This window comes from Cytobacillus sp. IB215665, assembly GCF_033963835.1.
GTDB lineage: Bacteria > Bacillota > Bacilli > Bacillales > SM2101 > Nanhaiella.
On the sequence record NZ_JAXBME010000014.1, the window covers coordinates 1 to 57671 of the forward strand.

The following is a 57671-nucleotide window of genomic DNA, read 5'->3' on the forward strand; positions in this document are numbered from 1 at the left end:
GTGAATTTTAGTAAGCTCAAATTCACCTCTCTTTATTTTTTTAGCTAGTTATGTCCCAGCCTCCTATTATTATTTTGGAAACTTATTTTGCTCTTCCTAGAAAACAAATTGCTGTTTTCGTATGGCATGTTGTTTTCATTCTAAAAAATAATTGAGTATACAACTAGGCTTCCTGGCTTCTTTTCTAAAGACTATAAAAATTATATCATCAGAAACTCAAATATAAGTACAAACAAAAATGCACCAAAATTTTAATTAGCTGTTTTTCGATTAAAGGATGAAGAAGATAACACGAATACAACTATTTTGTTTTCTAATCTAGTTACAGTAGCAACAAATTCTAAAAAAATAATATTAGCGCTCTTCAGTACTGACTATGAATGTGTTTATTTACATTGTCGACATGAATTGCTAATGAGCGAATTCCTTTCTTAAGAAACCCTTCCTTTTTAAGCTGGCTTATGATTGTACTTGTCGTCTCTCGGGTTGATCCGACCATTGTAGCAATATCCTGGTGCGTAAGCTTCATTTCAATTGTTTGCCACTCGTTTTTTCTTTTGCCGGATTTTTCACTAAGTTTCAGTAATAAATATAAGACACGATATTTTACATCGCCAAGTGCTATTTTTTCACTCATCTCGTAAATATCTTTTAACCGAGCAGAGAGTATTGAAATAAATTTTAAGGCAATTTTTGGATTTTTCTCGATAAATGATTCAAACTCTGATTTCCCCATCACACATAAATATGTGTCAGTCATTGCTTGTGCATATACTTGATCGTCTATAAGAGAGAGGGTAGATGTTTCTCCGAAAATATTTCCATCAGTTAAAATATCTAATGTAAACTCTTTTCCTTGTGCATTCATACGATATAGGCGAACTTGTCCTTTTTTTAATAAAAACAAAGCTTTTATCGGAAGATTAGGATCTATAATAATTGTTCCTTTTTTGACTGGCTTCATCGAACTTAATTCATCAATTACTTGCAACTCTTCATTCGATAATTCTTCTAACAAACTAATTTGAGATAAGAACAATAATTTATCCATTGTGAGTCCCACTTTCCTTTGAAAGTATATTTTATAGTATACAAAAAATTTGATGATACGAACAGAACATTTATAGTGACGGTCACACCTGAGCATATCAAGTCATATGATATATCACGTTAGGAGGCTTAGGGATGGATAATAATTTATTTAAAAATATTGAGAAGAAAACAGGAGTCAAAATGAAGGATGTTTTCGAATTAGCCAATTCAGTACAACATGCAAACTTCCAAGACGAAAAACAAGTTAGGCAAATTGTGAAAAGAGTAGCTGAGTTAGCTAGACGTGACGTTCCAAAAGAACTTGAGGACAAAATCGTCAGTTCTATTATTAATGATGGGAAAAAGATTGATTTTGGAACGATTGCAAATATGTTAAACAAAAAGTGACTTCCTTCAAGCTAAACTAACTTTACGTATCAGGTGGAGAACAAGCTCCACCTGATTTCAAGCTGTAACAATGAAATAGATCCTCATCTATAATTAAACTCTTCCATTTGGAAGTTTTTTTTCTTTAAGGAGGGTGAAGTCAGAGGGAGGTAACGGATTTTTACTTTAATGAAATATCAGTTTTCGTTAAAGTTACTACGTCCTTTCCCAAGTTATAGTATGAACTTTAGCACTTATTTATAATTATATTTTAGTGCTGACGAAAATTTTTGGCACACATAATTTTCATGTGCTACTGAGCACGTATGAGTATATTTTTATTTTAGTATCATTGATGGTTTTTTACTCTATTACAACGCGTTATATGTTCCTAGCGAATCGTATAAGAAAAGATGATATTAGTATCGTTCTATGTATACTTATTTCCTAGTCAAGTGTAAAAAGCCTTTACTTAGTTATTCTATCAAGCTAGAGTCTATTTGTATAACCTTACATATGCAGGTGTAGAATTCATTCCTTGGGTATTTCTCTACATGAAATTGTGAAAACCTGTGTCAACATCCCGATATTTGAATAAAATAGCATAGAAAAATATAAGGGAGGTATGAACTGTTGAATCATTATTATCCACATATGCATAATCAGATGCACAATCCAATGCATGGAAATGTCATGCCAATGCATGGAAATGTCATGCCAATGCATGGAAATGTCATGCCAATGCATGGAAATGTCATGCCAATGCATGGAAATGTCATGCCAATGCATGGAAATGTCATGCCAATGCATGGAAATGTCATGCCGATGCATGGAAATGTCATGCCAATGCATGGGAATATGATGCCTTGGAACGGTAACGTGATGCCAGCGCATGAAAATGTCATGCCAATGTATGAGAATGTCATGCCAGCGCATGAAAATGTAATGCCGATGTACGAGAACGTTATGCCAGCACAAGAAAATGTGATGCCGATGTACGAGAACGTCATGCCAGCACAAGAAAATGTGATGCCGATGTACGAGAATGTCATGCCAGCACAAGAAAATGTGATGCCGATGTACGAGAATGTCATGCCAGCACAAGAAAATGTGATGCCGATGTACGAGAATGTCATGCCAGCACAAGAAAATGTGATGCCGATGTACGAGAATGTCATGCCAGCACAAGAAAATGTGATGCCGATGTACGAGAATGTCATGCCAGCACAAGAAAATGTGATGCCAATGCAAGAAAACGTTATGCCAGCACAAGAAAATGTGATGCCAATGCAAGAAAATGTCATGCCAGCACACGAGAAAGTAATGCCAGCTCACAGTCCCGAAGAAATGAAGGACTTCTGTAGAAAGTATAAGCACCACTTTGTCTGTGTGGAAATGAAAGATGGACGCCATTATGACGGAATAATTGTAGGTACGCAAGGAGATTCAGTAGTGATGTTAGTTCCAATGGGGGAAGTTGCGAACAGAGAAGAGCAACAACAATTTGTTAACGACCCTAATGGTGGATTTGGATATGGTTTTGGTGGTTTTGGTGGCTATCCACGTAGATTCCGTAGATTTGGTCGTTTTGGATTTCCTTTCTTTGGAATAAGACGCTTTGGTTTCCCATTCTTTTATTAACCCAGTGATCACATAGTTTGAAACATCTTAATGTCAAAGAGTGAGAAATAATTCTACCTTCGTCTAATTGTGTATATCTAGCTTATTAATATTAACAAATTTATATATATAAGGTGAAAAATATAAATATTGATGGAAACTAAAAGGACTACAATACGAAGGTAATCAAGTGTATGTTTAAAGAACGAAGAGCTAGGATAACTCGATCACTAGCTCTTTCTTGATTGTTTTCAAAATTATAAGCACTAAGATGACCATCGAATTTTACAGCTCCAAAGACTATCACCTAAGTGACAAGGCAAAAAAATGCTTTATTAAATAGCTTTAATGCGTTCAATAGAAATTGAGCTGATGAGTATCGGTATTTGCTCAATATGTCTGGTTGTATCCACATTGGTAAATATTTTTCGTACTAAGATTCGTAGCTTTTTATTTTATATAAATCATGAAAACCGTGTAAAGTCTTGTTCACCGGTAGTCATTTTATAAAAGTACAAAAAAGATAAAAAAGCATATTATCTTATTATTGAAGCTAAGAAACGTGATCGCTTAGCTTTTTTACCACGTCGCATATGAGGTATAGACAAGTATAAAGAGTCTTGCGCACGTGTCATGGCAACATACAATAAGCGTCGCTCTTCCTCAAGGATACGAATATCTCCATTTCGAAACGATTCTAATGCATAATCGTGTGGAAGGCTACCGTCCACAGCTCCTAACACGTATACGTTTTTATACTCTAGCCCCTTTGCTCGATGGATTGTTGATAAAGTGATTGAGTTGTTATACTGCTTACTAAGCTCCTTCATTTCTTTATTCATTGCAATCATGTGATCAATGTGCTCAACGAACTGGGTAAGATTTTCAAATTTCTTAGCAACAACCTTTAAGTCACGAACATCATCTGACCCTCTTTCAATGGCATTGCCTTCATTCCCTCTTTTTTTAACAAATTCAGCAAAGCCCATCTCTTGTTCGATTTTTTCTATAGCTTTGATTGGTTGTAGACTAGCTAAAGTTGTAAACAAAGGTACTATTTTTTGTAACTTTCTTTTTTGAAAAGGTTGGACATTTTGAAGAAATGCTAGGCCATCTACAAATGAACAATCTTCTAATATAGTAATTGCTTTCAAATCTTGATAGATTGATTGCTTTAAAAACTGTGCTGTTAAGATATCCCGAATAGCATTGCTATTATTTGGGTCTAAACTTAAGCGTAAATGTGCAACCAAGCTTTTAACAGTTCTCCTTTGGTAAAAAGATTCACTATCCTGTTCAATAGTGAAAGGTAAGCTAGACTGTGTCAACCTCTCAAATAGGGCTCTAGAAGCGGAGTGTGTTCGATAAAAGATCGCAAAGTCATTTGGCTCTGCACCATTTGCGATTTTTTCTTTTAAATCAGTGACAATCATTGTAGCTTCCTCTTCTTCATCATACGGATAAAAAACAGTTGGAACATGTTGGTTATTAATTTGTGATATCATATTTTTTTGATGACGAATACTATTCTCTGATATAACTTTATTTGCACTTTGGACAATATGATGTGTAGAACGATAGTTTTCTGCTAATATAACTGTTTTGCAGTTAGGATAATCTGTAGAGAAATGTAAAATAAATGATGGATCACTTCCTCGAAAGGCATAAATTGATTGATCATCATCCCCAACTACACAAAGGTTTTTTGTATGATTTGAGAGCAATTGAATGATCTTGTACTGGACTTTATTAATATCTTGAAATTCATCAATTAAAAAATAGTGGAAGCGTTGCTGATACTTTTTTAACAGTTGATCATTATTTTGGAAAAGCCGTAAGCAACCAACAAGCATATCGTCAAAGTCGAATAAAGATCTTTCTTGTTTCAATTGTTCGTAGCGTAAATATAAAAATCCTAGCTTTTCTTCCCATTCGTCTGTCGGTTTTATATCCATCGGTTCCAACAATGTGTTTTTCCAATAACTAATTTTTTGAAGTGCTTCGTCGTAAGCAAACTGCTTTTCATCTAAACTGATTTCCATTCCTGCTTGTTTAACAAGCTGTTCTCTTTGCCATTCCCATTTGATAAGTTTGTCACTTTGCCATTGCTCAGGGGTGTGGTGTAGAAGTATTTTGTAAAAAATACTATGGAAAGTTCCTATTACCATGCGACTGATCGTTGATGATGATATCCCATAAGAAAGTAGGCGTTGTTTCATTTCTTTTGCCGCTTTAGTTGTAAATGTAACGAGTATCATGCTAGCTGGATCTACTTTTTTATCTTTAATCATATAGAGTGTTCTTGTAGTTAAAACACGAGTCTTTCCACTCCCAGCACCAGCAAGAATAAGAAGTGGACCTTCTGTATGCTTTACCGCATCCCATTGTAATGAATCTAGCTGAATGTTGGTTGCGTATTTAACGTACTCTTTTGTTGTTTCATATTTAAATATTTGGGTTGTTTTTACGGTTTTTGCAGGCTGCCATATCATTTGCTTTTCCAAGACGGTTGATGAAATAGTACGTGATTTTGGTATTCGAAATCCATTTTGTTCAACATAATTAATAGTGTTCTCAGCTTCCCTTTCTTTTGGTTGATGAACTGATAACGTCTTAGCGTTTTGACAGGGTGTTTTTTTGTGATAAAAATGTGGTTGTTTTGACATACCTAGATATAATCGGACTTCTGCCCCACAATCTTTACAAGTAATTTCTCCTCGAAGACTGTTTTCATAGAGGCGCTGGAGATTTTCTCTATGTTGAGAATCTAGTTCAATAAGGCAATCATGATGTATTGCACAGTCCATGAAGGACCCTCCTAATGGCTTGTATATTTTTAACCTTTCTATCATAACAAAATGGTGAATGGAGGAAAAGTTGAATTGAAGAATTTGTTGATACTTAGGGTTTGCACAAAGTATTTCTATGATTTTCCATATATTAGGTTAAGTGTTTTGGACCTAAAACTTTGTAAAGCTAGGAGCATTATTTTAGAGATTTGTAAACAGGTGTGAGATGCTTTAATTAGTGTCTCTGTTCGAAGGAAAACTTTATTGCATTTGTAAACAATCGTAAGAAGTAGTTTTATACGCTTGTGCGCTTTGCAGTAGAAAAGATGTATAAACATATAAAGTATACGTTTTTATTCTTAGTATGAAAAACAACAATTAATTGATTAGTATTTAAGCGAGAAGTTTTGGAATATTATGAGTTATACAGGAAAAAACTTGCATCTTATCGAATGTTTATATATAAAGGAAGGTGATAGCTATGACTTTAATTGCACCTATTAATCATGAGCAATACAGTTTATACGCACTTCGCACCATTCCGTTCAAGCAAGATATGATGAAATTTAATCCAGTTTATAAGTCTACAATAGATGTACGGCTACAAGAACAATCATTTCCAATATCAATACTTCAAAAAAGAAAATACGAAGTGAAAGAAAATGAAGATAAGCTATATTACGAAATTACTGGTAAAGGGAAATATATAAATGAACTAGTCTGAGTATTGGAGGCGTACTACTAAATGAAGTTATGCAATATTCAACACGATTGTTATTATTTTCATGCTGCGGTCAATATTGGTTATGTTAAAGCAGGTGACCAAGGCTTGTTAATTGACGCAGGTCTAGATAAGAGTACAATAAAAAAAGTAATTAAAGAGCTTGATAAAGAACAGTTACCACTTACTCACTTATTTATTACACATGCACATGCAGACCACTTTGGAGGTGCTGCGCATTTACAAAAAACAAAAGATGTATTTACGATGGCTCCTCCAATTGAGGAGGCGATTTTACGGTATCCTATTTTAGAGCCAATATATTTATTTCAAGGAAACCATCCTTTACCGGAAATGAGAAATAAGTTCTTGGAAGGTGAAGCTATTAGAGTTGACCAAGTACTAAATGAAGGTAACCATGAAATAGGTGCTTTTACGTTTGAATGTATCTCATTTCCAGGACATAGTGAAAATCAAATGGGTATAAAAATCAATGAAATTTTATATTGTGGTGATGCTTATTTTAGTTTAGAGCAGCTTCAAAAACATAAAATTCCTTATATTGTAGATTGCCAACATACAATAAATACATTAGAGAAGTGTTTGACAATCGATTGTTACGGGGTAGTACCTGGACACGGCGAGTTTGAAACTGCTTATCAACGGACTATTAGAGGCAATATCGTATACCACCATCAAATATTAGATTGGATGAGTGACTACTTCAAGTTGAAAGAAGCCGGTGTTAGTCATGAAGAATTAGTTAGAGATGCATGTGAGGCCTGGGAGATTTCTTTGCCATTCGTATCATCGTGGATGCTGTATCGTACAGCGATAACCGCGTACGCTACTAAGCTAGTAAAGGACGACTTAGTAGAGTTATCTATAAAAGATTTTGCGCTATCATTTAACTGGAAAAGCTAGTGAATGTTTGTACTAGTTTGACACATCCAGAATGCTAATATGTGCTTCGTCATTTGTTGTTTGTTGGAATTCACAATATTTATAAACAATAACTAGGTATTAGCTGTTATGTATTAATGCAGCTAATATTTTTTTATGATGTGATAAATTTGAGTTGGTTTTTTTATTAATCTCTTTTTGAAATTTATGCAATTGACTTCGTTATATATGAGAGATGATAGCGCCACGAGTTTATATATTTTATTTCTTAATACGAAAGTAACAATCTGCGAAAACAACCTTCTAAAAACAGCAACAAGTATGAAAAAACGATCTTTTGACTACAAAAAAAGTCCAATAACTGTTGGACTCAAAGAGAGAGGTGTGTCTTAAGTACCGTTCATAACAAATAAGATACATTAAAAAGATGAGAAAAATATGTGATGATGATGGGAAATTGTGTGAATGATTGACAAGTCTCCTTTTTAGTCAGAAATTAACTCAAACCCCAACTAGCCGATCAATTGTGAGTCAATTAATGGGAGGAGCTATTGTTATTACGCTAATCGCTAGTCTTGTTTTATTGATAGCAGAAAGATTATTAAGCGTAAATATTCCAAATCGTGGAGAGATGTTCATATTACTCCTATTCACAGGACTTTGCTTTTTTTTGATTCAAAACGCATTATTATATTGGGTTGGCTATATGACAGTTCCAATTCTTATTCTCTTGTTCTTTTTTTCCTTACCTATTCTGTCAGTGGCTCCTGAACTTCTACCAGTAGTGACTAGAAATTGGTTGTACTCATGGGTACCTTTCCGATTTAGCGTCGAGCCCTGCAAAGGTATACTCTTTTTTGGAAAGAAATCATTTGATCATGGCTTAGGTATATTAGGTTGGAGTGGAGTAGTGAGTTTGATGTTGATGTTTTTAACTGTTTTGAAGTCAAAAAACGGTGTAAATGAAGCGGAAAGTCAGTTGAATTTAGATAGTCAAAAGTAAACATAAAGTACTTTTATTACGAAGTCTAATAGAAAGGAGAGGCATTAATACTTCTGGACGTGTAATCCCTCTCCTTCTCTCCATTCTGCGTAAAGTATTTCTGAAAACTTTGTTGCACCGTGAACTTGAATTTGCCCTTGAAGCCACTTTGTATCGAAGCCAACTTCCTCTAAATTTTCCCAGAGTACTTCCCCATCACTAATTAGAGTATTTGATAGTACAACATTTTCTTTAGATAAATTCATATCATCACGTGTTGGAGCAGCATATTTGGATTTTTTAAGAACGTTAACAGTTCCATCTGTTTCTAGTAATGCGTATTCAACTTCCCGAATAGAGAATGCATCCTTTGTTCGTAGAAGGTGTTGTAATTGATTAATATCAAGTTTGTTTTTCTTCAATTCATTATAATTAATTTGTCCCTTGTTAATAACAATTGATGGTTTACCTTCAAGAAAAGCTCTCGTTCTCTTCCATTTTTGAGTTATCATTTCCATCGTGTAAATTAATAATCCCCAAATCGCAACCGAATAAATTATTTGCCCTAACCCTGTATTTTCATCGAATAATGCGTTTCCGACTAACTCGCCGAGTACAAGTGCAGATATGAAATCAAAAGTAGTAATTTGTGTGATTTGTGATTTCCCTAACATTTTTGTGACCAAAAATAACGCAATAAAGCCAAAAAAAATCTCGATTGTTATATGATAATAATCCATGTTATGCACACCTTTATAAATGAATCAAAAAATATGCTGCTTTTAATTAACTAGGTTTTATGCAATTGCTATTAGTGTAAATGGTTTTTTTATATATTTTGTTACTAACGTGACAATATTAGAGTAACAAAAAATGATTTGTTAGCCAGTTGACATTATTTTTTGTAGATAAGTTAATGATTAAGTACGAAAAACAACAATTAATGCGAAAACAGCTTGATAAAAAAGAAAAATTGTTATTTCTTAAGTACGATACAGCGATACAAAATGACAAGGTTATGTACGAATGATTATTAAGAACGTCGCTTTAGCTATTCCTATAAGTTCATTATTATGATGTACATCCAGGAATTTTTTATGATCTTTTCAAGTGCTTTATTTTGTAGTAGACGGATAGTAAGGCGCTATTCTTAAGTAAATTATGTAAAAATGAACAGGGAGATAAAGACTTTATCTGGTTCAAAATGTTTAGGTGTTTATATTTATGTACGAAAATCAATTAGAAAATAGTCTTTATTAAATTTGTTGCTAATGTACTATGATTAGTCCAAGAAAATGGAATTAGGGGTGATTGTCGTCGATATATTGAAGTAGAGTCATTTGGGTAGGAAAGAGTAGCCTAATTATATCCTCATCGTCTAGAATTGCTAAACAAAACTTGTAGAAATAATACAATAACAAAACGAATATATGTTCTTATTGTTATGCTTGTGATAAAATATAAAGAAAATAAGGAGCAATAAAGACTATGGATAAAATTGATTGCATTGAGTTAAAACATTTTTCGGATGAATATTTTGAAACCTTATCTTCTTTTAAACTCCCCGAAGAACAAGTAAAGTTTACTGCATTGCCTAGTAAGGTTTTGGAGGTGACAGAAGGACAACATAGAATTTTGATTGTTAATAATAATGTACCTGTTGGTTTCTTTTTATTACATTCAACTGAACGAGTAAAGGAGTATTCAGTTAACCGAAAGCTATGTTGTTAACCGCATTATCTGTTGATCATGTGCATCAAGGAAAAGGTTATGCCAAACAAGGTATGATCGTCTTAAGCGATTTTGTTAAAGCTGAATTTCCTAATTGTAATGAAATAGTTTTAGCAGTCAATCATAAAAATGTTCCTGCCCAACAGCTCTATGCAACAGTAGGATTTGAAGACACAGGTACAAGAAAAAGCGGTCCAATTGGGGAACAGTTTGTAATGAAATTATCGCTGTAATATAAAAAATTGGCGTATTTTTGTAATAAATCAAAGAGCTTTTTTTAATGGGTTTATTAATATTGAGAAATTGTATGAATTTATTACCATGTCTATAAAATAATAGGTGAAAATTATTTTGATGAAAAATTAGCCAAAAGAGAGAACTTCTTTTTTTAAAGCATTAATGAAAGTTGCATTAGAAGGAACGTAATAAAATTTGGTTGGTAATAAAACATCAGTAACACCTAACACAAAGACGTAAATGAATGTCAATGAAAATATCGCTATTTTTGAAGACGATAAATAAAAAAGCGCTAATAACTATTTTTCGTTATTAGCGTAATGTACACTGTATTTTATAGACGTTATGTTAATTGTTTGACCATTGTAACGTGAGGAATTCCTGCATCCATAAAAACTTCAGAGACTGTTTCATACCCAAGTTTTTTATAAAATTGTTCCGCGTGGGTTTGAGAATTTAACTTTAATTTATTAATTCCTTGATCAATGGCATATTGTTCAATTTTGTCCATAATCATTTTCCCACTACCTTTTTTTCGGCTAGTTGAAAGAACACAAATACGCTCTACTTTACCCGTGTTTTCAAGTTGGCGAAAGCGACCCGCACCAATTGGCTGATTATGATCATACAAAACAAAGTGTGTTGCTTCATTTTCTAAGTTGTCTATTTCTTCTACTTCAGAAACTTGTTGTTCTTCGATAAAGACCTGTCTGCGGACCAATAATGCATCGTTATATTCATCGTTAGTAGTAGCTATTTTTACTTTCAAACAGTTAACAATCCTTTCCAAACTGAAATGTTTCATAAACAGTCCATTGTCCATTGTCTAATTGATATAATAAATGGAAACGGTCAATTTTTTCTTCGAAATTTACATTTGTCATTTTTAATCTACCAAAAACGTCAGAATGTTCATCATTCGATAGTTTTTGTCCTATCGTAATATGAGGTACAAATGCATATTCAGGTTCGTCTGCAAATAAGCCAGAATGAAGCATATCATGTAGGTTTAATAATTCGGGTGTAGGGTCAACCTTTAAATAAATGACGTTATTGACAGGTGAAAACGAGCTAAATTTATACACGTGTAGATTAAACGGCTGAACTTTTTCAGTTATATCCTTTAATTGTTCAACCATCTCTTTCATATCGTTATCATCTGATTCAAATGACGCTTTAAGTGTAATGTGTGGCGGAATAAGTGAATAATTAGGGTCATATCTCTTTCGGTATGAGTTCGCTTTATCCTGAAGTTGTTTTGAAGGGAATAATACAATTCCGTATTTCATGATTTCAGCTCCTTTTCTTAAAGTGGTTTTCTTTAATTATACTCATCTTTTACACATATGTTTGTACATCGGCAGGCTCCGAAACAACCAATTAGAAAAAATGCATCTACCTCTTTGACTACATGCTATTAAAATGTTTGAATATAATAATTTCTATTATAGCAAAATAAGTGAAAATTATATATATTAGCTATTTAAAGAATTATCTTGTTACATAGACAGCATCATTTTAAGCGCGCGACTAAGATCAGGTTGCCAATAAGTCCACGTATGGTCGCCATCAAATTCATTATAAAAAATCGGATAGGATTTTTTCTTCATTACGTCATGTAATTCTCTGTTCGGTTTTATAAAATCCTTTATTTGTCCATCGGTTGTCTTTACTTCTGTTTCTTGTTTTCCAATTACGTGATAAAGCTCCAATTGATGAGGAAGTTTGAAATCTTTTACCTTATCAATTACATGGTTGTTCACATATGGGGATTGCATAATGATTTTTCCAAATGTATGTGGATATGTTAGTGCAGCTAACAAAGATACAGTTCCACCTAATGAATCACCTAAAAGTATACGCCCCATACCCATATTGAATGTTGGATATTCTTTATCGATATATGGTGTTAACTCATCTGCTAGAAAGCGTATATATTGCTGGTGTTTTTCTCCATTTGGATGATACTTTTCTTTTCGGTCGTTCACATCTTTATAAGGTATAGCTACTATAATAGTGTTATCTATTTGTTTTTTAGAGAGTAGATGATCTGCCAATCTGGCAATTTTCCCTAGATTTAAGTAATCCTGGCCATCCTGTGCGATTAATACGTGATACTTATACAGTGGTGAAAAATTCACAGGTTCATATATGAGAATTTGTACTTCTTCATTAAGGGCTTCACTCATTAAAGTCACTTCTTTAATTTTACCTTTCATACCGTTCATGTGATAAACCTCCTACAGCTGTCATAGTACGTTAATATCATCAAATTGTACCATAAACAACGGTATAATGCTGTTAAAATGATAGGAGGGTGTGAGAGATCATAAATGATAGAATAAAGTTAAGGGAAGTAAAAAGGCAAGCGGAAAGGAACACCATCGATATGCCCACTTAAATGACATGTGTATGACGGTGTGTAATTGAAGTAGTTGCTGTCATTAATTGGCTTCTTTAAAGCTGGTTGTATTTTGTAAATAGCGATCAATGAGTGAATCTAAGTTATTGATTTTTTTTAGCGCCAGCTTTTTCTCAATTGTTCGATAGTGGTGTTCACCATTTGGTTCTTCGTCAGCCTCATCAGCTAATTTTACAACCTGTTGTAAGTCATCTGTATTTAGCTTGCCTTCAGGAAGGTAAGAATCTGTGTGTAGCAACACTGCTAATGCAATTTGCTTCGCATTCGTAGGTTTTTCTCCTAATCGGATTAATAGTTTATGTGCACGTTCGGCTCCTTTGATCGCATGTATATCATTTTGACGATATTGCTCAAAGTCCCATTTGCCGTTTTGATACCACTCATAATGGCCGATATCATGTAAGAGTGCTGCTTTTGTAGCTAAATCTACATCAACTTTATACTGTATTGCTAAATGAAAGGCATGGTAGGAGGTGGAAATTGCATGAGCGACTCCAGAACGATTGAGGTATTTTTGTGCAATCGGATGTGAAAATAGGTCTGTTAAGGTCACTTCTCTCATAGGTTGCTCTCCTCCATTCTATTGTAGTTCAATAAAAAAGTGTTTCTTTTTAGAATAACAAAAAAACACGGTGATTGGAATAGTTATTTTGTATTAATTACAAATTTTACGGTACTTTCACATTGTTTAGTCGCGTTGCACAATATAGCCACTTATACAACACTTCTATTTTGTTTTTCTTCTTAAACTTTCGTGTTATCGTTCTTAAAATAGAAGGTTATTCAACAGTTCTAGTTATAATTTTATAGAAAGAAAGATGCCCGGAAACCTAGTTGCATACGTGAATATTTTTTAGTAGAGAAAACAACTTTCTATAAGATAACAGCATATTACGAAAAGCAATAATTGATGCGAAAGCAGCCTATAATTTAAAAGATAAAAGTTGTATATATAAATGATGTTCACCAACTACGAAACGAGCCTTATTTTCATTGTGAAACTGGGATTGCCGATAAAATATTTGCTAAATTAAATGTTCGTTGTTCATGACGTAACAGACAATACGCTTTCACATAACTCGGTGTTACTTGTTCAACCCGTAAAATCCTTTGTGTTATTTGACCAGATTTAGACATGTATATGACTTCTATTGGTTGCTTTAGCTCTAAACATCTTAAAAATAATCGATACAAGATGTAACAACCCCTTATAGATTAAGATAAAATCTCAAAAAGTTTCTTTTCACATAGGAGAAAAAATACAGAAAATATGTTCTTTGTTACTTTATTATTGTCAATTTTCTGTCAATATATAATTTGACAGTGCTATTAGTGGGAAAATTGTATTGTAGCTATGGTATTGTGTGTAAAATTGACCAGGTAATCCGGTGCCAGTAGGGTAGGTGAGTTGCGTAGAAGAATAGTTATTTGTAATTAAAAATTGTATTCCAGTTTGAATCGACCTTTCCATTTTTGAATCAGAAGTAAGCAATGCATCTAAAGCCCATGCAGTTTGAGAAGGTGTACTAAATTGCAAAGGTACGAAACGTTCGACTTCAGCGCTGCGACAAGACTCTCCCCATCCACCATCATTATTTTGAATATTTTTCAGCCAACGAATTGCCTTACGTATACAAGGGTGATTTGTTTGGATACCAACTGCCCTCAAACCTGTAACAGCAGCCCATGTTCCATAAATGTAACAAATACCCCATTTCCCATACCAAGAGCCATTCTCTTCTTGGTTGTGAATTAACCAATTCACAGCTTCTTTTACTTGTGGCTGTTCTTTGTCATAGCCTGCGAAGTTTCCAAGATATTCAAGTGTACGTCCTGTTAAATCAGCTGTTGATGAGTCACGCAATGTAAAATTAGCGTTTTCGATTGGTAACGTAGCTAACCATTTTTGGTCAACGTTTTTTTCAAATGATGGCCAACCACCATCATTATTTTGCATAGACAGAAGCCACTTCTCCCCTTTCGATAATGCGACTTGAAAACGATGTTGTGTTTGAGCAGTTGATGTGATAGCTCTTAGTGCTACGGTTGTATCATCAATATCTGGAATAATCGTGTTAATATCTGAGAAACCCCATCCACCTGGTTCTGCATTAGGATTGTGTACTGCCCAGTCTCCATATTTTTTATGCTGACGGGACAGTAGGTATTCATTAGCATGTTGTATCATTGAAACATCTGCACTAACTCCTGCTTTTTGGAGCGCATAACTTAATAAGGCTGTATCCCATACAGTTGAGGGTGAGTTTTGAATATGAACTTGGTCGTCAAATTGGCAGTTGAGAGATTTCAACCCTTTAATTGCTTTTTGGATAATCGGTGAATCTTTCGTGTATCCCAATGCTAATAGTGCAAAAACCATGACGACAGTTGAGGTAGCATAACTGTACAAAGTTCCATTACTTTCAATTCTGTCTAGTAAAAACTTTTCAGCTTTTTTTAATCCTTGATCATGGATATATAGCGGATAGCTAGCAAGTTTTTTAAGCTGTGTTAAGAACTCATGTGATAGTCTACTTTCTCTAATCCAACTTTGTGTGAATAAAGAAGGAGGCGTGGTGAATAGATGACTTACATCTGGTGTATGATTAGAGCGAAGTGAAAGGCGTTTGTTTCCACAAATAGCCATAGGAATAAAATGAATACGGGCATAATTACTAATTGAATAAACGCTAAGTGGCGAAAGTTTTGGAAGCATTAATATTGACATAGGAATATAAAATGCTGTAGGCCAAGGATATTGGCCACATACAGAGAGAATAAACTTAGTTGTAAAATGAGCCTTAGTCAACCCACCTTGTGATTTAATGTATCGTTCTGCTTTCTTCATATTTGCATCATTTTTTTTCACAGCTTTTGAGCATAATAAGGCGAAGTAACATTGAATGGTCGCTGATAAATTTCCATTTTGCTCATCTTCATACAGCTTCCAAGTACCATTTTCACTTTGTATACTCAATAATCGATTTGCAAGTTTTGATGTTAATGATTCATCAACTATACCAAGGCAGTGTAACAAAATAATAGTATAACAATCCGTTAATGGAGGACCTTCAAAGCAAAATCGCCAAGTCCCATCTGTATATTGTATTTCATGGAGGTCATGCACCATAGTTGTAATTTCTTCACGAATTTCTTCGTTTGAAAACAAAATAATCACTCCTTATAAAGTGGTTAGCCTGGGAGAAGGGTTGATCAGCTTTTTAAAACAACCTTCTTACTATATATTCATGTATGCTTGTACATATTGACGTGACAGGAAAACAATACTATAAAAAAATCATTTTAATACTGAGAATAGATACGTATGAGTAAGAAATGAAAGAAACTGTACGTACATGCATTTTCATACGATCTACTTCTATTACAGTTAGTGAGTAATATCAGTCAATAAGTTAGCCTCTTTTCATAAACGTTGTTGCTACAGTTCCTAAAATAGAAGATAAAGATGTTGTTTCATTCAACAGTTATCGTTTTATAAAAGAAAGATGCCTGAAAACTAGTTTTATACGTGTTTATTTTTTAATCATTCTATACGAAAACAGCAATCAGTAAAAAATATTTACCATCATTAGTTGAGGAGATGATTGTTTGAAATGATCGTAATAGTACAAGGGGGGAGAGTTTTTTATAAACTATGTAGCAAATTGACTTCGATTAGAACATTTAATTGAAATTAAGACAAAAAATGTAAAGTTACGGAAAACTGAACTTGTCATTAGGTTTAGGTGTATACGTGTTAGTTCGTTGTAGGATAATCAACAGTAAATAATTTTAATTGCGAGGTGGATAAAAATGAAATGGGTTCGTATTTTATGTGGCTTACTAGTATTTGTACTTCTGTTATGTCAATTGGAATCCCCTGTATCTGCTCATAATATGTCTAGTGGAAAAATAATAAAATTTTCAAGCGATAGTTATGTTCAAGATAGAATAAAAGTAGCTAATTTACCTGAAGCTAATGTTACATTGCAAGCGATTAAAGAAGACGAGTGGTTTAAATATTTTCAGCTTACAGTAGGAAAACGAAAAAAAGAGTTTGTACATTGGATGAATGTCACAGATCATGATTTTCAACCAAAATTGTACTCTATTGATGTAACAAATACAGGTCAGGAGGAAATTATTGTTGTCCTCACGACAGACCGAGACAAAGGTGTTTATATAAATGAAGCACATGTTTTAGAAAGAACATTAGTTGACAAAACAGATGTAGTAAAAGAAATTTATATAGAGAATCCACGAACCATCGCAGCTCAAAAAGTTAATATGAAGAGAACGAAGCGAGGAGTAGTTTTAGTAGTAGATGGTAAAAGTACATTCATCCCAAATAATAAGCTAGATTCTAAAGAAGAGTTACCCCAACTATCAATGGACCATTTTGTCAAATTTACGATAGAAGACAATACACTTAAGGCTATATTATTAGTAGAAGAAAAACCAAATCACTATTATGGTAACATTGTCATTACATACGAATATGATAATGGCATCATGAAAGCTGAAAAAGTAGAGCTTCGATTAGGGTAACAAAAGCGCGTTTTAGATTGGCAATAAAGATAAAATAAACATCATTTAATTATGTTAAACCTACATGTTTCCAAGGAGATGATACATATAGATAGATGTTGTTATGGTTAAGGAAGGGAAAAATTACACAAGAAAAATTTTGTCCAATACATGATTAGATGGATCAATAAATAATGAGAAGTCAGGAAACTTCAAACATTTAACCTATTAGATGGATATTCAGCAAATTTATAAATACGTCTAATAGATTAATTTTCTAAGTCATCTGTTGGACATTCAACACTACAATTCACAATCTTAACTATATAATAAATTAGCATTCTGTTCGAAAAAATTGTTGCTTGATTTTTTGTAAATGTCATTCACATGAAGGAAGAAAAAATGCAGGTTCTTATCTCTGAGCAAGAAAAACAACCTTTAGATACAATTTAATACTGAGAAATACAAATAAAAAAAGAAACTACAATGCAAATGTACTTCGCAAAGTAGTTGATGTAAACAATCTATTTTGAACACATTGCCAAACTATGAAGAGCCTTTGCAATTACAAGACGGCATTCCATGTACAACTCCACTTGATGGTGATAGTCTCTTTTGGCTACATTGCTCTTCAAGAGCTGAAATAAGAAGGTTCTGGACTATTATTGATTCTGGGGTTTCGAAGGCAGGGTTAGCTAGGTTTTTTTCTTCTAACGGATCATTAGTAAGGTTGTATAGTTCAAATTGATCTGGAACTGGATTATACTTTGTTTTCGTTAAGCAAAGGTAGCATTGCTCATTTGATGTTGTATTAATCGCAGAGCTCTGGACAGTTGTGTTGTCCTCACACCCAGGATCACTCCAAAATTGTGGATTATCATAATAACGACTAAGCTTCCATCTTTCTCTTTTTTTATCCATACCAGTAGGTAACATCGTAATAATCGCTTCAATATGATTTGGCTGGACGACTGATTCATACGGCTCTCCTGATAATGTGACTTGATTCAATCCCCTTGTCACATCATCATCACTCATAAAATAAATCGGTTCATCGTCACGGTAAAAATCCTTTCTTCCTTTTAACAAGGGGGTAAGGTCACGACCAACTAGAGGGTGTACTTCAGTATGATCTGGCATCAGCTTCTCTTGTATTTCCATTGGATTAATACCAGCTAAGCCTAGCATAGTTGGTAGAACATCAACGTGACTCGTTATCCTGTCTGTACTTTGTCGACCAGAGAACAGCATAGGACTGTGGATGATCATAGGGACATGAATCGACTCTTCGTATGTGTTATACCACTTTTGAAATAATCCACCGTGTGCACCTAATAATTCTCCATGGTCAGACAAGAAAATGACAATTGTATTATCATAAAAATTAGATTTCTGAAGTGCTTGAAATACTTTCAACATTTCTTGATCGGCTTCTTTTTGTAAAGAATAATACAACTGGCGATAAAAGAGTGTGTCTCTTAGAGGTTGCAATGCTTGCTGATAAGTAACTCGATAGCTCTCTTGTGCAATGGGTTTTGTAGATAATGATTCCTTTGCAGTTGGAGCAGGAGGGATGAAAGGAACAGAAGGGTCTACTTTAAAATTATACAGTGCACTTAATTCTGTAACGATTCCGAATAATGCGATATCATGAGGATTTACAAATGAGCTCATTATCAACCATGGTGCATCATTTTCTTCTTGTAATTCGAGAGACTGAATCAATGCAACAACTTCTGCAGAATAAACAACATCTCGCCCACTGACGCCAATTGCTGCTGAACATCCTGAATTTCGAGGAGCTGAACCATGAGGCTCAGGACCTACCCAGCCGGAGAACCCAAACTTATCCAATTGATCAGCTCCCAAGTACTTGCGAACCTTCTCTTCATCAGGTATTCCTGTCAATGTATAGCTTGGGAAAGCATCTTTCGTACCAGGAATGAGAATATCTTCATCAGAAGCATGCCACTTTCCTTTCCAAAAAGTACGATACCCAGCAGCTCGAAAATAGTCACCCATCGTTGGAACACTGTTTGGGTCTAACCAAAATAAATCTGGGTCAAACGCGGTTTTAGCTACACCGCTCGTTTGTGTTACCCCATGTAGGGAAGGGTATTGCCCAGTATACAATGTCGCACGACTTGGTGAGCAAGCTGTACTCCCAGCATAATGATTGTTAAATTCAAATCCATTTTCACGTAAAAGCTCTTGTGCAATAATATTTTCTTTCCTCCATAACTTGAGTTCTTCATTTTCATAAATTGATGGAAATCTTTCTTGGTCAACCATTAAAATAAGAAAGTTTGGCTTATCTTTTTGGGCATTTTTGCGGTCTGAACTTGTTGTCAACTTGTGATCCACTTAGCATAACCTCCATATATTATGATTAGGTTAAAAGGTAGTCTCGTATGCTTTAATTCATCTTCACTATATGTTGGTTATAAAGTTATCATTCTAGAATCATTATGAATAAGCTGTATAACACTCGATGTCCCACGATGGGTAGAGAACACCTTTCATTGTTTCTAAAATGTATACAAATAGAGTGTACGCACCATTTTTTGAATTATCACCCTCAATTGACAAAGAATAAACACCGCTATTACAAAGTGTTCGTTCCATTGAGCGTAATAAACAATATATATCGAAAAACTCGAAATATTGATAAAATGATTGTTAAATAGTTGTATTGGAGGATAATAATGAAAAATAAAGTTACAGGTGTTTTACGAATATTAGGAGTACTTACTATTTGTGTAGGGATAATTATAGGCGCTTGGTTAGCAAATGATACACAACTATTATCTTTTGGAGGGGCTTTTTTAATTGCCTGTGTTATAAATAGTTTTTTGTTATTTGGTCTTGCTGAGGTAATGAATGTGGCATTCAAGATCTACGAAAATATTGGCGGTTCGACACTCAAAAAACTTGATATATCTGGCTCACTAGAAAATGTACAAGCAAATAGTAAAACAAAACGAGTCAGTATAAGCGATAGAAAGACGATTGAAATGTTTTATGTTGATTCACATAGTCAAACAGCAATTGAGATAGTAGGCACCCCATTTGAGGATTTCTTTTTGGTGAGAAACAGTGACGGAGGAATAGATATAGTAGAATTAGGTGGTTTTAAGCCGCAAATACTAAGCACAGAAAGTATAATAAATAATCCTCAATTAAAAGATTGGTATGAGTCATTATAGATAAAAAAACATTCATCGAATACAAGCAATCTCTGCGATTCTTCAAATGTCGTCATATAAAATTTAGATAAGACAATAGAAAGTACAAGGTTCAACTATAGCATAAATAGTTACATATCTTTGTTGCTAGTAAACTTGCACTAAATTAAATAGTCATTTTTAATCGTGGATGTTCTAAAATATTTGGAAATTAATATATTTAATCAATAGGCACATTGCGAAATCTTGATTACAATTTTATTAATCATGGAAAATAGCTTCAAAAATTATTAAGTAAAAAGATGCTGCGAACGAAAAAAAGCATAATATAAAATCAAAAATCTGTGCGAAAACAGGCAGCAAATAAAAATTGTTATGTATTCACTTGAAATGCCTTAAGATAATGTCTAAATCCTTTAATAATACCTCATCATGGAGGATCTCGTAATTGGTTAGTCAGTTATACAAGAACCATTTTACAGTTTATAGCTATTATCCTGTCATGAGACCAAAAAAGGAGTGAAAGCATTGTTAACGAAGGAGGAACAGTTTATACTTGACGAACTAAAATTTATTTTTAAAAATGAAGGCAAAACAGCAGTTGAATTCAATAGACGAGAATTAGTAGAGCATTTTTCAGACATCAATGTTCCAGTTGTTATAAAATCTCTAGTGATCAATGGCTACTTAAGTATTGAACATCTGCCAAAAGGAAAACTCTTACTAACCATCTTGTAGATTAATAATAACAGTTAAAGCCTTAAGGAGATATTGTCTGTTTACAGGATGCCAAAGAACACAAAGAAATCAAAGAGTAACGGATACATAAATAACTATTGTTGTATATGTATCCGTTACTTAATGCTAATACTCGTAGTTAGCAAACAATCTTCATTAGATTAGAACAAATACATACCTCCATTACGTTATCGTTATTCATAAATAACGATGTAATATTTGTTTGTATTATAAACTGTGTTTGGCTGAACATTGTTTCCAAAACTATTGTATGAAAAGTGACGAGCCACTTGAAAAATTATAGGATTCGTAGATGAGTCCTATAATAATTAAGTACGTTGGCTGGTCTTTTTGTTGTGCATGAATAATACTGATTTCTAGATAGTAGCTTGTTTATAGGTTGCTAAAACTAATTCGGATATGGTTTTCTTTTGGTTATATATACAAGAGCCTTTTCATGTGTAAGATCCATTTATGAAATTTTCTTTCTTAGGTATTGTATTACACATTCCCTAATGTTGTTGATACTTAACAACTATTTTATTTGAATCCAAAATCTCCATAAAAACTTTAAAATTTCATTTTATAATAACTCTGTTGAACTAACTAAAAGGGTTGCTACAAGAATAACCTTTTATTAATTATTGGGGTGTGAAAATTGAAAAAGGTGGTTCAGTGTATACTACATAAAATGGATGAGTTCAGTGTTGAGTAATATGCGTAAAAAAGAAAATAAAATAATATTTATTACTAAAGGGTATGCTGTGACAATACCAAAGAAACTTAGAGATTATTGTAATATGGAACCTGGGCACGTAGTGGATGTTTACTATAGTGATATGTGTATAGAAATAACGAGCAATAGAAGAAATGAAAGCTTAGAAAATCAAGTAGTGATTGGTTCCAGAGGTTCAATATATATACCAAAAGAAATACGGAAATTTACGAATATTAATGAAAGCACTAAATTTAAAATTTGTATTAATGAAAGTTTAAAATCAATCAAACTAATACCTTTTGTTTAGGGCAATAGACTTGGACTTTGGTGTACATAGGTTTATTACATCATTCAACAAACTAAGTTTTAACAAAAAATACATTATTTCTTCAAAAAAAATCCTTTAAATCTGCATATTCCCTCGATATTTTTAGAATGTAATAAAAATATCTTCATAGAGGAGTTAGGGATGTTAAAGAAAGTATCAGCATTTAGCCTACTCGTAGTGTTACTAAGTATAGGGATAGTCGTATATGCAGATGGAGGAGATGCGGGAAATGATGAAGACATTTCATCAGTTATTAACGGCTTTAGAGGAGAAAGTACTTTAATAGAACAAAAAAATCAACTCTTTGAACAATCCGATGGTCATGCTCACGGTGAAGAGATTGTAAATGTAGATTCTCCAAATTATGTTGTATTAGGAATATTTGGGACAATTATCTTCTTGCTTTTAGTGTTAGGTCTCACTTTAAAATTACTTAAGAGAAAAATGGAAGAAGCATATATTCAAAGAATACATATGAAGAACTTGTTGTCTCATCCCATTATAAGCAGTTTTCTTAAAAGTAAATGGTATCCTGGGATTTTTCAATGGACAGCTATTGTTGTGTTTTCAGTCATTGTATTTCAGTTAGTTGCTGGTACAACAAATGGTCATAAGAATTTTGGAACGACGATGACATGGGTTCTTTGGTGGCCTATTATTCCGCTTTTATTTATCTTGTTTGGAAGGTTTTGGTGTGCAGTTTGTCCATTCGGCAAAATAAGTGACATTGTTCGAAAATATTTTGGTAGTGAATTCCCCGTTCCAAAATTTCTAAAACAGTATGGTATTTGGTTAATTGACATATTTTTTATTTTAATTACATGGAGTGATCACGTTTTTGGTATTGTCGATTCACCTAGAGGATCTGGGTATTTATTATTAATCTTGTTGACAATGGTCGTCATCACATCTGTTTTTTACGAAAGAAGAACTTTTTGTAAGACACTATGCTTTCTAGGTGGTCTTGCAGGTAATTATTCTAGAGCTGGTATTGTTGAATTAAAAGGGACAGAAGAAATTTGTAAAAGCTGTAAAACTCAATCATGTTATCGGGGTAACAGCAAAGTTGAAGGTTGTCCTATGTTTCAATTTCCAAGAACAATGGATACAAGTGCGGATTGTAACTTATGTGCGAATTGCATTAAAGCTTGTCCTAATGATTCGATTCAAGTTTCAATTCGTAAACCTACTAGTGAGTTATGGGGTATAAAAAAGCCGAGGTTAGAGCATACCGCATTAGCAGCTATCATTATGGGAATCGTATTTGTTCAAAATATAACGATGTTGTCTGTATGGGAAGATATTCTACAATACATAAGTCAATTAACGAGAACAACGAGCTATGCAATTAATTTTACAGTTGCATTTATAATATCAATGGTTATTCCATTATTCCTTTTGTGGTTTGCTTCTTTTATATCATCTAATAAAAAGGACATGCAAACAATTAAAGAGTATTTTGTAATTTTTGGTTATGCAATTATTCCACTGGATTTGGCAGGGCATATTGCACATAATTTATTTCATATTTTGACCGAGGGGAAAGCAATTTGGTACAATACGCTCCAGTTGTTTGGTATTAAAGCGAGTGGTGATTTAGCTATTAGTTCAAGTTTAACAGTACAAATATTACAGTTTGCAATTATTGTTTTAGGATTGCTTGGCTCGATTTATGCCGTACATCGTATCGGGAACAATAATGGTATTCAGAAGAAGCTACCTTTTTATGTGTTAATGATAGTATTTACAGTAGTCAATATTTATCTGTTTGCATTGCCAATGGATCACCGAGTTCATTAAATTTTTTTCTAGAAGGAGACTAATATATATGAAAATGTTAAAGACAATTGCTCCAATTTTATTAGTAGGAGTAGTACTTGTTGGCTGTAATTCCAATGAACAAACTACAGAACCTAAAAAAATAGAAGGTGGCAAAAAAATTGAACATATGCACGGGTTATCATATCAGGATGATACGATCTTTGTTGCTACACATGAAGGAATGATTTCCACTAGTGATAAAGGAGAATCATGGTATACTGTTAGCTCTCATGATAATGATTTTATGGGTTATCATGCACTATCGAATGGTGAAATGATAACAAGCGGTCATCCAGGGAAGTCATCAAACCTTCCAGATCCTCTAGGACTTTTAAAAAGTACTGATAATGGAATTACATGGGAAGAAGTATCGTTACAAGGCAAGATTGATTTTCACATTTTAGATGCAAATTATTCAAATACTGATATTATATATGGTTTGAATCAAATGGGTAGTGGCAAATTTGGGGCAGGTATTTTTAAATCAATTGATGGTGGCGAAAATTGGGATAAAATTGAGCCAGTTGGCTTACCAGATGACCTTCATAAAATTTACACATTAATCTCACTGCCGAATAATGATAGTGAACTATTGGCTGGAACACAAAATGGTGTCATGCGTTCTGAAGATAGTGGAGAGACATGGGAGTTATTAGATGGAAACCGCTTAATTACTGCAATTACAGTTATGCCAAATGAAAGCAAGGACTTAGTGAGCTACTCAATTACACAAAATGAAGCAGGTATTATGAAAAGTAGCGACAATGGCGAGACTTGGGATTACATTGGTCTAGACTTGGGAGAGGATGCAGTCAATAATATATCTATAAATGCGGATAATAATAACTTAATGTCAGGAACAACATTTAACAACTCTGTGTATGTGACTGAAGACGGTGGGAAAAATTGGAAACATACGATAGATGCTGGAACTATTAAATAACAGCTATAGAAGAGACTCGACATATTAGTTGGGTCTTTTCTATATTTAAGAAATGTTGAGTATTACATATTTGAAATTAACAAAATGCTTTAAGAATCTGCAAAATTTCTCTATTAATTTCGAAGATAGTAACGATAAATAACATAAGCTGGTTGCATAAACTTAGTTGCTACTAGTCCTTCACTATTAGCAACATAAACGTATTGAACATAAGAAAATGAAAGTTATGAATGAAGTTCAATAAATCTGCAAAAATTCTTGCTAATATAAGAGCAAACGAATGGAGTGAATTGATCATGATGGGATGGCTCGATAGCTGCTCTGGTTTTCAAGGAGGAAGTATGATGATGCTAGGGATGTTTATTTTTTGGGGAGGCTTACTATTCTTGGGGTTTTATCTTTTGAAAAAATATCTGAATGGCAATAACCATTCATACCAACATCCGATAAATATTTTAAATGAAAGGTTTGCAAAGGGTGAAATTTCTGAAAAAGAATATGACCATTTAAAAGCAAAAATAAGAAGTAAATAACAGAAACTGCTTCTATCTTTCTTAAGTAGTTGAGCTTAACAAGTTTAAGTTGACAACTGAGTATTGTGGAAAATCAATGGAAGATTAGTAGATAATGAACTTAACCAAAGGGGTGAAAGGTTTGGGGAAGTTTCGGTTATTGACACTTATAATTGGGGGAATTTCTTTCATATTAGTTGGGTGTCAACAAACAACTTCAAATGACAATTCAACATCTATAAATATATTAGATATACCAAAGGAAACTCCAAATGAAGAGGAGGTTGTTACATTTGATATTATTGCTCAATCAACTGTTTGGGAAATAAAAGGTACACGATTTGAAGCTTGGACTTATAATAACGAAATTCCTGGAGAGGAGATTCGTGTAACCGAGGGAGATTTCATACGTGTTAATTTAAAGAACAACCTTGATGAGCCAGTAACGATTCATTGGCACGGCATGGTTCTCCCTAACATGATGGACGGTGTAGCTGGTGTGACACAAAATGCAGTGCAGCCTGGTGAGGAATATACCTATGAGTTTGAGGCAATAGAAGCAGGGACGTATTGGTACCATTCTCACCAAGATAGTGGTAATCAAGTAGATAGAGGTTTATATGGCGCGCTAATCGTTGAACCTATGGAGAAATCTTATGACCAAGATGTTGTACTAATGGTAGATGAATGGTCTATAGGTGAAAGTGGTGGAATGATGGGCCATATGTCCGGTGGCACACCTGGAGAGATGGACTCACAGATGACCTATGGAACCTTTACTGTGAATGGTAAAAGTGCCCCAAATATCGACCCTATTGTTGCTGATTTTGGGGAAAGAGTAAGACTGCGTCTAGTGAATGCTGGATATCAAAAACACTATTTTTATTTACAAGGGAACTCTTACAATTTAGTTGCAAATGACGGCAAAGAAGTAATTGGGGCACCGCTAACTTCTGATGTAATTGAGATAGCTCCTGGTGAGCGGCTAGACATTGAGTTTAACGCTAATCAGAGTAATAATTGGTATATTACTAGCGTGAATAATGTGGAAGGTGCCAACGATATAAGAATTCCTATCATCTTAAATCACGTTGAAAAGCAAGTGGAAGATATAGATCCTGTTGTAGAAGGGAAAAAGGAGTTATCACTTATTGATTTTACAAACATTGGTGAAATGGAGTCGATTATTAGCTCAGAAGCCGAGCCAGACCTGATATACGAAATGGATTTGAACGTTGGGATGGGTATGATGGCAGGTGGTATGACTTACAAGATTAATGGGAAAACATTTCCCAATACTGATCCTATTAAAGTTCAGAAAGGTGACGTAGTAAAAGTAACGATTACAAATAATAGTATGTTAGACCATCCGATGCATTTACACGGCCACTACTTTCAAGTGATAACGAGAAATGGAGAGACGTTAAAAAATCCATTAGTAAAAGATTTAATTAATGTTAAACCACATGAACAATACGAAATCTTATTTACTGCTGATAATCCAGGGGAATGGGTTTTTCATTGCCATGACCTTGTCCATGCTGGAAATGGAATGGTAACAGTTGTTAAATACAATGGATATTATTCACCATTTGAATTAGAAGGAGAGTACTTCAATAAACCCGAATAAGTTAATGTCATATAACGAGTTTCTTATTTTTATATACTCTCTGTATAATTATGGCTCTTTTCAAAAGGCTCTTTTCGTAAACTTTACTAAACAGTCTTCGTTTTATAGAAGAATAGTTGCCGGAAACCTAGTTGTATACGTGTTTGTTATTTCGTACGAAAAACAACATTCTATAAGAAAACAGCCATATTTATTGTATTTAGTGAGCATTAAAGTGTTAACTTGAAAATTAAAGGTGGTTTTGTTGTGTATGCTTTATTTAGTCAGATAAGTAATTTTTTTAGTCAGCCTTTTATGAATATTGCGTATAGCGTTGAAGGTATTCCGTTGGCATCTGCATTTGTTTTGGGCATTGTTGGTGCAATGGCACCTTGTCAATTTACAGGGAATATTGGTGCAATTACTCTTTACGGAAATCGTTCCATGCAAGAAAAACTTGCATGGAAAGAAGTGATCTATTTCATTATCGGGAAAATAACTGCATTTTCTTTACTAGGGTTATTAGTATGGTTGCTAGGACGTGAGTTTCAGCAAAGTCTAACCTTATATTTTCCTTGGTTTAGGAAAGTAATCGGTCCAATTTTAATATTAATGGGTATTTATTTAATGGGGTTTTTCAAAATGACTTGGAATTTGCAGCTAATTAAAATACCAGACAGTTATTTTAAAAAAAGTAAATTTGGCTCATTTCTAATGGGATTAAGCTTCTCCTTAGCATTCTGTCCAACGATGTTCATCTTATTTTTTGTTACATTAATGCCTATCGTTATTTCTACTTCTTATGGAGTTGTTTTACCAACTATTTTTGCTTTAGGTACGTCTATCCCTGTTCTAATAGCGATGTTTATAATATGGTATTTTGGCTTAGGTGGTTCATTAATGAAAAAAGGTAGAAAACTAGGGAAACGAATTCAAATGATTGCTGGCATCATCATTATTATAATAGGTATCTTTGATACAATAACTTATTGGGCTTAATCTATAGTCATAGCAGCAACAGACTGCTATGACTATTTTATTTGGGACATTTTTTAGTGGAAGTTATGTCATATGGTCAAAATAAAAGATAATTACAATATTTAAGTTGACAATTACCATAGGGGGGTATAGTATAAAAGTAAGAAAACAAAATAAGGTTATTAATTAAGAGTAAGCGGTAAAGGCTATTCAAATTTTACTTTAAGAGAAATTCCAATTATGGAAAGGGCGGGTTATTGATGATGAAAGGTAAAAAGACTCATCAAAATGTGGGTAATCCTGAAAGACATACACATCAAGAACATGATGACCATAAACAACATGGACATGTAGGACATAATCACCTGGAACATAATAGTCATAATCATAACGAACACGATGGTCATAAGCACCGAGAACATAATAGTCATAATCATAACGAGCACGATGGTCGTAAGCACCGAGAACATAATAGTCATAATCATAACGAACACGATGGTCATAAGCACCGAGAACATAATAGTCATAATCATAACGAGCACGATGGTCGTAATCATCAAGAACATAGTAGTCATAATCATAACGAACACGGGGGGCATAATCACCAAGGCCATGGAGGGCATAATCATGGGCATATGATTGCTGAATTTAAGAGGAGATTCTATATCTCTTTAATAGTAACAATACCAATATTAATTTTTTCTCCTATGATCCAATCGATTTTAGGGTATGAATTAAGTTTTTATGGAGTAAATTATGCTCTGTTTATTTTAGCAACATTCATTTTTTTCTATGGGGGAAAGCCTTTTTTAACAGGTTCTTACGATGAGCTGAAACAAAAGAGTCCTGGAATGATGACCTTAATAGCACTTGCGATTGTAGTGGCGTATATATATAGTACCTTGACTGTCTTTGGTTTATCAGGAAATAATTTTTTCTGGGAATTAGCCACCCTAATTGACATTATGTTATTAGGGCACTGGATAGAAATGCGATCAGTAATGGGAGCTTCTAAGGCTCTGGAAGAATTAGCGAAAATGATTCCTTCAGAGGCTCATCTGATAGATGAAAATGGAGAAATAACAGATGTTAATATTAGTCATTTAACCCAAGGAAATAAAGTTCTAGTAAAACCTGGTGAAAAGGTCCCTGTTGACGGAACTATTATTAAGGGGAACTCTTCCATCAACGAATCTATGCTGACAGGTGAATCAGTACCAGTTGAAAAAACAATAGACGATGGGGTGATTGCAGGATCCATAAATGGAGAAGGATCTTTAACCATACAAGTAGAAAAAACGGGAGAAGATAGTTATCTTTCCCAAGTAGTAAAGATGGTTAAAGAAGCCCAAGAGTCAAGATCCAAAACACAGGATTTAGCTAATCGTGCTGCTAAATGGTTATTTTATCTAGCACTAATTGCTGGGTTCGTCACATTGGTAACATGGTTATTGCTGGGGTACCCTTTTGTTTATGCGTTAGAACGTATGGTAACTGTAATGGTAATTGCTTGTCCGCATGCTTTAGGTTTAGCAGCTCCATTAGTTGTAGCTAGATCTACAGCATTAGCTGCAAAGCAAGGGTTATTAATCAGAAACCGTGCTAACTTTGAAGAAGCAAGAAATATTCAATCCATTGTCTTTGATAAAACGGGTACTTTAACCGAGGGTGAATTTGGTGTAACGGATATCATGACTGAAAATGGCTATGAAAAAAAGGATGTTTTACAACTTGCAGCTTCTCTAGAAGTATTGTCTGAACACCCGATTGCTAAAGGGATTGTTGGAGAAGCAAAAGCTCAAAAATTAACTTTTTATCAGCCAGATGAGTTTGAATCGATGACAGGTAAAGGGCTAAAGGGAATTGTAAAAGGTAAAGAGATTTTACTAGTCAGCCCTGGTTTTGTTAAAGCAAATAATATAAGATTTCAACAAGAAACGTTTGAGAGATTATCTGAGCAAGGAAAAACTGTAATCTTTGTATTAATAAATAGTGAAGTAGCTGGAATGATTGCACTTGCTGATAAAGTTAGAGAAAGTGCTGAACGTGCAATCGCACGTTTGAAGAATATCAATGTCCAATCGTTGATGTTAACTGGAGATAATTACAAAGTAGCTCAATGGGTTGGAAAGCAATTGAATCTAGATGATGTAGTAGCAGAGGTATTACCACATGAAAAAGCAGACAAGATAAAAGAACTAAAAGCAAACGGTTTAAAAATAGCAATGACAGGGGATGGGGTCAATGATGCACCTGCTTTGGCAAACGCTGATCTCGGAATAGCTGTAGGAGCAGGTACTGATGTTGCAATGGAGACTGCAGATGTTATTTTAGTAAAAAGTAATCCTGAAGATGTTGTGTCCATCCTTGAGCTTTCAAAATCAACGTATAGAAAAATGATTCAGAATCTATGGTGGGCAACGGGGTATAATATTGTTGCGATTCCACTGGCAGCTGGAATTCTATCACCAATAGGAATCGTCTTAAGTCCAGCAGTAGGAGCTGTATTAATGTCACTAAGTACTGTAATTGTTGCAATAAACGCACGATTGTTCAAAGGTTAAGATCGGAAAAATGCATTGATAAAAAATATTAATAAGTTAAGAAACGCCACTAAAGACTATATAGTTTTGAGATGGTGTTTTTTTTTGTAGGTGAAAGATTACCCAACACTTTTCTTTTGAAAAACTTTATAGTTAGTTCCAATCTTCATAAAAAATCTATAATTTTCTATTATAATAGCACTGTATTCGAAGGAGGGGACATATTTTAGGCTGTTTTCGCATTGATAGTTGTTTACGTGCTAAGAAATAAATACGGTATAACTCTAGTGAGTGGTACCTTTCTGCTATAAAACCAGATAATACTGGTTAGCAAAATAACAACAAAGAGTAGGAAACGGACCTTTATTTAAGCTAGTATGACTGGTTAGGATGAGTAGAAATAATTTAATGAAGAGAGGAATTTTTGATGAAACCCATATTTAGTATAGGTCCGCTTTCAATATATTTTTTCGGTTTAATGATAGCTATTGGTGTAATGGCAGGTTTAGCTATTTTAACTAGAGAAGCAAAACGTAGGGGACTTAATTATAAATTATTGATAGATGGTGCAATCTACTCTTTCATTGGTGGAGTAATAGGAGCTCGTATTATTTATGTATTCATGTACGATCCTATCTATTTTATTAATAATCCATTAGAAATTATATTCATTCATAACGGCGGACTCTCAATACATGGTGGTATTTTAGGTGGTCTTGCTGTTGGGTATATATTTATGAAGCGTCACAAGATGCCGATTTGGGAAACATTAGATATTGTCGCGCCAGCATTAATATTAGCTCAAGGGATTAGTAGAATTGGCTGTGATGTATTTGGTGGGCCAATTTCACAGGCATTACCTTGGGGAATGGAAGTAAATGGAGAGTATCTTCATCCATCTCAAGCATACGAATTTTTATTAGATTATTTGTTATTTGGGTACCTATGGTTACGCTTGAAAAAATCATCTTACCATGGACAAATCTTTATTCATTATTTAATTGGTTATATGATCATACGAGCAATTGTGGAATTCTCTAGAATTAACCCAATGATATTAGGGAGGATATCTGTTAGTCATTTAATGAGTATTGTAGGTATAATCATCGGAATATTCTTAATGAAGTATTTGAAACGAAGAAGCACTATTAATAATGATAATGTAATAACAGCAAAAGATTATTATAAAACAATATTAGCAGTAATTGTATTGATGCTTTTATCGGTCATTATTTATGTTGGGGTACAGGGGTGAAGATCAGCTTAATAGTTGAAAAAACACCTTTCACACAGTTGAGAACATATATGCATTTTATCTGCAGAAAAAACAATTAGCATATAAAGATATTATAAGAGGTTATGGTATCGAGATGGGAGTGATGATTCAGAAATTCATAAATAATAGTATATTGTTAGATCGGCCCTTTTCTAAAATTCGCCCTTTTCTAAAATTTTGTTTAAGTTATTAAATTGAATAGAATGGTGAAGCTATATGAACTTTCATCCTTAAAATAGTAGAAAAGAAGCCACTAACACCAGTTAGTATATACATTTAGTTTTAAGTACAAAAAAAATACACCGTTCAAAATTTACAGTCATTTGACATATGACTTCTTTATTAAAATTGATCTATGGGAGGTATTAATGATGGAATGGATTTTACTTTTACTGCTTCTTTTATGTCCATTATCAATGGTCTTTATGATGAAAGGTCATAATCATGGAAAACATCAACATGGTCATCGTCATGGGAAACATCAATTTGGTCATAATGCTACTGTACAAAGTGATTTATCGAGTGAAGAAGAACAGTCTTCTAGATTAGACAGCTATAAAGTTAAGCAATTAGAAGGTGAACTTACTATGTTAAGAGAACAACATGAATTGCTTAAAGAAAAATTTGATGACTCTATCGAAAGTAATGCAAAGAATAAGTAAAGCTGGAGAAGGAGTCAACAGGGTGAAGAATCTAATGATGTAGTTAAATAAATCGAACTACAAAGGAGATCATTGATAGAACCCTGTATACCAAGAAGCTCATGAAATCTCATTTGAGAACAGTATTGTAGAAACTCATGAAGGAATTAATTATCTATATAATAAACAAGAAACATTTAATTGTGAAATCTCATGTCAATCACTTTTAAAGTGGTGGATGTAATTAATATGGAAGCTACCCACCTTGTAAATGATTTACAATTAAATGATTGCAGGTTGATGTTGATTTAACTACTCATTCAGGTGATTTGACTGAATTAAAGCTAGATAAGAATATTTTTTGAGTAGATGATTAGCACAAAGTATGTGTTAGAAATTTTGTTATCCAAAGGTCAATTCAAGATTTTATCTTCAAATAAATAACTTTTATATAAATACCGTAGTTTTGGATTACATGTCTAGGTGATTTAAGTCGAATCATGTGATGTTTGTAGGGATATCTGTACTAGTTGCAATAGTAAATGCATATATTGATGTACATGCTATTAAACTAGGATGTGATAAATATGATTATGTCAAAAGCGTTATTAATGACAATTATAACACCACTCTTATTAACCTTTTATATTTCCTTATGCTTGGTAATACAAAGAAAAAACATAACAAGTATGACTAGTATGACGATTACAATGACAGTCGGTATGATGAATGGTTTGTTAAGTGGAGTGATCTTTGGGGTTTTTTTAAATGGAAATCTCTTTTTATCTACTGTCTTAGGAATGGGTGTTGGGTTTATATGCGGAAGTATGATTGGGCTACTGAATGGAATCATACCAGTATTAAATGGAATGTTGTCAGGTTTAATGGGAGGAATGATGGGAGCAATGTTAGGTGAGATGGTAATGGTTCAATATCAGGAATCAACCATCAAAATTTTTTTTACATTAGTGATTGTTTCTCTCATTCTAGCTTTAAATTTGTTGAATGATGAAACGCAAAAACCTTTCACTCAGCCCTTCAATAAAATGCTTGAACATCCAATAGCTTCAGCTATTATCCTTATTGGATTTTTCTATATATACAATAATATGGGACTAATAGTTAACACTGAGTCGTTACAAGTTGATTTAGATATAGAACATAATCACATAATTGATAATAGTGGAAATGTAGATTGAAAACGGAAGGAGAGCAGCTTAGTCATGCTGGTCTCTTTTCAATATAGGATTATACTTATCTGCCTATTGATCTTAAACCTTTTGAAAAACGGGAGATACTAATTTATATTTTAGGGAAAAATGCTGAATAGGGTGATCAAATGAAAAAACAAATTCTAGTTGTTGATGATGAAATTAATATGAGAAACCTTATTAAGATTCACTTGAGTAAGGATTATGAAGTGTACGAAGCAGATAATGGTTATGAGGGTTTATCGGTGGTAAAAAGAAAATACCAAATGCTTGACTTGCTCATTTTGGATATTATGATGCCACAATTAGATGGATGGGAAGTTTGTAAAGAAATTAGACAAAATCTAAATATATCAATTCCAGTTTTAATGTTAACTGCAAGAGATGAAGTAGCTGACCGAGTAAAAGGCTTAGAAATAGGAGCAGATGATTATTTAAGTAAACCTTTCGCTCCAGAAGAACTTCAAGCAAGAGTTAATGCATTGATACGTCGCTCTAGTGTATCCCGACATGAAAATAATTCCGAAGGCTTCCTAATCTTTGGGAACGGTATCCTGACAATTGACTCAACTAGTAGAGAAGTTCGGATTAATAATGTTTTAATTGATTTAACTCCGAAAGAATTTGAGCTTATTCATCTATTGGCATTACATCCAAACAAAGTGTATACACGAGATATTCTGTTAGATACTGTGTGGGGGTATAATGAACCAACTGAACTAAGAACGGTTGATACACATATTAAAAATATAAGGGTAAAGATGAAGAAACTACAGATTAGTTTTAATCCGATTAAAACGGTTTGGGGAGTAGGGTACCGGTTGAATAACCCTGACGAGAGTGTATGAAGAATTTTAACAGCATTACTTGGAAGCTCGGCTCTGTAATTATTATATTATTTATTATTATAGCAATTCCCCTCGTCTACGTAATCGATCGTTTATTTACTGACTTTTATTATAAACAAGTACATGACAATATTCATGAGCTGTCTAAACGTTATGCGTCTTCTCTTAATAACATTCAGGATGAGACAATCATTGAATTACTTCAACAGTTATCATTTCTAACAAATACTGAGATCATTGTTGTTGATGAAAATGGACAAGTTATTCTTGGTTCTTTAGAGACTACAGAACTAATAGGGGGAGGGCATCTTTCAGCCGATGATTTATCAACTCTTCGTGATGGTTATGATACAGATATAGAATATAGGAATAACAACATTCACTTTTTAGCATCCGGGAGTCCTGTTTTTTCAGATAATTCATTTTTGGGAGGTGTTTTTGTGTTATCTTCTGTTGATGATATACATAAATCCATTTCTCAAGTCCGTTCATTATTGTTTATCGCTCTTCTTGGTGCAATATTAATAGGTATAGGAATTACTTATTTTGTCACTCGAAAATTATCCAATCCGCTTCTATTAATGGAAAAAGCTACGAGGGAAATAGCCAAAGGGAAGCTAAAGACAAGAGTCAATGTACATTCATCAGATGAAATTGGTAAATTATCATCAGCCATTAATGACCTTGCAACTGAACTGGATTCATTTAGAACAAATAGAAGAGAATTCTTTGCAAATATAGCTCATGAACTTCGGACACCGCTATCTTATTTACATGGGTATTCCCTAGCATTAAAAAATAATTTATACATGGATGAACACGAAAGAAATGAATATTTATCAATTATAGAAGTAGAGACAACAAGGTTAACAAGGCTTGTTGAGGATTTATTTGACCTTTCAAAAATGGAATTAGGAAAAGTAGATGTATACACTGAATGGGTTGATATAGAGGAAATAGTTGAATCTGCAGTTTATAAAACAAGCATTCATGCAAAGAAAAAAGATTTATTAGTTAAAACATTTTTCAACGAGCATACGCCTCTTATATATTCAGATGGAGGCAAGCTAGAACAGCTGTTTATTAATCTTCTAGACAACGCTATCCGCTACACAAATCAAGGTGAGATTGAAGTAATTGTTAAAACTGAACGTGATAAATGTTTGATTGATGTTAAGGATACAGGTATTGGTATCCCACAAGAGGATATTCCATTTATATTTGATAGATTTTATAGAGTGGATAAATCACGTTCACGTACTATGGGTGGAACAGGTCTTGGGTTAGCGATCGTAAAAAATATAATTGACTTGTTGAACGGAGAGGTCAAGGTAACAAGCGAAATAAACAAGGGCACAACTATTAGTATTTCGTTGCCGATAGAGGTTGAAAAGGATAGCGCTTCATGAAGAAGAACTTAATTATACCTGGAGTATTAATTTTATTAGGAATTATTTGTTTTTCCATTGTAGTAACAACTTTAATTAAGCCGACAAGTATTCTTGATTATTTTAAGACATTATTTGAAATTTGTTTAATTGTGTTATGTCCTCTCATGATTTTTTCCGTATTTATAGTAATAAAATCAAAGTAAACGTATTTCTTTATAAAGTGCATTGTATGGGGGATTCGAAATTGTAGAGGCTCTTATTTTTGTTTAGGACCTTTCACATGCTCATAGTCACAGGGGAGGAAAGTAATCAATGACAATAGTCAATTTTTTTAATAGATGTAACGAATGAGAAAGAAGCATTAGGAATGACTATAAATAATCGTAAAAAAAGTATCCTTAAAACGCTGATAAATACAGCGTTTTTTTTTATATATTCATAAAATCTTTAAATTTTATTGGTACATTACAATAACGAGCAAGGTACTAAACAGGAGGTTGTTTATGGTAGGAAAGTTATGTGAGTGTGGGGAGCAAAATCAGGTAGGAACAGAGCTTTGTAGTCGATGTGGGAATCCATTAAAAGAGAGCGCAACAGATTTGATTAATATGCGATACGAAGGAACGGCAAGAAGGTCACAAGTCTATAATAAAACACCAATAGATAAAGCATGGCAGTTCTTTTCTTCTGTGAAAGTGGGGGTTTGGCTAATCATACTTTTGCTTCTCGCATCAATAATAGGAACCATTTTTCCTCAAGAAATATACATACCACCTAATATACCACCTTCAGATTTTTACAAACAAGAGTATGGGGTTTTAGGAGACGTATATTACCAGTTGGGCTTTAATAATCTTTACAATTCATGGTGGTACCTACTATTAATTGGTTTGTTAAGTATCTCTCTTACTGTAGCAAGTATAGATAGAGTAATCCCATTATATAAACAATTAAAAAATCAAAGAGTGACAAAGCATGTGAAGTTTTTAGAAAAGCAAAGATTATTGGGCATTACTTATATAGAAGAAAAGGATGTTGATTATACGCATGCTATAGAACGTTTACAATCATCACGTTATACAGTTAGAAAAGAAGGGGATAATTTACTTGCAGAAAAAGGTAGGTTTTCTCGTTGGGGTCCGTATGTTAATCATATAGGCTTAATTATCGTATTATTTGGGGGGATGCTTCGTTTTGTCCCTGGCTTTTATTTAGACGAAGTAGTTTGGCTACGTGATGGCGAAACAAAAGAAGTGCCTGGAACAAATGGAGATTATTATATTAAAAATGAGAAATTTATTCTTGAATTTTATGATGAGAATGATCCGAAATATAAAGAAGCGATAAACAATGCAGGAGGAGTAGTTCCAAAAAATTATCAAACGAATGCTATTTTGTTCAAGAATACTGGTTCAAGTATACCAGGTGTGGAACCCGATTTAGAGGAAATTAAGCGTGAACAAATTCGAGTTAATTATCCTCTTGAAATAGATAACTATGCACTATATCAAGTAAGCTATAAGCAAAATGAGTTTGAAAGCTTTGACTTTGCCGTAACTGAAAAAGCATCTGGAGAATCCTTTGGAAAATTTACTGTAGACTTAGTAAACCCAATAACTAAGTATCAGATTAATGAAACAATAGCTGTAGAGCTTATGAGTTATTTACCTGATTATGAGCTTGGTGAAAATGGCCCAATCACAAAATCAAAGGTCCCGAATAATCCTGCTTTTGCTTTTAATGTTATTGGTCCAAATTCATCCGAAGACGAGGTAAGTTTCCTATCCATTGGTCAAAACCTTGAACCGTTAGGTGAAAATAATTATAAAATTGAACTTGCGGGGGTTAAGACTAGGAATGTTACCGCACTTACAATCCGTAAAGATTTAACATTAGGTATTATTGGCTTAGGTGGATTTATTTTTATGGTTGGACTTGTTCAAGGTAGTTATTGGCAGCATCGAAGAATATGGATTCAGCGATTCGATGAAGAAGTATGGGTTGCTGGTCATACGAATAAAGGGTGGTTTAGCTTTCAGAAAGAGCTACGAAATGTATTTCAAAATACAGGTATTTCAGTTCCAATAGATCAATTAGAACAAAGGACAAGAGGGAAGAACGGGGAGGAAGAGAATGTTTCAGCTAAGTAGTCAATTATTAGGAATCTCGTTTTTTATATTCTTTATCGCAACTATTTTATTTTCTGCATCTTTTAAAACTCGTAAAAATAAAGATACAAAATTATCAAAAATAGAAAAAATGGCATTTATATTGACTATTTTTGGTTTCTTATTACAGGTTGCATATTTTGTGTTGAGGTGGATTGCTTCTGGGTATGCCCCAGTTAGCAACATGTTTGAGTATATGACGTTTTTTGGGATAACGATAGTTTTAGCATTCATTATTATATACCTAGTATATAAAACAAGTATATTAGGCGTTTTTGCTTTACCTATTGCTATGATCATCATCGCTTATGCCAGTGTTTTTCCTGATAACATGCAGCCGCTTGTACCAGCCTTGCAAAGCTACTGGTTAAAAATACATGTGACAACTGCTGCGTTAGGTGAAGGTGTTTTAGCGATTAGTTTCGTGGCAGGTGTGATTTTTCTAATAAAAACAGTTAATCAACAGAAGACGACAAAAGAAACAGTATTCTTAGAGCTAGTCATGTATGCTTTACTAAGTACAGTTGGTTTCGCTGGTGTTACTTTAATATTTAATACAATGAACTATGAAACTAACTATAGTTGGGTCAGCGAAACAGATGTAGAAACAACGATTACATATACGATGCCAGCGATCGTAGGCCCTCCAAACGGAACCCTTGAAGAATCTAACAATTCATATGTTGCTTTAGCTGAGGCTCCTTCTTGGATGAATGGGGTGAATGCACCAAGAAAGTTGAATTCCTTATTGTGGGCGTTATTAAGTGGATTGAGTTTATATATTATAACAAGATTAGTATTAAGGAAAAGAATAGGTGCCTTCATTCAACCAAAGCTAAAGAATGTCCGTGATGACCTTCTGGATGAAATAGGATACCGTTCTGTATTAATAGGATTTCCAATATTTACGCTAGGTGCCTTAATATTTGCGATGATTTGGGCACAAGAAGCATGGACTAGGTTCTGGGGGTGGGACCCAAAAGAAGTATGGGCTTTAATTACATGGTTATTCTATGCAGCATACTTACACTTAAGATTATCAAAAGGGTGGCAAGGGAAGAAATCGGCTTGGTTAGCAGTTATCGGTTTTATTATCATCATGCTGAATCTAGTTGTAGTAAATCTAGTCATTGCAGGTTTACATTCATATGCATAAATCGGTGAGGAGGTAACTGCGATGAACAAGCGTATAAGGACTATTTTACGAGGGTTAATTTTGTTAGGGTTTGTGTTAGCTATCGGGTATGTGTTGTACTCCAATTTTTCTAGTGAAAAAGGAGAGATTGCTATTATAGGTAAAAGAGCACCAGATTTTAAATTGGTCACATTGGAAGGAGACTATGTACAGCTTAGCGAGTTAGCAGGTAAAGGAGTATTTCTAAACTTCTGGGCTACATATTGCCCACCATGCAAAAAAGAAATGCCTTTTATTGAAAATTCTTATCAATATTATAAAGACAACGGTGTAGAAGTGCTAGCAGTAGATGTAGGCGAGCCGAAATTAACAGTTCAATCTTTTGTTGATCAATACAATTTAACATTTCCAATTTTATTAGATAAAGATGAACAGGTGCTTAACGCCTACAATGTTGGACCTATTCCAGTAACTTTTTTAATAGACAAAGATGGAATTGTAATAGATAAAATAGTTGGAGAAATGACTCAACAGGATGTTGATAATTACATGAAAAGAATCCAACCTGAAAAAGGAGTGATAGAATGAACCAAAAGAGAATCAGATTGATACTGATAATGCTGTTTGTTTTAGTTATTTTAGGAACTGTTGGGGAATTTTTATTTAATTCTAAAAATGAAAACATTGAGGTAAATAATACAAGCGAACTTTCCTGGAATTCATTATCCCAAGAGCAGGTAGTTAATGCTATGGAAAAAGACGATGTTATTCTAGTTGACTTACGAGAAGTAGAGCTTTATCAAAACAATCATATACCAGGATCCATCAATATACCTTTTGATGACATTAGGAATCGTTACACAGAACTAGATGCAAACAAAGAGATCATTTTTATTTGTCACTCTGGACGCATGGGAGCAGACAGCAGTCAGTTTTTGATAGACAAAGGCTATAAAAAGGTTGGGAATCTAAATGGTGGAATGAACCTCTGGTCTGGTCCTTTGGAAAGTGGACAACAATAGTTATTGGGAGTTTTAATAGCTCAGTTTACCAATTGTTTTAGCATTATTGATCAGTTATAGTAATAATAAAAGGCTTTTTGCTTTCATAATATACGTTTTATATTTTTAGTTGTTAGTCTAAGTAAGAAACAAAGAATACACAAATTAAATGCTTTTTTATTAGTACATAAACAACAATATGCGAAAACAGCCTAAAAAGGGGAAGGAAAATTGAAGAGCTACTCAAGGTTTAAAATTTCTTTTATAGCTATTACAAGCTCCCTAATCGTAATTTATGAACTAATCCGTCATAAATTTATCATACATCGATTATCCTATTATGCAGATATAGTCATTTCTTCATCTATCTTTATAATGGGAATTGTTTTAATATCCATATATTTTTTTAATAACCTATCCAAACTTGAGAAAAAGAAATATGAAAAAGAAAAAGAAGCAAAAGCTCTTTATGATAGTAGTATAGATGGTATTTTCCTGTTCAATGAACAAATGAGGTTGGAACATATGAATCAAGGTGCAATAACTATGAGTGGAAGGGAAACAATCGAACCTTTACATCTAAACGAATTGATTTGGATTGAAGAAGGTATAATTGATAACTTCAATAAATTGTATGATGGAAAGTTAATAAAAAAGAATGGCCATCAAATCCCCATAAGTATATCAGCATCTAAAATATATAGCGATCATTCATTAAGGAATAAAATTGCTTTAACAGTAAGAGACTTGTCTTCTCAAAAAGAATTAGGGGCAACAATAATAGCTTTATATACAGAAACAGCTAAAAAACAATACCAATCTGAGAAGTTATTTAAGCTATCGAAGATAATTATATCTTTAGGACGTTTAACATCGAATAAACATGTTGTTCTTCAAAACGCACTAACAATTGTGAATAATTTATTGGGGTGTAATAGTAGTAGTTTACTTATTGTCAATTACAATGATCTATCAAACCCAACTGTGGTATCCACAGGAAAAGTTGATAAAAATTCTATCCTATCTTTGTACCGAGAAAAAGTAGAAGTTACAAAAAATAGTGATTCTTCTTTAATGTTTTTAAAGCTGCAAACAAAAGATAAATCAGAAATCATTGGATACCTCATATTACAGAATTCTGATACTCCTAAAAATGAAGTGTTAACTAATGTTCTACATACTTTGTCTATTTCCTTGGAAAATGTCTTTCAATATGAAAAAATAAAGGAAATTGCAATTGTTGAAGAGAGAGAACGATTATCCAGAGAGATGCATGATGGATTAGCCCAAGCAATTAGTAGTATGAAAATATTACTTGAATATATTAAAGCTAAAACGTCAGAAGATCATTTAAATAAAGATCAATTTTCCTCAAGTCTATATCAATTGGATGAACTAGTTAATTCCACCTATAATGAAATTAGACAGTACTTATTTGAACTTCGCTTATCAAAAGATACCGAATTGTCCTTATTTAAACTAATAGATTTGTATAGAAGAAAATACATGGAACAATTAGGAGTAGATGTTCAGTTTGAACAAATTGGGATTTCGAAAGATGTAAAATATGTAACCGCACTTGTGAAAATGCATATCCTACGTATTTTTCAAGAAGTGTTCAATAATATTAATAAACATGCTCAAGCAACAAGTGTAAAAGTGAGCTTACTTAAAATTAATGAAAAAATCCACATTCAAATCAAAGATAATGGGATAGGTTTTGAAAATCTTGGGGAGATGGATAAAAAGTACGGTTTAAAAACGATTCATGAACGTGCAACATTAATTCAAGGAAATATAAAAGTTGATTCAAAATTAAACCAAGGTACTTCTGTGGAATTAATTATACCAATAGATAGGTGATTCAATGAAAAAAATTAAAATATTAGTGTGTGATGATTATGAAGTATTAAGAAAAGGACTTGTCCAATTACTGCACATACAACCTGAGTTTGAGGTAGTAGGTGAAGCAGGCGATGGGTTGGAAGTCATTTCTTTGACAAAAAAATTGAATCCTGATGTAATACTAATGGATATTCAAATGCCAGAAAAAAACGGCATAGAAGCCTCTAAACAAATTAGAACATTCAATAATAACGTAAGAATTATTATGCTAACAATATCCGATGAAGAGCATGATTTATTTAATGCTATAAAAAATGGTGCAAATGGTTATTTGTTAAAAAACCTCAACATGGAAGAATTATTTTCTTATATCAAATCGGCATATGAAGGATATCCTCCTTTTACCAAAGGGTTGGCTGATAAAATATTACAAGAGTTTTCGATTATTTCAACTAAAGTTGAAGCTTCATCAGAAATAAATAATTTAAGTGACCGAGAAAAGGAAATTTTAGAACTTGTTTCGAAAGGGTATACAAATAAAGATATTGGTAATTTTCTTTATATAAGCCCCCATACAGTGAAAAAACATTTGCAAAATGTACTCGCTAAATTACATGTCACAAATCGAGCTCAAGCCGTTGCTAAAGCAGCTCAAGCAGGAATACTAAAGGATATATAGGCTAAATGACCTAAAAAAAGGAGTAGAAATAATACTCCTTTTTTTTAGTTTGTTATCCATATGGTTAACAGACTATTAAATCAATTCAAATTATAATAATAATGTGAAAAAAATATAATTTCGCTGAAAGAGGGTAGAAAATGAAGCAAAATAAAAATCTTATTCATTACATTTTTTCGAGTTTCATAATTGTAGTGTTTCTAGCAGGGTGTTCAACAGTACAAGATAAAGAGGTTTCTGTTGAAAAGGACGTGGAAATTTCTAATGAAAAAGTCAGTGAAACTAGTAGTCAACAAGAATCTAGTGAAATTGAGAATGCAGAAAATACTGAGGATATAGAAGACATTGAGGTTACAGAAAACACCGATGATGCAGAAAGTGCTGATAAAACTGAAACTGCGTCATCTGATGAAGCTGTTAGTAACGACAAAGTAATAGAAATTTCAGCATTTGAGATGGGATTTAATCCTGAAAAGATTACTTTAACAAAAGGTACAGAATATGAATTTATTTTAATAAATGAAGGTAAGGTTTTCCATGATTTAAATGCTTATGATATGGACATTGAAATAACTTATATGGATGAAATGGATGCACACCCTGATGAAGTGTCTTTCATCGATAAAATATTCGGTGTTAAGGTAGTGTCAGCTGATGTTGAAAAAGAAGCAATTCATATGAATGTAGATGTTGAGCAAAGCAGTAGAATCAAATTTATACCTTTAAAAGAGGGAGAATATAAAATCTATTGTAGTGTTCCTGGGCATGAACAAGCAGGAATGGTTGGGACGATTATTGTGGTAAAATAGAAATCGGTCGCATTGAAAAGTGAGGATTGATTGTAGTCAACTCCCACTTTTCAATTTTTTAAGTATAAACCTGCTAATGGTGAAGGTTAGAGGGAATAGAACAATTAATTGAATAACTGGTAAAAGTCCAATGTTTGTATTTAATACTAACGGCATATATTCTGAATAAGACCATCTTTTAGTATATAGTGCTGAACTCTCAAAATAAAAACTTAAAGCTAACGCATATAAGAAAATGATTATATAAGTGACTTTGTTAAATTTATTAAATATCCACTTATCATTTCCGTGAATAAATGTTAGTAAAAGAAACAAAATAATTGTCATATTAACGTCCCCAAATATTGCTTGCCACATGAGTGGCTCAACAATTGACATTGAAGACATATTATAAAAAATCCCACACTGTAGGAATTCCCAAACTGATTGAAGGATTAACGATACAACAATAATTATACTTAATTTCTTTAGGATTTCCATAAAACCACCTATGACAATTATTTGTTGGTATTTAAAGTCTCTTATTATATAATTTGTTGCTGGTACTAAGTTTAGTTTTTCCTAGATCAACTACAAACGTTAGATGTATACATGATTATATTTGTGTAGTAAAAGAAAAATCAATCTGAAAATATCCTTATGAAAATTTAAGTACGCTCTGTGCTGCTTAGGACTGGTATATATACTTCATTGTTTTTTATAATGGGTTGAAAGATGTCAAGAGGACGTGGAGGCGGACCACCGGTATTTATACCGAATTCATCGTATTCTCCTCCGTGACAAGGACAATAAAATGTTAGTTCCTTATTACTTTCACTTTTTTCATCATCGCTAACCTCACCAGCAATACAACCCAAGTGGGTACACACAGGAGACATAATTAATAAGTTATTAGCATCCTCGGGATCAACATTTACATACACAAATCCTTCTCTTTTTTGCTCGACCCATGCATCTTGAATAGTTGTAGAATAATTGATTTTTTTAGGGAAAGGCCCTTTTTTTATGTCCTCTAACAATCCTAATTTTGCTAAAGAACTAGTATCTATTGTTTCCTCGTTATTACATGCAGTCAGACTTATTGGAACAACAGCAAGTGTTAACATACCAAGAGTACCTTTAGTACCGTTTTTTAAAAACGTTCTTCTACTCCATTTCTCCATCATATTTTAACCCCCTTTATTAAAGTTTATAATAGCGTAAATTTATGAAGATTTTATGTATTTTGAAAAAGGAGAAACTTGAGGTCTTGACTCTCTCTTTTTCTTCTTCTAGTTTTATATTTCTAATAAGGCATAGCAAGAAGAGCATGTTTTTTGTATGAGGTTCATTTGATGTATTGAATTCATGTGGAAATAAGTTGAAAAAAGCATTGTTCCATAAGGCATAATCTGCAATAAGTGAAAATGTTGTTCTTACACTGATATGCTGCTTTAGTTTGTGATTCGACATGAAGCAAAGACCTTCCTATCATCTATGTAAGATCAAATCGTTCATGGTTCACATCATCACAACCAAATAAATACATGACTTTGTTGTCAAAAATAGAGCTTCAAACTGTCATGTTTTCTTTGACATAAGGATAGGCATTTTTGTGATCAAAGGTATATCGCACTTAAGGTAACATCTAGCTCTTATTTTCTATAAGATCAGGAAACATATTCTCGTAACAATAGGGATTGATGATGTCATAGAGGATTCCGACACACAATCATATTAAAATTAAAAGACTTTTTAGAAAAATTTGTTGTTTTTGTCACCAAATTATCATAGTAAGAAAGGATTTACTATATTGTAAATAGTTTTTCAAAAGAAATGTCCCTCCAAGGGTAGTTGTGTATATATATTACTTAATTGAAAAGCAACAATCAATGAGAAAACAGCCAATAAAAAATGAGAGATCGTTAAGTTGAAGTCATGAAAAGTTATTGACATTTCAAATATATCAAGCTATTATATAGAGTATTCACGACAATATATTGTGATTCCGTAGCTCAGCTGGGAGAGCGCTACCTTGACAGGGTAGAGGTCGCTGGTTCGAGACCAGTCGGAATCATCCAGGAGTCCCTAGAGCCGCAATGGTTCTAGGGGTTTTTGATTTTTGGGGATTTCTCTAAAATGATGAATTGTTGACGAATTGTTGACGAAATCATCAAATGCTACTTTTTTGTTGTGAAAAAAGACCATCTAATTTTTGTGCAGCCTCTTTATCAGCAGTTTGTAGTACGTGACCATAAGTATCCATTGTGACTCGAATATCTGCATGGCCTAATCTTTCTGAAATGACTTTTGCATGTATCCCCTGGTTGATTAATAGTGTAGCTGATGTATGTCTTAAATCATGTAAACGGATGTAACTGACCTCTACCCTGTTGGTGAATCTACGCCACCATGTTGATGGGGTAGTTGGGTAAAAGTGTTTGCCATTTTCGTTACAGAAGAGCCATTCATGATTATTTTCAATCCAACGATCTCTCATTTTCATTTTTTCTTTCTTCCATTTAAGGTTATAGATTTTTAATTCTTCCATTATTGATGGGGGAAGGGAGATTATTCGTCTTGATTTCCTTGATTTTGTTCCCTTTATTGTAGATGTTCCATTTTTCCCTCTAACAATTGTTTGTTCAATTGAAAGTGTTCCTTTCTCAAAATCTACATGTGACCATTCTAATCCGAGAAGCTCACCTCTTCTTAAGCCTGCTGCTAGGGCAAGTGAAGTGAATACACGCCAATGACTTGGTTCATTTTGAACTAATGAAAACAGGATTTCTACTTCTTTTTCATTATAGACATTTATGTCATTTTCTCTGGTATCTCTGGGTCTTTTAACATCTGCGACAGGATTTTGTTGGATAATTTTCCATTCTACTGCTCTTTGAAATACATTTCTTAACACACGATATATGTAAATCTTTGTTCCTGAAGAAAGCTGTTTTTCTTTTCCATCTTTACGCACTAAAGCATGTAAAAAAGTTGTTACTTGAATTGGTTTCACTTGGTCTAATCTCATGTGCCCAAAGTATGGCAATATATGATTTCGTAAGTGTCTTAGATATGTGTCCAGAGTTAATTCACCAAGTTCACTCACTGCATATTTGTTTTCCCATTCTGAAACAAACCTTTCTAATGTCATCTTTTCTGGAGCTATATATTCTCCAGCTTCTATTTCCATACGGAATTTTGCTAGTTCTAATTCAAGGTGATTATTTAGTTTCTTTGTTGTCTTCAGTAGCTTATCATCATCTATACGAATTGTTTTTGTTCGTCTTATTCTCTTACCTTTGGCATCATAACCTGCTTCCACAACCAGCAGAAATGAGTTTGTGCCACGTTTTTGAATACTAGCCATAAACGCCACTCCTTTCTTTAATTCAGAGTTAATCAAAACCTTGTATGTGTAAAGGTACGAAATTATACAAAATCAAGTAACAGGTAATTGTACTTATCAAAGAATGTATGTTCTGTTTTAATTTAAAAAAATATTAGGATAACAAAAGGGACATTTTTCTTTGGTTCGGAAACAAGGCTAATACCTCATTTACGTCTATTACTTGTAGAATGAATTGATTAATAATTGCTTGATCAACCCCATATGTACCAATTCGTTTTTTTACATTTTTCAAGTTAATGCCTAGTTGTTCTGGTTGTGATTGATTTAAAATTAAATCTGATAAGAAAATAGATACACTATTCTGTGAGTTATCAAAATCAAATATTTCATGTTCGAAAGGTTTAATTACATTGAAATAGTAAACATGCTTGTCCCATTTAATTTCGCAAGTATCCAATGTAAGTACGTACAAGTATGGCACTAGCTTTCCATTTACATAGTCAAAATAAAGTTGCTGCTGCGGCATTATTGTTTAACTCCTTTTTTCTCCAATTGTACATATAGTTTATTTAGAATTTTATTTGTTTCTGCTGAATATGGAGGAGCTTTTGGGTATAAGGACTCCATACACATGAAGTACCATTTAAACTCAAGGGAAGAAGTGGAAAAGTTCATCATAGAGGAAGTATTAACAACGTCTGAAGCTACCAAGATTCTTGGAGTCACAAGGCAAAGAATGAGTCAGCTTATCAGTTCTGGTAAGCTGACTCCAGTAAAAAAATTACGTGGAGATAGCTTGTTTTTACGTGTTGATATCGGAGGAAAAAAAGAAGAGCTTGAAGAATTAAGAAAGAAGTACAGACCGTATGAATGAGCTGGCTAATGGATGTCAGCTCTTTTAGGAAACAAAAGTGATAGTGAGTCGATTATAAATGCTGATATATCAACATTCTTTTGAACTTAAAATTTCTCACATATGCATTGTTACATACATTTGTTTACTTAACGAGGTTTTTGGAAAGGTAAATAAATTATTTCGCGAAATTCTTGTATATTATTTTGTATAAAACTCTTTTAAAAATGTGGTCAAAAAAAGGACTGTATAATACAATCCTTTTTTTTTCTTAATCGACAATATGATTTCCATTATTTCGAACTCTCCGCCACTTATCATAGTCTTAGATAAAAAAGGGGAGCTTCTGACAGGAAAATTATAAACTTGAAACCCCTAGACAGTGGACGCCGTTACATCCAGCTAATTCATTATCTGAAGGAGCGAAAGCAGCTAGTAAACCAAAAGAAATTACAGAAACTACAACAATATTTCTCATTTTTTTCATAATATTCAAATACCTCCAAATAATTATATTATTACATAAATATAATAAAGTTTATTTAATAAGTATTTGTAATATTTTGTTTTACTAAACATATTTAATCAAATAATATAAATTTCGATAGAATATTACAAATTAAAACAAAATAAAGAAAATTTTTCTTGACATGGTAATTCTATCACTATATTATTTAAATATATTAAATATTTGGAGGTGCTATTATATTATGAAAATTAAAAAGATAATTCTATCAGCAGTATTAGGTGTTGCATTAGTAGCAGCAGGAACAACTTCATCAGCTTATGCTGGAGATCCAAATCATCACTTGGAAGATACTAATGGTGGTAGTGGTGCAGGTATGTGTTTCGCTGGTTGCGATGGTCATATTTTAAACCCTAACCTAGGAAACTAGAATGACACCAAAAGACTATAGCAATAATGCTATAGTCTTTTTTTATACTTTGGTAAGAAACGCTCTTTTAGATCCAATGACACGGTAGCTGCCATAAACCGCAAAATAGGTTACAATATATAAAATATTTACCGGTGTTTATACAATAAAAGTTCTTAAAAACCACTGTTTTGTAATGCATTTTGTAAACTGTAAACCTGTACTCCACTCTTTAGGATTTGCGATATAACATTACCAAAAGTCTTACTAAATACTATTAAATACTAAATACTATTAAAATAATGCAGTGTGTATTTATCAACTGCTTACTTTGTAGTCTAGAACAGGAATAATGCTACTAAGCCATCAAGCTATGATGATACGTCTGACTGCGAGTGAGATGATGGGATAGTTATTAATTAAACTAATTAGAAATTAAGGTGATTTGAGGAGGGGTAAGGTCTTTTATGCTAATGTTGACCTGAACAATGATGTCTAAGAGAAAAGTCTGGTTTTACGCGGCTATTGTATTTAGTTCAATAGAATTTGTAACATTATCTTACGTTAATGAGCATTTTTATAAAAATATTATTTATGCGCTAGTGTTTTATATGGTTATTTTTATACAACCCTACATAGTGAATAAATCCTTTGATAGAGAAAGTAAGATTCTACTATTTAGTTTATTAAATAAGAAGTATAAAAAGATTATTCTTATATTATTATTGTTTTATATTGGGCCATTAATACTTTTTTATTCTATTCTTCCTAACCTAACCTATAAAGCTGCTTACTATAAGGTGGAAACTCTAATACAAACAGAATATGAAAACAGTGTAATTTATTATCCGGATGAAGATGATGTCAAGTATGCTATAGGGACTATACACGATTATTACTTTGTAGGAGGCTTTTACTACTTTGATGTAATAAATTTAAAAAATGGAGACCTATATGAGTTTATAGTTAATCCTGTTTCCGGGAAAGTAGTAAAACTGAAGAATTGATTGATTTAAGCTTTTTAAAGAGTGAAAATATACTATTACACACAATGATTAGTGAGGTTACTAAGGCTGAAGAAATTCAGTCTTTTTTGTTTTGATTAAAGGAGAAAAGATGCCACGAATGGTAGATGTTACTGTCACAGCAAACTGCGTCAGTATGGGCAACTATGGTATAATTGGAATACAATAGCGAATTTCTAAGGGTGGTCGGCTTCATTCCCTGAAAGGGGGTGAGGCGTATGACGGTATTTGAAGCGTTGATGTTGGCAATTGCATTTTGCGGGCTGATCATTTCAGTACTGTCTTTCAATAAAAACGGCAAAAAATAGACCACCCTTAACTCTTTAGCCGGAGCGATTGGTGGTCTATTTTGACTATTCAAGCCGACTCCTGAAGGAATCGTCTATTGTTAGACCGTTGGTGTTACAGCACCTTCGGTCTTTCTTATTGTATGCAGTTAATGCTTGTCTATGATTAGAATATCATAATTGTTGGAAAATGTACAATTAAGGAAAATTATTTCTTTGCTACTTGCAAATTATAAGAGCCTTCCATACTTAAAGATGATTTAATTTCGACAGTATAAGTACCGGGTTGTGCATTTTTCCATGTGTAAAGAACTCCTCTGTTACCAGATGACGGGCTTACAGTATAACTACCACTGCTATTCGATATCTTCATTTTATAATCTAATGAAGTATCTCTATTTAGATAAAAGTTTACATCGGCGGCTTCACCAAGTGTGAATGTATGTTTATTTGTACTATTTGATGTTGTATCAAAGTCATAATTTCCGTTGAATTTTTGTGCATCTAAATCCCAGTTTGATACCCCCAGTAACGAAATAGAAGCAAACTCTTGGATAGATACTTTATGTACTTCTGGTTGAACTGTATCAACTACTCCTCCCCCTACTAAGCTTGATAATCCGATAGATCCTGCAAGTAATAAACTATTAAACATTTAAAATCTCCTCCTTAAATTAATTACATATGTAAGACGAATGAAGTTGAAATTTATCACACTTTTTTTGTGAAATTTTTATAATAATATATAATATTTTCATTGATTAGTATTTTTTCTGTATATTAATGAATACCATATTCAATTCTAGTTTACATAATAGCAACTATAGGAACCAACACTTTTTCACAAACGTTGATATAACAATGTTCCATTAAAATGGAAATTTATTAAATATGCACGGTTTTATACATTGTTGATTTGACGGGTTTTTTGAGAAGGGGAATTTCATTATTTCCAGGATTTCTTGTATAAATTAGGTATAAAAAAGAAAAGGACTGTAAGAAGATACAGCCCTTTTTAATGATTGGAAATTATTATGTTAAGACAATTTCATACTCATGACGGCAATTGCTGCATTTAATTTTCGATTGGGATCATCACTGTTTAACTCATCTTTTATAATTTTTAAGGCTGTTCGAGATAATGAAGTGAAGTCATCTTCAATAGGAAATTGTTTTACTGCTACTCCACCTGAAAGTTCATTTTTCTTATGAGCTAAGTAATCTTTAAAATCTTGTTCATGTTGAGATAGATCAGCTTATACCTGCTCTTTCTATGATTATAATTGAAGTAAATGGATGGTATTAAAATATATGAATATCGAATTAGCTTGTTCAGATACTGTTTTAGTAAATAAATTTCGTTCATTGGAAAATTTTAATGATGTTGCAGGATTGTTAGAAATAAAAGGGAAAATTTTATATAAGATACTTTTATCTAGAAAAAAAAAGAACTATGTTGAATTTACTATCAAAAAAAGATCTGGAAAAGAAAGAATTATACATTCTCCAAAAAAAAACTTATCTATTATTCAAAAAAAATTTGCCTACGTATTGAGCATAATTTATAATAATCATTCTAATTCACACGGGTTTGTTAAGGGACGTAGCATTGTTTCAAATGCTGAAAAACACATACAGCAGCGGAATATACTGAATTTTGATCTTCTAGATTACTTTCACTCTTTTAATTTTGGACGTGTAAGAGCAATGTTTAAGACATATTTTAATTTTAATGATGATGTTGCCTCTATATTGGCAAATATTTGCTGTCATTATAAAGGTTTTCTTCCACAAGGTGCCGCTACTTCTCCGATTATTGCTAATATACTAACTAATAAATTAGATAAAAACCTTTCAGAATTAGCTCGTAAATATAAATGTGTATATACCAGATATGCCGATGATATTACTTTTTCAACATCTAATGTGAGATTCCCAACAGAAATTGCATATAGAAGAGATTATAACTCGCCAACTGTACTGTCCGATAAGGTAATGTCTATAGTTCAGAGAAATGGATTTAGAGTAAATAAAGACAAAACTAGGCTAAAAAATCATTATGCGAATTTATCTGTAACAGGAATAACAGTAAATGAAAAGTTAAATGTAAAAAGATCATATGTGCGGCACATACGTACAATTATTCATTGTATTGAAAAAAATAAAAGTGATGGTAACTTGAAAAGAGCTGAGGAAATATTTAATGAGAAATATAACTTTAGGCAAAGGAAACATGGAAACCATCCTAAAATGTTTGACGTATTACGAGGAATGATATCTTATTTAGGGCAAGTTAAAACTAAAGAAGATCCAGTTTACCTTAAATTAGCAAGAAGGTACAATGAGATTGTTAAGGATTTAGATGAACCCTCTATTTACATCTCGTTAGATATGAGTAAAATACAGGAAAAGAATACATTTGTAATTGAATCATTGTCTTATGATATTGTAGAAGATGATGAAAAACATTCAATACAAACTGGGCAGGGTACTGCATTTTTGTTAAAGGGAATTGGTTTAATAACAAATGCACATGTAATTTCTAAGTTTATAGAACTTATCGACTTAGAAATGGAAGCTCCAAAAATTAAACTACATCGATCAAAATACTCTTTGGGTCAACCGAGTAAATATGTTGAGGTCAAATATTATAATAAGTATAAAGACATAGCGATACTAAGCACTGATGGTTTGGATATAAAAAAATTAGGTTTTGAATCTAACGAGAAAATTGAGTCAGATATGCTGGTTCATATTATTGGTTATCCAGAATACGTTCACGAAATGGATATTAGTAGAAGAGATGCTAAAATTATTGGAGAGAGAAAAACGCTACCTCATAATGGAAAAAGTGAAGTCAGGTATGAAGTATCACAAACAATTTTTGGTGGAAATAGCGGGGGTCCAGTTGTAAATACTGAAAATGAGGTTGTTGCAGTTGCAGTTAAAGGTCAGGGAATACATCCGAATGAGGTGATACCTATAAGTGAAGTGAAGAGTGTCTTTGATAAAAAAGAGAAAATATGGTAATGATTGAGTTTTTACTTCATATACTACTTCTTTTATTGTTTATAATAATGCTAATAAAAATTAAAGTTCTATTAATCGTAATAGTAAAAGCTCTAGCTCGTGAAATATACGAGTTGGAGCTTTTTTTAAAAAAAAGAAAATGTTTTTAAATTAACGATAATTATATCGGTGTTAATATTGAAATCATAAATAAGGAGTAATTGTGGTTACAATCTATATATATGGTCTCTTCGATAATAATAAGATAGTTTTATGTATTTTCATCATCCTTTCATATAAACAGGACACCCGGTCGAAAGAGCGCTGTCAGGCGGAAAAACAATGCGGATTCAAAAAATCACTTTGACTTTAATTCGCATACACTGTTATAAACGATTGTAAGGAGGTCGGTACGATATGGTACTGGCTTATGTTGCTAACGAAACTGCAAGCGGTAATGTTTCTGTGATTGATACTAAAACACATAGCGAGATTGCAAGGCTAACAGTTAGCGGTTTTCCTACTAACATAGCGATCACACCTGATGGAAAGCTTGCGTATGTTACAAACGGTGGCTCCGGATTTAATTCGGTAACAGTCATCGATACTAAAACACATTCCGTTATAGCAAGAGTACCGGTCGGAAGTAATCCAGTGGATGTCAAATTTACACCAGATGGGAAATTAGCATATGTCGCAAATCAGGGGGTATTTAGTGTTCAGACTGATAACACTATTTCCGTTATTGATGTGAAAACACATTCAGTTATTGCGACTGTTACCGCAGGAGACGCACCCGGGAATATTACTATTACGCCCGATGGAAAGTTCGTCTATGTATCTAATGTTATGGATCGTAGAGTGTCTGTAATTGATACAAAAACACATGCTGTTATTGCAACCTTATCAGTTAACGATTTTCCGAATACTATCGCCATTACCTCGGACGGCAAGGTTGCCTATGTATCTAATTTTAGCGAACCGGGTATTGTGTCGGTAATAGATACTAAAACTCACTCGGTAATCGCAAGCGTTACTATCCCAAATAGTTCGCAGGATGTCACAATTACTCCAGATGGAAATCTCGCTTATGTTGTAAGTGAAAATCAAAATAATATTGGCACAGTTTCGGTAATTGATGTAAAAACTCACTCAGTAATAAATACAACTCAAGTAGGTAACTTTAATAATCGGCCTGATAACGTAGCAATTACACCGAATGGTAAATTAGCGTATGTTGTTACTCGAATTGGGAATACCGTCACGGCCATAGATACTAAAACCCATTCAATCATAGCAGTAGTTCGAGTGGGTAGCCAACAAAGTTTTGTTTCTTTTACACCAGACGGAAAACTCGCTTATGTCGGTAATAACGGTAGTAATAACCTCTCAGTAATTGACACGAAAACTCACTCTATCATCGCAACGGTTCCAGTAGGTAATAACCCGTTAGCTATCGCATTCACACCGAACTAACTAAAAATCACTTTGACTTTACACTCGCCACCAATTGGCGGGCTTTTTTGCGTTCACTAAAACTGAAAGGAGGACGATCTTATGGCGTGGGAAAATGGCGAATGGCTCGACTACGACCAACGAAAGCATAAAATCGAAGAAATAAACGAAATTATCACGTTAATCGACGCTGAATATACCTCAGCCGAAGATATGCCGGTCGAAATTGCGCAGGACTATTTCGAACTAATAGAAAAGCTTGAGCGCTATAACAGAATTCATCGTGGCGAACGAGACTTGCTCTACTTTGAGTATGAATATTTCGGCGAGGACTTGAACCCTGAAAACTCCGGTAACTGGATTCCGAGCTACGATTTCGATGCGGAAAACGAACCAGCGAGCAACGTATTAGCAAACGCACCATCGTTTCACCATGAAATTTGCGGGCTAATGGACGAAGTATCATACGTTAAGTGTAATGATAAGGTCGAAGTCGCAGCGCCCCGATCTCACGCTAAATCGTCGTTTCTTTCAAAGCCTGCATGATTATAGTTATGCGTTGTTTTCATTTTCTTCTTGCACTCTATCAGTCTTTGGATTTATTTTTGAAAGTTTATCATTTATTTCGTTAAGCAGATAAAGACATCTAAATAGAACTCCTAAACCAACTCCAAAGATTATTGCTAAAGAAGCATTACCAAATAACAGCAAAAAGATTCCACATAAGACTATTGAAAGTATCGTAAAGCCAAAAGTCATAGTAAGACCTCCCTTATAATCTATTAATTATATTACTAAACGAAAGGAGGTGGTGCAATGTTCGAAATAGGCAAGCAGTTTCCACCGGCGGGAGACGTTGAACGCTTAGCAAAATATAAGCGAGGCAAATCGTTCTTTGACGGTAAGCAACACGAAGTCTATCAACGCGCCTCGGAACTATTAAAAGATACTCCATTCGCGTCTCAAATGGAAAAGCTATATATCGCGGTGAACATTATCGATATACTTTGCACGAAGCCAGCCGATCTACTCGTAAAGAAGCCGAGCAATACGAAATTACTGACGTAGGTAAGCGTTGGGTCGCCAGTTATCACGATCCGATTCGTAGTATCATAAAAAATCTATCGTTAATTGAGGCGGGATCAATCGTTAAGTTGCTTCGGTTTTTGTGTTTTGTGGAAAAACAATGCTGATTCAAAAAATCACTTTGACTTTAATTCGCATACACTGTTATAAACGATTGTAAGGAGGTCGGTACGATATGGTACTGGCTTATGTATCAAACGATGGCTCCGAAACAATATCAGTCATAGATACGAAAACCCATGATGTAATCGCTACTGTATCTGTAGCAGGGTCGCCGGACACTATAGCGTTCACCCCTGACGGTAAAATAGCTTATGTGTTGTTTTCAGATCCAGGTAGTGATATGGCTTTTGTAGCTGTAATCGATGTTAAAGAACATTCAGTTATCGCTACTGTCCCATTGGGGATAGACTTAGATTTTGTTAACGGTATAAATTTTACGGCAGACGGAAAGTTTGCTTATGCAACGAATGCTGGCTCTAATAACATATCGGTCATAGACACGAAAACCCATTCTGTAATAGCTACAGTAAACGTGGGTGGAAGTCCCGTGTTTGTCGATTTTAATCCGGATGGAAAACTCGCTTACGTTGTGAATAGGGGTTCAAATAACATTTCAGTCATAGATACGAAAACGCACTCTGTAATAGCAACCGTTCCAGTTGGGTCGGTTCCAGTAGCATTCGCATTTACATCCGATGGAAAGTTAGCTTATATAGCTAATGAAGGATCGTTTGATAATCCAAGTAATAGCGTGTCAGTAATAGATACAAAAACTCATTCTGTTATCGCTACTGTGCATGTAGGAAATGAACCACGCAATGTTAAAATAACACCGGATGGGAAACTTGCTTATGTAGTGAATACCAGCGATGCTTCAGTTTCGGTCGTTAATTTGAAAACTAACATTACTATCGCAACTGTGTTTGTTAGTGCTGGAAGTACACCCCCTACAGGAATAGCCATTTCACCGGATGGAAAGTTAGTATATATCAATGCTTCGGAAGGAGATGCGGTAACGGCAATAGATACGAAAACTCATGCTGTGGTAGCGACAGTTCAAGTGGGTAACAATCAACTTTTCTCTGAATTTACTCCGGATGGAAAACTTGCTTATGTTGGAAATGCTACTCAAGGAACAGTTTCGGTAATCGATGTAAAAACCCATTCAGTTATCGCAACTGTCGATGTTGGAGATAGACCGATAGCTATTGCATTTACACCGCAGTAAATAATTTAACTTAAACTAAATTCATGCACGCCACCAATAATATTTCAAACCTTTTTAGGTAAAATAAGCATCTATCTTTGGTGCTTTTTTTATTTTGTAATAACGGAGGTGACAGGATAACTAACATTCTAGTAATCTATCGTTCAACAGGCGAAGAAGTCACGGTTGATTACCTTATAACTAATCTCCGTCAAGCTACGGCATTGCAGGCGTAAGGAAGCCGAGCATTAAAAGTGCAAATTTTTTCGTAATCTTTATCACAGTAATCAGAGATTTTAATAGGATAGTTAATTGCTTACATCGAAATAAAAACGGATGCCCTCAGCAAGATAATTTTGGTTGAGGGCGGTTGATTATTGATTAGGTACCGATGTACTGATACATCTCTCTATTGTTCTAAATGAGTATTCAATCCTACAAGCATCTTCATCATCCACACAGTTCGCTGTAATATCAGTTACATTTGGAAAAGAAAAACTTATAGAGTTGCTATTATCGGCTAAATTGGCTAATGGTCGAATATTTTTTGTTATAACCGAACCATTTGTTGTGATATTTATTTCTAGCCCATCACCAGTCAATAAAGTAATAGTTCCACATAAAACCCCAGTAGAAGTAGGAGCTCCACAGTAAATTTGAAATTGGTCGGTATCTTCTACAAGATAAGTTCCCATAAAATCACAAGTAGGAACCGGACAATCGCAACAAACGGTCTTTTCTGACGTGGTAAGCGTCTTAGTACTACCGCAACACGATGATTTTGAAACATACGCGCTCATTATTCTACCT

Annotated in this window: 53 protein-coding genes, 1 tRNA gene and 1 pseudogene; 37 read left to right on the forward strand and 18 right to left on the reverse strand. The window is 33.5% G+C overall.

Features of this window, described 5'->3' with window-relative positions:
• Nucleotides 1–364 precede the first annotated feature (364 nt).
• Nucleotides 365–1051 (reverse strand): Crp/Fnr family transcriptional regulator, encoded by a 687-nt coding sequence (locus SLH52_RS15920; RefSeq protein WP_320210264.1) that lies wholly within the window; start codon nt 1049–1051, stop codon nt 365–367.
• A 134-nt stretch (nt 1052–1185) separates the two neighbouring features.
• Between SLH52_RS15920 and SLH52_RS15925 the strand changes: the two genes are divergently transcribed.
• Entirely contained in the window at nt 1186–1440 is a 255-nt protein-coding gene (locus SLH52_RS15925) for a stage VI sporulation protein F (RefSeq protein WP_214483339.1), read from the forward strand.
• 612 nt (nt 1441–2052) lie between these two features.
• Nucleotides 2053–3060 (forward strand): hypothetical protein, encoded by a 1008-nt coding sequence (locus tag SLH52_RS15930; RefSeq protein ID WP_320210265.1) that lies wholly within the window; start codon nt 2053–2055, stop codon nt 3058–3060.
• 515 nt (nt 3061–3575) lie between these two features.
• Here the strand turns inward: SLH52_RS15930 and SLH52_RS15935 are convergent.
• Nucleotides 3576–5846 carry an ATP-dependent helicase gene (locus tag SLH52_RS15935; RefSeq protein WP_320210266.1) on the reverse strand — a complete coding sequence of 757 codons (2271 nt, stop codon included), beginning with the start codon at nt 5844–5846 and terminating at the stop codon, nt 3576–3578.
• Nucleotides 5847–6309: 463 nt separating this feature from the next.
• On the opposite strand from SLH52_RS15935, the gene SLH52_RS15940 reads away from it, so the two are divergent.
• The 3 genes from SLH52_RS15940 to SLH52_RS15950 all read left to right on the forward strand — a co-directional run bounded on the left by SLH52_RS15940 (nt 6310) and on the right by SLH52_RS15950 (nt 8455).
• A complete protein-coding gene (locus tag SLH52_RS15940) occupies nt 6310–6552 on the forward strand; it encodes a hypothetical protein (RefSeq protein ID WP_320210267.1) in 243 nt (80 codons plus the stop codon).
• A gap of 21 nt (nt 6553–6573) precedes the next feature.
• Nucleotides 6574–7473: an MBL fold metallo-hydrolase gene (locus tag SLH52_RS15945; protein ID WP_320210268.1), complete on the forward strand. Its 900-nt coding sequence runs from the start codon at nt 6574–6576 to the stop codon at nt 7471–7473.
• Between the two features lie 517 nt (nt 7474–7990).
• Nucleotides 7991–8455 carry a hypothetical protein gene (locus SLH52_RS15950; RefSeq protein ID WP_320210269.1) on the forward strand — a complete coding sequence of 155 codons (465 nt, stop codon included), beginning with the start codon at nt 7991–7993 and terminating at the stop codon, nt 8453–8455.
• Between the two features lie 44 nt (nt 8456–8499).
• Here SLH52_RS15950 and SLH52_RS15955 read toward each other — a convergent pair whose 3' ends face one another.
• Nucleotides 8500–9174 carry a DUF421 domain-containing protein gene (locus tag SLH52_RS15955; protein ID WP_320210270.1) on the reverse strand — a complete coding sequence of 225 codons (675 nt, stop codon included), beginning with the start codon at nt 9172–9174 and terminating at the stop codon, nt 8500–8502.
• Nucleotides 9175–9922: 748 nt separating this feature from the next.
• Here SLH52_RS15955 and SLH52_RS15960 point away from each other — a divergent pair.
• Nucleotides 9923–10398 (forward strand): annotated as a pseudogene (locus SLH52_RS15960) (GNAT family N-acetyltransferase).
• A gap of 347 nt (nt 10399–10745) precedes the next feature.
• On the opposite strand, the gene SLH52_RS15965 reads toward SLH52_RS15960, so the two are convergent.
• The 6 genes from SLH52_RS15965 to shc all read right to left on the reverse strand — a co-directional run bounded on the left by SLH52_RS15965 (nt 10746) and on the right by shc (nt 15993).
• A complete protein-coding gene (locus tag SLH52_RS15965) occupies nt 10746–11171 on the reverse strand; it encodes a GNAT family N-acetyltransferase (RefSeq protein WP_413785549.1) in 426 nt (141 codons plus the stop codon).
• Between the two features lie 4 nt (nt 11172–11175).
• Nucleotides 11176–11691: a YjcG family protein gene (locus SLH52_RS15970; RefSeq protein ID WP_320210272.1), complete on the reverse strand. Its 516-nt coding sequence runs from the start codon at nt 11689–11691 to the stop codon at nt 11176–11178.
• 210 nt (nt 11692–11901) lie between these two features.
• A complete protein-coding gene (locus SLH52_RS15975) occupies nt 11902–12630 on the reverse strand; it encodes an esterase family protein (protein WP_320210273.1) in 729 nt (242 codons plus the stop codon).
• Between the two features lie 216 nt (nt 12631–12846).
• Complete coding sequence (locus SLH52_RS15980) at nt 12847–13386, reverse strand: HD domain-containing protein (protein ID WP_320210274.1); 540 nt, start codon at nt 13384–13386, stop codon at nt 12847–12849.
• A gap of 428 nt (nt 13387–13814) precedes the next feature.
• Entirely contained in the window at nt 13815–14018 is a 204-nt protein-coding gene (locus SLH52_RS15985; protein ID WP_214483383.1) for a hypothetical protein, read from the reverse strand.
• A gap of 100 nt (nt 14019–14118) precedes the next feature.
• The gene (gene shc, locus SLH52_RS15990; protein ID WP_320210275.1) at nt 14119–15993 is read right to left on the reverse strand and encodes a squalene--hopene cyclase; all 1875 of its coding nucleotides are present in this window, start codon (nt 15991–15993) and stop codon (nt 14119–14121) included.
• Nucleotides 15994–16637: 644 nt separating this feature from the next.
• Here shc and SLH52_RS15995 point away from each other — a divergent pair.
• Complete coding sequence (locus SLH52_RS15995; protein WP_320210276.1) at nt 16638–17372, forward strand: hypothetical protein; 735 nt, start codon at nt 16638–16640, stop codon at nt 17370–17372.
• Between the two features lie 525 nt (nt 17373–17897).
• Here the strand turns inward: SLH52_RS15995 and SLH52_RS16000 are convergent.
• Complete coding sequence (locus SLH52_RS16000; protein WP_320210277.1) at nt 17898–19715, reverse strand: sulfatase-like hydrolase/transferase; 1818 nt, start codon at nt 19713–19715, stop codon at nt 17898–17900.
• 341 nt (nt 19716–20056) lie between these two features.
• On the opposite strand from SLH52_RS16000, the gene SLH52_RS16005 reads away from it, so the two are divergent.
• From SLH52_RS16005 to SLH52_RS16105, 21 genes are all read left to right on the forward strand, one after another.
• Nucleotides 20057–20557: a hypothetical protein gene (locus SLH52_RS16005; protein WP_320210278.1), complete on the forward strand. Its 501-nt coding sequence runs from the start codon at nt 20057–20059 to the stop codon at nt 20555–20557.
• Between the two features lie 507 nt (nt 20558–21064).
• Nucleotides 21065–21274: a hypothetical protein gene (locus tag SLH52_RS16010; protein ID WP_320210279.1), complete on the forward strand. Its 210-nt coding sequence runs from the start codon at nt 21065–21067 to the stop codon at nt 21272–21274.
• Nucleotides 21275–21981: 707 nt separating this feature from the next.
• Nucleotides 21982–22299 carry a hypothetical protein gene (locus tag SLH52_RS16015; protein ID WP_320210280.1) on the forward strand — a complete coding sequence of 106 codons (318 nt, stop codon included), beginning with the start codon at nt 21982–21984 and terminating at the stop codon, nt 22297–22299.
• A 162-nt stretch (nt 22300–22461) separates the two neighbouring features.
• Nucleotides 22462–24120 carry a 4Fe-4S binding protein gene (locus SLH52_RS16020; RefSeq protein ID WP_320210281.1) on the forward strand — a complete coding sequence of 553 codons (1659 nt, stop codon included), beginning with the start codon at nt 22462–22464 and terminating at the stop codon, nt 24118–24120.
• A gap of 28 nt (nt 24121–24148) precedes the next feature.
• Nucleotides 24149–25084: a F510_1955 family glycosylhydrolase gene (locus SLH52_RS16025; RefSeq protein WP_320210282.1), complete on the forward strand. Its 936-nt coding sequence runs from the start codon at nt 24149–24151 to the stop codon at nt 25082–25084.
• 230 nt (nt 25085–25314) lie between these two features.
• Nucleotides 25315–25617: an SHOCT domain-containing protein gene (locus SLH52_RS16030; protein WP_320210283.1), complete on the forward strand. Its 303-nt coding sequence runs from the start codon at nt 25315–25317 to the stop codon at nt 25615–25617.
• A 121-nt stretch (nt 25618–25738) separates the two neighbouring features.
• The gene (locus tag SLH52_RS16035; RefSeq protein ID WP_320210284.1) at nt 25739–27226 is read left to right on the forward strand and encodes a multicopper oxidase family protein; all 1488 of its coding nucleotides are present in this window, start codon (nt 25739–25741) and stop codon (nt 27224–27226) included.
• A gap of 246 nt (nt 27227–27472) precedes the next feature.
• A complete protein-coding gene (locus SLH52_RS16040; RefSeq protein WP_320210285.1) occupies nt 27473–28204 on the forward strand; it encodes a sulfite exporter TauE/SafE family protein in 732 nt (243 codons plus the stop codon).
• Between the two features lie 239 nt (nt 28205–28443).
• Nucleotides 28444–30747, forward strand: coding sequence for a copper-translocating P-type ATPase (locus SLH52_RS16045; RefSeq protein ID WP_320210286.1), 2304 nt, complete (start codon nt 28444–28446; stop codon nt 30745–30747).
• 406 nt (nt 30748–31153) lie between these two features.
• Nucleotides 31154–31981 carry a prolipoprotein diacylglyceryl transferase gene (gene lgt, locus SLH52_RS16050; protein ID WP_320210287.1) on the forward strand — a complete coding sequence of 276 codons (828 nt, stop codon included), beginning with the start codon at nt 31154–31156 and terminating at the stop codon, nt 31979–31981.
• Between the two features lie 389 nt (nt 31982–32370).
• Nucleotides 32371–32664: a hypothetical protein gene (locus tag SLH52_RS16055; protein WP_413785550.1), complete on the forward strand. Its 294-nt coding sequence runs from the start codon at nt 32371–32373 to the stop codon at nt 32662–32664.
• 566 nt (nt 32665–33230) lie between these two features.
• Entirely contained in the window at nt 33231–33842 is a 612-nt protein-coding gene (locus SLH52_RS16060) for a hypothetical protein (RefSeq protein WP_320210289.1), read from the forward strand.
• A gap of 140 nt (nt 33843–33982) precedes the next feature.
• A complete protein-coding gene (locus SLH52_RS16065) occupies nt 33983–34702 on the forward strand; it encodes a response regulator transcription factor (RefSeq protein ID WP_320210290.1) in 720 nt (239 codons plus the stop codon).
• The gene (locus SLH52_RS16070; protein ID WP_320210291.1) at nt 34699–36111 is read left to right on the forward strand and encodes an ATP-binding protein; all 1413 of its coding nucleotides are present in this window, start codon (nt 34699–34701) and stop codon (nt 36109–36111) included. The genes SLH52_RS16065 and SLH52_RS16070 overlap by 4 nt, the downstream gene beginning before the upstream one ends.
• 485 nt (nt 36112–36596) lie before the next feature.
• Nucleotides 36597–38243, forward strand: a complete 1647-nt coding sequence (locus SLH52_RS16075) for a cytochrome c biogenesis protein ResB (protein WP_320210292.1) — start codon at nt 36597–36599, stop codon at nt 38241–38243.
• Nucleotides 38227–39417, forward strand: a complete 1191-nt coding sequence (gene ccsB, locus SLH52_RS16080) for a c-type cytochrome biogenesis protein CcsB (protein WP_320210293.1) — start codon at nt 38227–38229, stop codon at nt 39415–39417. The genes SLH52_RS16075 and ccsB overlap by 17 nt, the downstream gene beginning before the upstream one ends.
• A gap of 21 nt (nt 39418–39438) precedes the next feature.
• Nucleotides 39439–39984: a thiol-disulfide oxidoreductase ResA gene (resA, locus tag SLH52_RS16085; protein WP_320210294.1), complete on the forward strand. Its 546-nt coding sequence runs from the start codon at nt 39439–39441 to the stop codon at nt 39982–39984.
• Nucleotides 39981–40418, forward strand: coding sequence for a rhodanese-like domain-containing protein (locus SLH52_RS16090; RefSeq protein ID WP_320210295.1), 438 nt, complete (start codon nt 39981–39983; stop codon nt 40416–40418). The genes resA and SLH52_RS16090 overlap by 4 nt, the downstream gene beginning before the upstream one ends.
• A 210-nt stretch (nt 40419–40628) precedes the next feature.
• Nucleotides 40629–42260 (forward strand): histidine kinase, encoded by a 1632-nt coding sequence (locus SLH52_RS16095; protein WP_320210296.1) that lies wholly within the window; start codon nt 40629–40631, stop codon nt 42258–42260.
• 4 nt (nt 42261–42264) lie between these two features.
• The gene (locus SLH52_RS16100) at nt 42265–42921 is read left to right on the forward strand and encodes a response regulator transcription factor (RefSeq protein WP_320210297.1); all 657 of its coding nucleotides are present in this window, start codon (nt 42265–42267) and stop codon (nt 42919–42921) included.
• Between the two features lie 140 nt (nt 42922–43061).
• On the forward strand, nt 43062–43730 hold the full coding sequence (locus tag SLH52_RS16105; RefSeq protein ID WP_320210298.1) for a plastocyanin/azurin family copper-binding protein: 669 nt from the start codon (nt 43062–43064) through the stop codon (nt 43728–43730).
• Nucleotides 43731–43766: 36 nt separating this feature from the next.
• Here the strand turns inward: SLH52_RS16105 and SLH52_RS16110 are convergent, their stop codons facing one another.
• Together SLH52_RS16110 and SLH52_RS16115 are read right to left on the reverse strand one after the other, a co-directional pair.
• Complete coding sequence (locus tag SLH52_RS16110) at nt 43767–44210, reverse strand: hypothetical protein (protein ID WP_320210299.1); 444 nt, start codon at nt 44208–44210, stop codon at nt 43767–43769.
• 167 nt (nt 44211–44377) lie between these two features.
• Nucleotides 44378–44896 (reverse strand): ubiquinol-cytochrome c reductase iron-sulfur subunit, encoded by a 519-nt coding sequence (locus tag SLH52_RS16115; protein ID WP_320210300.1) that lies wholly within the window; start codon nt 44894–44896, stop codon nt 44378–44380.
• 817 nt (nt 44897–45713) lie between these two features.
• Here SLH52_RS16115 and SLH52_RS16120 point away from each other — a divergent pair.
• A tRNA-Val gene (locus tag SLH52_RS16120) sits at nt 45714–45786 on the forward strand.
• Between the two features lie 96 nt (nt 45787–45882).
• Here SLH52_RS16120 and SLH52_RS16125 read toward each other — a convergent pair.
• Nucleotides 45883–47079: a site-specific integrase gene (locus SLH52_RS16125; RefSeq protein WP_320210301.1), complete on the reverse strand. Its 1197-nt coding sequence runs from the start codon at nt 47077–47079 to the stop codon at nt 45883–45885.
• Nucleotides 47080–47212: 133 nt separating this feature from the next.
• A complete protein-coding gene (locus SLH52_RS16130; RefSeq protein ID WP_320210302.1) occupies nt 47213–47587 on the reverse strand; it encodes a hypothetical protein in 375 nt (124 codons plus the stop codon).
• A 105-nt stretch (nt 47588–47692) separates the two neighbouring features.
• Between SLH52_RS16130 and SLH52_RS16135 the strand changes: the two genes are divergently transcribed.
• On the forward strand, nt 47693–47935 hold the full coding sequence (locus tag SLH52_RS16135; RefSeq protein WP_320210303.1) for a helix-turn-helix domain-containing protein: 243 nt from the start codon (nt 47693–47695) through the stop codon (nt 47933–47935).
• Nucleotides 47936–48272: 337 nt separating this feature from the next.
• On the opposite strand, the gene SLH52_RS16140 is transcribed toward SLH52_RS16135, so the two are convergent.
• The gene (locus SLH52_RS16140; protein WP_320210304.1) at nt 48273–48401 is read right to left on the reverse strand and encodes a hypothetical protein; all 129 of its coding nucleotides are present in this window, start codon (nt 48399–48401) and stop codon (nt 48273–48275) included.
• 223 nt (nt 48402–48624) lie between these two features.
• Here SLH52_RS16140 and SLH52_RS16145 point away from each other — a divergent pair, with 223 nt between their 5' ends.
• Both SLH52_RS16145 and SLH52_RS16150 read left to right on the forward strand, forming a co-directional pair.
• Entirely contained in the window at nt 48625–48810 is a 186-nt protein-coding gene (locus SLH52_RS16145; protein WP_320210305.1) for a hypothetical protein, read from the forward strand.
• A gap of 1222 nt (nt 48811–50032) precedes the next feature.
• The gene (locus SLH52_RS16150; protein ID WP_320209868.1) at nt 50033–50122 is read left to right on the forward strand and encodes a putative holin-like toxin; all 90 of its coding nucleotides are present in this window, start codon (nt 50033–50035) and stop codon (nt 50120–50122) included.
• 187 nt (nt 50123–50309) lie between these two features.
• Here the strand turns inward: SLH52_RS16150 and SLH52_RS16155 are convergent, their stop codons facing one another.
• Nucleotides 50310–50756, reverse strand: a complete 447-nt coding sequence (locus SLH52_RS16155; protein ID WP_320210306.1) for a hypothetical protein — start codon at nt 50754–50756, stop codon at nt 50310–50312.
• 656 nt (nt 50757–51412) lie between these two features.
• Between SLH52_RS16155 and SLH52_RS16160 the strand changes: the two genes are divergently transcribed.
• The 3 genes from SLH52_RS16160 to SLH52_RS16170 all read left to right on the forward strand — a co-directional run bounded on the left by SLH52_RS16160 (nt 51413) and on the right by SLH52_RS16170 (nt 55111).
• On the forward strand, nt 51413–53131 hold the full coding sequence (locus SLH52_RS16160; RefSeq protein WP_320210307.1) for a reverse transcriptase domain-containing protein: 1719 nt from the start codon (nt 51413–51415) through the stop codon (nt 53129–53131).
• Nucleotides 53132–53527: 396 nt separating this feature from the next.
• Nucleotides 53528–54586 carry a cytochrome D1 domain-containing protein gene (locus SLH52_RS16165; RefSeq protein WP_320210308.1) on the forward strand — a complete coding sequence of 353 codons (1059 nt, stop codon included), beginning with the start codon at nt 53528–53530 and terminating at the stop codon, nt 54584–54586.
• 81 nt (nt 54587–54667) lie between these two features.
• Complete coding sequence (locus tag SLH52_RS16170; protein ID WP_320210309.1) at nt 54668–55111, forward strand: hypothetical protein; 444 nt, start codon at nt 54668–54670, stop codon at nt 55109–55111.
• A 6-nt stretch (nt 55112–55117) separates the two neighbouring features.
• Here SLH52_RS16170 and SLH52_RS16175 read toward each other — a convergent pair whose 3' ends face one another.
• Nucleotides 55118–55324 carry a hypothetical protein gene (locus SLH52_RS16175; protein WP_320210310.1) on the reverse strand — a complete coding sequence of 69 codons (207 nt, stop codon included), beginning with the start codon at nt 55322–55324 and terminating at the stop codon, nt 55118–55120.
• Nucleotides 55325–55381: 57 nt separating this feature from the next.
• Here SLH52_RS16175 and SLH52_RS16180 point away from each other — a divergent pair, with 57 nt between their 5' ends.
• Both SLH52_RS16180 and SLH52_RS16185 read left to right on the forward strand, forming a co-directional pair.
• Entirely contained in the window at nt 55382–55633 is a 252-nt protein-coding gene (locus SLH52_RS16180; RefSeq protein WP_320210311.1) for a hypothetical protein, read from the forward strand.
• Nucleotides 55634–55826: 193 nt separating this feature from the next.
• The gene (locus SLH52_RS16185) at nt 55827–56882 is read left to right on the forward strand and encodes a cytochrome D1 domain-containing protein (RefSeq protein WP_320210312.1); all 1056 of its coding nucleotides are present in this window, start codon (nt 55827–55829) and stop codon (nt 56880–56882) included.
• A 353-nt stretch (nt 56883–57235) separates the two neighbouring features.
• On the opposite strand, the gene SLH52_RS16190 is transcribed toward SLH52_RS16185, so the two are convergent.
• Nucleotides 57236–57661, reverse strand: a complete 426-nt coding sequence (locus SLH52_RS16190; RefSeq protein WP_320210313.1) for a hypothetical protein — start codon at nt 57659–57661, stop codon at nt 57236–57238.
• Between the last annotated feature and the right edge of the window lie 10 nt (nt 57662–57671).

Coding starts and splice junctions, on each gene's coding strand:
- SLH52_RS15920 (WP_320210264.1), bottom strand. CDS start 1,051: ATGGATAAATTATTGTTCTTATCTCAAATTAGTTTGTTAGAAGAATTA.
- SLH52_RS15925 (WP_214483339.1), top strand. CDS start 1,186: ATGGATAATAATTTATTTAAAAATATTGAGAAGAAAACAGGAGTCAAA.
- SLH52_RS15935 (WP_320210266.1), bottom strand. CDS start 5,846: ATGGACTGTGCAATACATCATGATTGCCTTATTGAACTAGATTCTCAA.
- SLH52_RS15940 (WP_320210267.1), top strand. CDS start 6,310: ATGACTTTAATTGCACCTATTAATCATGAGCAATACAGTTTATACGCA.
- SLH52_RS15945 (WP_320210268.1), top strand. CDS start 6,574: ATGAAGTTATGCAATATTCAACACGATTGTTATTATTTTCATGCTGCG.
- SLH52_RS15950 (WP_320210269.1), top strand. CDS start 7,991: ATGGGAGGAGCTATTGTTATTACGCTAATCGCTAGTCTTGTTTTATTG.
- SLH52_RS15955 (WP_320210270.1), bottom strand. CDS start 9,174: ATGGATTATTATCATATAACAATCGAGATTTTTTTTGGCTTTATTGCG.
- SLH52_RS15970 (WP_320210272.1), bottom strand. CDS start 11,691: ATGAAATACGGAATTGTATTATTCCCTTCAAAACAACTTCAGGATAAA.
- SLH52_RS15975 (WP_320210273.1), bottom strand. CDS start 12,630: ATGAACGGTATGAAAGGTAAAATTAAAGAAGTGACTTTAATGAGTGAA.
- SLH52_RS15980 (WP_320210274.1), bottom strand. CDS start 13,386: ATGAGAGAAGTGACCTTAACAGACCTATTTTCACATCCGATTGCACAA.
- SLH52_RS15995 (WP_320210276.1), top strand. CDS start 16,638: ATGAAATGGGTTCGTATTTTATGTGGCTTACTAGTATTTGTACTTCTG.
- SLH52_RS16005 (WP_320210278.1), top strand. CDS start 20,057: ATGAAAAATAAAGTTACAGGTGTTTTACGAATATTAGGAGTACTTACT.
- SLH52_RS16020 (WP_320210281.1), top strand. CDS start 22,462: ATGTTAAAGAAAGTATCAGCATTTAGCCTACTCGTAGTGTTACTAAGT.
- SLH52_RS16025 (WP_320210282.1), top strand. CDS start 24,149: ATGAAAATGTTAAAGACAATTGCTCCAATTTTATTAGTAGGAGTAGTA.
- SLH52_RS16030 (WP_320210283.1), top strand. CDS start 25,315: ATGAAGTTCAATAAATCTGCAAAAATTCTTGCTAATATAAGAGCAAAC.
- SLH52_RS16045 (WP_320210286.1), top strand. CDS start 28,444: ATGATGAAAGGTAAAAAGACTCATCAAAATGTGGGTAATCCTGAAAGA.
- lgt (WP_320210287.1), top strand. CDS start 31,154: ATGAAACCCATATTTAGTATAGGTCCGCTTTCAATATATTTTTTCGGT.
- SLH52_RS16055 (WP_413785550.1), top strand. CDS start 32,371: ATGATGGAATGGATTTTACTTTTACTGCTTCTTTTATGTCCATTATCA.
- SLH52_RS16060 (WP_320210289.1), top strand. CDS start 33,231: ATGATTATGTCAAAAGCGTTATTAATGACAATTATAACACCACTCTTA.
- SLH52_RS16065 (WP_320210290.1), top strand. CDS start 33,983: ATGAAAAAACAAATTCTAGTTGTTGATGATGAAATTAATATGAGAAAC.
- SLH52_RS16070 (WP_320210291.1), top strand. CDS start 34,699: ATGAAGAATTTTAACAGCATTACTTGGAAGCTCGGCTCTGTAATTATT.
- SLH52_RS16075 (WP_320210292.1), top strand. CDS start 36,597: ATGGTAGGAAAGTTATGTGAGTGTGGGGAGCAAAATCAGGTAGGAACA.
- ccsB (WP_320210293.1), top strand. CDS start 38,227: ATGTTTCAGCTAAGTAGTCAATTATTAGGAATCTCGTTTTTTATATTC.
- resA (WP_320210294.1), top strand. CDS start 39,439: ATGAACAAGCGTATAAGGACTATTTTACGAGGGTTAATTTTGTTAGGG.
- SLH52_RS16090 (WP_320210295.1), top strand. CDS start 39,981: ATGAACCAAAAGAGAATCAGATTGATACTGATAATGCTGTTTGTTTTA.
- SLH52_RS16100 (WP_320210297.1), top strand. CDS start 42,265: ATGAAAAAAATTAAAATATTAGTGTGTGATGATTATGAAGTATTAAGA.
- SLH52_RS16105 (WP_320210298.1), top strand. CDS start 43,062: ATGAAGCAAAATAAAAATCTTATTCATTACATTTTTTCGAGTTTCATA.
- SLH52_RS16110 (WP_320210299.1), bottom strand. CDS start 44,210: ATGGAAATCCTAAAGAAATTAAGTATAATTATTGTTGTATCGTTAATC.
- SLH52_RS16115 (WP_320210300.1), bottom strand. CDS start 44,896: ATGATGGAGAAATGGAGTAGAAGAACGTTTTTAAAAAACGGTACTAAA.
- SLH52_RS16125 (WP_320210301.1), bottom strand. CDS start 47,079: ATGGCTAGTATTCAAAAACGTGGCACAAACTCATTTCTGCTGGTTGTG.
- SLH52_RS16130 (WP_320210302.1), bottom strand. CDS start 47,587: ATGCCGCAGCAGCAACTTTATTTTGACTATGTAAATGGAAAGCTAGTG.
- SLH52_RS16135 (WP_320210303.1), top strand. CDS start 47,693: ATGAAGTACCATTTAAACTCAAGGGAAGAAGTGGAAAAGTTCATCATA.
- SLH52_RS16140 (WP_320210304.1), bottom strand. CDS start 48,401: ATGAAAAAAATGAGAAATATTGTTGTAGTTTCTGTAATTTCTTTTGGT.
- SLH52_RS16145 (WP_320210305.1), top strand. CDS start 48,625: ATGAAAATTAAAAAGATAATTCTATCAGCAGTATTAGGTGTTGCATTA.
- SLH52_RS16150 (WP_320209868.1), top strand. CDS start 50,033: ATGACGGTATTTGAAGCGTTGATGTTGGCAATTGCATTTTGCGGGCTG.
- SLH52_RS16155 (WP_320210306.1), bottom strand. CDS start 50,756: ATGTTTAATAGTTTATTACTTGCAGGATCTATCGGATTATCAAGCTTA.
- SLH52_RS16160 (WP_320210307.1), top strand. CDS start 51,413: ATGAATATCGAATTAGCTTGTTCAGATACTGTTTTAGTAAATAAATTT.
- SLH52_RS16165 (WP_320210308.1), top strand. CDS start 53,528: ATGGTACTGGCTTATGTTGCTAACGAAACTGCAAGCGGTAATGTTTCT.
- SLH52_RS16170 (WP_320210309.1), top strand. CDS start 54,668: ATGGCGTGGGAAAATGGCGAATGGCTCGACTACGACCAACGAAAGCAT.
- SLH52_RS16175 (WP_320210310.1), bottom strand. CDS start 55,324: ATGACTTTTGGCTTTACGATACTTTCAATAGTCTTATGTGGAATCTTT.
- SLH52_RS16180 (WP_320210311.1), top strand. CDS start 55,382: ATGTTCGAAATAGGCAAGCAGTTTCCACCGGCGGGAGACGTTGAACGC.
- SLH52_RS16185 (WP_320210312.1), top strand. CDS start 55,827: ATGGTACTGGCTTATGTATCAAACGATGGCTCCGAAACAATATCAGTC.
- SLH52_RS16190 (WP_320210313.1), bottom strand. CDS start 57,661: ATGAGCGCGTATGTTTCAAAATCATCGTGTTGCGGTAGTACTAAGACG.